This is a genomic window from Pseudomonas sp. FSL W5-0299 (assembly GCF_005930655.1).
Classification (GTDB): Bacteria; Pseudomonadota; Gammaproteobacteria; order Pseudomonadales; family Pseudomonadaceae; genus Aquipseudomonas; species Aquipseudomonas mandelii.
Genome location: NZ_RXHX01000012.1, coordinates 1 through 57671, shown reverse-complemented (window position 1 = coordinate 57671; position 57671 = coordinate 1). Strand labels below are relative to the sequence as shown.

Annotated in this window: 49 protein-coding genes (1 of these 49 running past the window's edge); 33 read left to right on the top strand and 16 right to left on the bottom strand. The window is 59.4% G+C overall.

Features of this window, described 5'->3' with window-relative positions; genetic code table 11:
• Together FHL16_RS16695 and infA are read left to right on the top strand one after the other, a co-directional pair.
• A protein-coding gene (locus FHL16_RS16695) for an arginyltransferase (RefSeq protein WP_010458901.1) crosses the window boundary here: on the top strand, positions 1-586 show its 3' portion. 122 nt of this gene lie to the left of the window's left edge; the window shows 586 of its 708 coding nt (coding positions 123-708); its start codon lies off the left edge, out of view; it ends in the stop codon at positions 584-586.
• Between the two features lie 100 nt (positions 587-686).
• On the top strand, positions 687-905 hold the full coding sequence (gene infA / locus FHL16_RS16690; protein WP_002553999.1) for a translation initiation factor IF-1: 219 nt from the start codon (positions 687-689) through the stop codon (positions 903-905).
• 180 nt (positions 906-1085) lie between these two features.
• On the opposite strand, the gene clpA is transcribed toward infA, so the two are convergent.
• Complete coding sequence (gene clpA, locus FHL16_RS16685) at positions 1086-3356, bottom strand: ATP-dependent Clp protease ATP-binding subunit ClpA (RefSeq protein WP_007946437.1); 2271 nt, start codon at positions 3354-3356, stop codon at positions 1086-1088.
• 30 nt (positions 3357-3386) lie between these two features.
• Positions 3387-3770 (bottom strand): ATP-dependent Clp protease adapter ClpS, encoded by a 384-nt coding sequence (gene clpS / locus FHL16_RS16680; RefSeq protein ID WP_010458899.1) that lies wholly within the window; start codon positions 3768-3770, stop codon positions 3387-3389.
• A 218-nt stretch (positions 3771-3988) separates the two neighbouring features.
• Here clpS and FHL16_RS16675 point away from each other — a divergent pair, with 218 nt between their 5' ends.
• A complete protein-coding gene (locus tag FHL16_RS16675) occupies positions 3989-4288 on the top strand; it encodes a cold shock domain-containing protein (RefSeq protein WP_077748744.1) in 300 nt (99 codons plus the stop codon).
• A 74-nt stretch (positions 4289-4362) separates the two neighbouring features.
• Here the strand turns inward: FHL16_RS16675 and icd are convergent, their stop codons facing one another.
• Entirely contained in the window at positions 4363-5619 is a 1257-nt protein-coding gene (gene icd, locus FHL16_RS16670) for an NADP-dependent isocitrate dehydrogenase (protein WP_010458895.1), read from the bottom strand.
• A 494-nt stretch (positions 5620-6113) separates the two neighbouring features.
• On the opposite strand from icd, the gene FHL16_RS16660 reads away from it, so the two are divergent.
• From FHL16_RS16660 to FHL16_RS16535, 25 genes are all read left to right on the top strand, one after another.
• On the top strand, positions 6114-8339 hold the full coding sequence (locus tag FHL16_RS16660) for an NADP-dependent isocitrate dehydrogenase (RefSeq protein ID WP_077748742.1): 2226 nt from the start codon (positions 6114-6116) through the stop codon (positions 8337-8339).
• 213 nt (positions 8340-8552) lie between these two features.
• A complete protein-coding gene (locus FHL16_RS16655) occupies positions 8553-8999 on the top strand; it encodes an NUDIX hydrolase (protein ID WP_010458891.1) in 447 nt (148 codons plus the stop codon).
• Positions 9000-9058: 59 nt separating this feature from the next.
• A complete protein-coding gene (gene mnmA, locus FHL16_RS16650; protein ID WP_010458889.1) occupies positions 9059-10183 on the top strand; it encodes a tRNA 2-thiouridine(34) synthase MnmA in 1125 nt (374 codons plus the stop codon).
• On the top strand, positions 10180-10803 hold the full coding sequence (hflD, locus tag FHL16_RS16645; protein WP_010458887.1) for a high frequency lysogenization protein HflD: 624 nt from the start codon (positions 10180-10182) through the stop codon (positions 10801-10803). Before mnmA ends, hflD begins: the two co-directional genes overlap by 4 nt.
• A gap of 126 nt (positions 10804-10929) precedes the next feature.
• The gene (purB, locus tag FHL16_RS16640; RefSeq protein WP_010458886.1) at positions 10930-12300 is read left to right on the top strand and encodes an adenylosuccinate lyase; all 1371 of its coding nucleotides are present in this window, start codon (positions 10930-10932) and stop codon (positions 12298-12300) included.
• 86 nt (positions 12301-12386) lie between these two features.
• Positions 12387-13556: a ribosomal protein uL16 3-hydroxylase gene (locus tag FHL16_RS16635; RefSeq protein ID WP_010458883.1), complete on the top strand. Its 1170-nt coding sequence runs from the start codon at positions 12387-12389 to the stop codon at positions 13554-13556.
• Positions 13549-13974, top strand: a complete 426-nt coding sequence (locus FHL16_RS16630; protein WP_010458881.1) for a GNAT family N-acetyltransferase — start codon at positions 13549-13551, stop codon at positions 13972-13974. Before FHL16_RS16635 ends, FHL16_RS16630 begins: the two co-directional genes overlap by 8 nt.
• A gap of 252 nt (positions 13975-14226) precedes the next feature.
• A complete protein-coding gene (locus FHL16_RS16620) occupies positions 14227-14988 on the top strand; it encodes a secretin N-terminal domain-containing protein (RefSeq protein ID WP_077748740.1) in 762 nt (253 codons plus the stop codon).
• 500 nt (positions 14989-15488) lie between these two features.
• On the top strand, positions 15489-16814 hold the full coding sequence (aceA, locus tag FHL16_RS16615) for an isocitrate lyase (RefSeq protein WP_010458877.1): 1326 nt from the start codon (positions 15489-15491) through the stop codon (positions 16812-16814).
• A gap of 641 nt (positions 16815-17455) precedes the next feature.
• The gene (locus FHL16_RS16610) at positions 17456-17869 is read left to right on the top strand and encodes an NADH-quinone oxidoreductase subunit A (protein WP_003223812.1); all 414 of its coding nucleotides are present in this window, start codon (positions 17456-17458) and stop codon (positions 17867-17869) included.
• A gap of 10 nt (positions 17870-17879) precedes the next feature.
• Positions 17880-18554: a NuoB/complex I 20 kDa subunit family protein gene (locus tag FHL16_RS16605; RefSeq protein WP_010458867.1), complete on the top strand. Its 675-nt coding sequence runs from the start codon at positions 17880-17882 to the stop codon at positions 18552-18554.
• Between the two features lie 72 nt (positions 18555-18626).
• On the top strand, positions 18627-20411 hold the full coding sequence (gene nuoC / locus FHL16_RS16600; RefSeq protein WP_010458865.1) for an NADH-quinone oxidoreductase subunit C/D: 1785 nt from the start codon (positions 18627-18629) through the stop codon (positions 20409-20411).
• A gap of 2 nt (positions 20412-20413) precedes the next feature.
• Positions 20414-20911 (top strand): NADH-quinone oxidoreductase subunit NuoE, encoded by a 498-nt coding sequence (gene nuoE / locus FHL16_RS16595; protein ID WP_007946422.1) that lies wholly within the window; start codon positions 20414-20416, stop codon positions 20909-20911.
• Positions 20908-22263, top strand: a complete 1356-nt coding sequence (nuoF, locus tag FHL16_RS16590) for an NADH-quinone oxidoreductase subunit NuoF (RefSeq protein WP_010458862.1) — start codon at positions 20908-20910, stop codon at positions 22261-22263. Before nuoE ends, nuoF begins: the two co-directional genes overlap by 4 nt.
• A 137-nt stretch (positions 22264-22400) precedes the next feature.
• Entirely contained in the window at positions 22401-25115 is a 2715-nt protein-coding gene (nuoG, locus tag FHL16_RS16585) for an NADH-quinone oxidoreductase subunit NuoG (protein WP_077748739.1), read from the top strand.
• Positions 25112-26119: an NADH-quinone oxidoreductase subunit NuoH gene (gene nuoH / locus FHL16_RS16580; protein WP_008146046.1), complete on the top strand. Its 1008-nt coding sequence runs from the start codon at positions 25112-25114 to the stop codon at positions 26117-26119. The genes nuoG and nuoH overlap by 4 nt, the downstream gene beginning before the upstream one ends.
• Positions 26120-26131: 12 nt before the next feature.
• Positions 26132-26677 carry an NADH-quinone oxidoreductase subunit NuoI gene (nuoI, locus tag FHL16_RS16575; protein WP_007905075.1) on the top strand — a complete coding sequence of 182 codons (546 nt, stop codon included), beginning with the start codon at positions 26132-26134 and terminating at the stop codon, positions 26675-26677.
• A 9-nt stretch (positions 26678-26686) separates the two neighbouring features.
• Entirely contained in the window at positions 26687-27190 is a 504-nt protein-coding gene (nuoJ, locus tag FHL16_RS16570; RefSeq protein ID WP_007905076.1) for an NADH-quinone oxidoreductase subunit J, read from the top strand.
• A gap of 2 nt (positions 27191-27192) precedes the next feature.
• Positions 27193-27501, top strand: coding sequence for an NADH-quinone oxidoreductase subunit NuoK (gene nuoK / locus FHL16_RS16565; protein ID WP_010458852.1), 309 nt, complete (start codon positions 27193-27195; stop codon positions 27499-27501).
• A complete protein-coding gene (gene nuoL / locus FHL16_RS16560; protein ID WP_010458850.1) occupies positions 27498-29351 on the top strand; it encodes an NADH-quinone oxidoreductase subunit L in 1854 nt (617 codons plus the stop codon). Before nuoK ends, nuoL begins: the two co-directional genes overlap by 4 nt.
• Before the next feature lie 40 nt (positions 29352-29391).
• Positions 29392-30924 carry an NADH-quinone oxidoreductase subunit M gene (gene nuoM / locus FHL16_RS16555; RefSeq protein WP_010458848.1) on the top strand — a complete coding sequence of 511 codons (1533 nt, stop codon included), beginning with the start codon at positions 29392-29394 and terminating at the stop codon, positions 30922-30924.
• A 7-nt stretch (positions 30925-30931) separates the two neighbouring features.
• On the top strand, positions 30932-32395 hold the full coding sequence (nuoN, locus tag FHL16_RS16550) for an NADH-quinone oxidoreductase subunit NuoN (protein ID WP_010458846.1): 1464 nt from the start codon (positions 30932-30934) through the stop codon (positions 32393-32395).
• A gap of 288 nt (positions 32396-32683) precedes the next feature.
• Positions 32684-33034 carry a toxin gene (locus FHL16_RS16545; protein ID WP_010458844.1) on the top strand — a complete coding sequence of 117 codons (351 nt, stop codon included), beginning with the start codon at positions 32684-32686 and terminating at the stop codon, positions 33032-33034.
• The gene (locus tag FHL16_RS16540; RefSeq protein ID WP_010458842.1) at positions 33024-33338 is read left to right on the top strand and encodes a helix-turn-helix domain-containing protein; all 315 of its coding nucleotides are present in this window, start codon (positions 33024-33026) and stop codon (positions 33336-33338) included. Before FHL16_RS16545 ends, FHL16_RS16540 begins: the two co-directional genes overlap by 11 nt.
• 174 nt (positions 33339-33512) lie before the next feature.
• On the top strand, positions 33513-34838 hold the full coding sequence (locus tag FHL16_RS16535; protein ID WP_077748738.1) for an OprD family porin: 1326 nt from the start codon (positions 33513-33515) through the stop codon (positions 34836-34838).
• A gap of 168 nt (positions 34839-35006) precedes the next feature.
• On the opposite strand, the gene FHL16_RS16530 is transcribed toward FHL16_RS16535, so the two are convergent.
• The 5 genes from FHL16_RS16530 to FHL16_RS16510 all read right to left on the bottom strand — a co-directional run bounded on the left by FHL16_RS16530 (position 35007) and on the right by FHL16_RS16510 (position 41542).
• Positions 35007-35339 (bottom strand): DUF2790 domain-containing protein, encoded by a 333-nt coding sequence (locus tag FHL16_RS16530; RefSeq protein WP_077748809.1) that lies wholly within the window; start codon positions 35337-35339, stop codon positions 35007-35009.
• Positions 35340-35418: 79 nt separating this feature from the next.
• Complete coding sequence (locus FHL16_RS16525; protein ID WP_010458836.1) at positions 35419-35619, bottom strand: co-regulatory protein PtrA N-terminal domain-containing protein; 201 nt, start codon at positions 35617-35619, stop codon at positions 35419-35421.
• 235 nt (positions 35620-35854) lie between these two features.
• A complete protein-coding gene (locus FHL16_RS16520; protein WP_010458834.1) occupies positions 35855-39010 on the bottom strand; it encodes a CusA/CzcA family heavy metal efflux RND transporter in 3156 nt (1051 codons plus the stop codon).
• Between the two features lie 41 nt (positions 39011-39051).
• Positions 39052-40245, bottom strand: coding sequence for an efflux RND transporter periplasmic adaptor subunit (locus tag FHL16_RS16515; RefSeq protein WP_077748737.1), 1194 nt, complete (start codon positions 40243-40245; stop codon positions 39052-39054).
• A 49-nt stretch (positions 40246-40294) separates the two neighbouring features.
• Positions 40295-41542, bottom strand: coding sequence for a TolC family protein (locus FHL16_RS16510; RefSeq protein WP_077748736.1), 1248 nt, complete (start codon positions 41540-41542; stop codon positions 40295-40297).
• Between the two features lie 410 nt (positions 41543-41952).
• Between FHL16_RS16510 and FHL16_RS16505 the strand changes: the two genes are divergently transcribed.
• Positions 41953-42627, top strand: coding sequence for a heavy metal response regulator transcription factor (locus FHL16_RS16505; protein WP_010458829.1), 675 nt, complete (start codon positions 41953-41955; stop codon positions 42625-42627).
• Positions 42624-44033, top strand: a complete 1410-nt coding sequence (locus tag FHL16_RS16500; RefSeq protein WP_077748735.1) for a heavy metal sensor histidine kinase — start codon at positions 42624-42626, stop codon at positions 44031-44033. Before FHL16_RS16505 ends, FHL16_RS16500 begins: the two co-directional genes overlap by 4 nt.
• Before the next feature lie 126 nt (positions 44034-44159).
• Here FHL16_RS16500 and FHL16_RS16495 read toward each other — a convergent pair whose 3' ends face one another.
• Genes FHL16_RS16495 through FHL16_RS16470 form a run of 6 tightly spaced genes read right to left on the bottom strand, consistent with a single transcriptional unit; the run spans position 44160 to position 50097 of the window.
• Complete coding sequence (locus FHL16_RS16495; protein ID WP_010458827.1) at positions 44160-45902, bottom strand: ABC transporter substrate-binding protein; 1743 nt, start codon at positions 45900-45902, stop codon at positions 44160-44162.
• Between the two features lie 48 nt (positions 45903-45950).
• The gene (locus tag FHL16_RS16490) at positions 45951-46223 is read right to left on the bottom strand and encodes a DUF2160 domain-containing protein (protein WP_010458826.1); all 273 of its coding nucleotides are present in this window, start codon (positions 46221-46223) and stop codon (positions 45951-45953) included.
• Between the two features lie 10 nt (positions 46224-46233).
• Positions 46234-47034: a carbohydrate ABC transporter permease gene (locus FHL16_RS16485; protein WP_010458825.1), complete on the bottom strand. Its 801-nt coding sequence runs from the start codon at positions 47032-47034 to the stop codon at positions 46234-46236.
• Positions 47035-47042: 8 nt separating this feature from the next.
• A complete protein-coding gene (locus FHL16_RS16480) occupies positions 47043-47909 on the bottom strand; it encodes a carbohydrate ABC transporter permease (protein ID WP_010458824.1) in 867 nt (288 codons plus the stop codon).
• The gene (locus FHL16_RS16475) at positions 47906-49003 is read right to left on the bottom strand and encodes an ABC transporter ATP-binding protein (protein ID WP_077748734.1); all 1098 of its coding nucleotides are present in this window, start codon (positions 49001-49003) and stop codon (positions 47906-47908) included. The genes FHL16_RS16480 and FHL16_RS16475 overlap by 4 nt, the downstream gene beginning before the upstream one ends.
• Positions 49003-50097 (bottom strand): ABC transporter ATP-binding protein, encoded by a 1095-nt coding sequence (locus FHL16_RS16470; RefSeq protein ID WP_077748733.1) that lies wholly within the window; start codon positions 50095-50097, stop codon positions 49003-49005. Before FHL16_RS16470 ends, FHL16_RS16475 begins: the two co-directional genes overlap by 1 nt.
• Before the next feature lie 375 nt (positions 50098-50472).
• Between FHL16_RS16470 and FHL16_RS16460 the strand changes: the two genes are divergently transcribed.
• Positions 50473-52320: a sigma-54-dependent Fis family transcriptional regulator gene (locus tag FHL16_RS16460; RefSeq protein WP_010458821.1), complete on the top strand. Its 1848-nt coding sequence runs from the start codon at positions 50473-50475 to the stop codon at positions 52318-52320.
• A gap of 216 nt (positions 52321-52536) precedes the next feature.
• Here FHL16_RS16460 and cysS read toward each other — a convergent pair whose 3' ends face one another.
• Positions 52537-53919 (bottom strand): cysteine--tRNA ligase, encoded by a 1383-nt coding sequence (cysS, locus tag FHL16_RS16455; RefSeq protein WP_010458820.1) that lies wholly within the window; start codon positions 53917-53919, stop codon positions 52537-52539.
• A 15-nt stretch (positions 53920-53934) separates the two neighbouring features.
• Positions 53935-55632 carry a glutamine--tRNA ligase/YqeY domain fusion protein gene (locus FHL16_RS16450; RefSeq protein ID WP_010458817.1) on the bottom strand — a complete coding sequence of 566 codons (1698 nt, stop codon included), beginning with the start codon at positions 55630-55632 and terminating at the stop codon, positions 53935-53937.
• Positions 55633-55892: 260 nt separating this feature from the next.
• Between FHL16_RS16450 and FHL16_RS16445 the strand changes: the two genes are divergently transcribed.
• Both FHL16_RS16445 and lpxH read left to right on the top strand, forming a co-directional pair.
• Positions 55893-56399: a peptidylprolyl isomerase gene (locus FHL16_RS16445; RefSeq protein ID WP_077748732.1), complete on the top strand. Its 507-nt coding sequence runs from the start codon at positions 55893-55895 to the stop codon at positions 56397-56399.
• A complete protein-coding gene (gene lpxH, locus FHL16_RS16440) occupies positions 56396-57148 on the top strand; it encodes a UDP-2,3-diacylglucosamine diphosphatase (protein ID WP_077748731.1) in 753 nt (250 codons plus the stop codon). The genes FHL16_RS16445 and lpxH overlap by 4 nt, the downstream gene beginning before the upstream one ends.
• Positions 57149-57671 lie beyond the last annotated feature (523 nt).

Sequence of the window (57671 nt, the reverse complement as noted above, 5' to 3'; positions counted from 1 at the left end):
CGCAGACCTGTCTGAAATGGGTTTTCGTCGCAGCGGCGATCATCTCTACCGGCCTCATTGCCAGAATTGCAATGCCTGCGTCCCGGCGCGCATCCCTGTGGCGCAATTTTCGCCCAACCGTCAGCAGAAACGCATTTTCAAACGTAACGCCGACCTGCAAGTGCGTCCGGCCCGGCCGAAATTCAGCGAAGAGTATTTCGATCTCTATCAGCGCTACATCGAACAGCGTCACGCCGATGGCGACATGTACCCGCCGAGTCGTGACCAGTTTTCGACGTTCCTGGTGCGCGACCTGCCATTCTCCCGATTCTACGAATTTCGTCTCGAAGGCCGGCTCCTGGCAGTGGCCGTGACCGACTTGCTGCCGAACGGTCTGTCGGCGGTCTACACCTTCTACGAGCCCGATGAAGAACGTCGCAGCCTGGGTCGCTACGCTATCCTCTGGCAAATCGGCGAGGCCCGGCGCCTTGGACTGGAAGCGGTCTACCTCGGCTACTGGATCAAAAACTGCAAAAAGATGAGCTACAAGACGCAATATCGACCTATCGAACTGCTGATTAATCAGCGCTGGGTCATCCTGAACTAGAACCCCTTGGCTTAAACCCCATTTTTCGGGCACAATGCACGCCGCTTTTGCCTGGCGCAGTTGCACCGGGCCATTCATTGGACACCGAGGGCTTTACTGCATGTCGAAAGAAGACAGCTTCGAAATGGAAGGCACTGTCGTCGACACCCTGCCCAACACCATGTTTCGTGTGGAGTTGGAAAATGGGCACGTCGTAACCGCGCATATCTCCGGCAAGATGCGCAAGAACTACATTCGTATTCTTACCGGTGACAAAGTGCGCGTCGAGCTGACGCCCTATGACTTGAGCAAAGGGCGTATCACTTACCGCGCTCGCTAATCAAGTCAATACAAAACGCCCGGTTTATGCCGGGCGTTTTTGTTTGTCTGCGATTTGATGGATCAACACCATCCCCCAGTGGGAGCGAGCCTGCTCCCACAGGACGAGGTGTCAGGCGTTCAAATTCGGCGAACAGCAAAAAGGCGCCTCTCGGCGCCTTTTGCTTTGTCGCGGTTAACGTCAGGCCATTTCGGCCGTGGTTTCGAACTCGAAGGTCAGCTCGCCGTCCTTGAGGTCGATGTGCACCACGCCACCATGGTCGGCCAGTTCGCCAAAGAGGATCTCTTCCGCCAGCGGACGCTTGATCTTGTCCTGGATCAAACGCGCCATTGGTCGAGCACCCATTGCCGAGTCGTAGCCACCTGCTGCCAGCCAGCTTCGCGCAGCGTCGGTCACTTCCAGCTGCACGCGCTTGTCTTCCAGCTGCGCCTGAAGCTCGGTAAGGAACTTGTCCACCACGCTTTTGATGACCTCATGGCTGAGGCGACCAAACTGGATAATGGTGTCCAGACGGTTGCGGAACTCCGGCGTGAAGCTCTTCTTGATCACTTCCATCGCATCGGACGAGTGGTCCTGATGGGTGAAACCGATCGAAGCACGCGCTGCTGTTTCGGCACCGGCGTTGGTCGTCATGATGACGATCACGTTACGGAAATCCGCCTTGCGCCCGTTGTTATCGGTCAACGTACCGTGGTCCATGACCTGCAACAGCAGGTTGAAGACTTCCGGATGCGCCTTCTCGATCTCATCGAGCAACAGCACGCAGTGAGGCTGCTTGGTGATGGCTTCGGTCAGCAGACCGCCCTGATCGAACCCGACATAACCTGGAGGCGCACCGATCAGACGCGATACGGTGTGGCGCTCCATGTACTCGGACATGTCGAAACGAACCAGCTCGATGCCCAACGCCTTGGCCAGCTGACGCGCCGCTTCGGTTTTACCGACGCCGGTCGGCCCTGCGAACAGGAACGAACCGACTGGCTTGTCAGGCGACTTGAGGCCAGCACGAGACAGTTTGATCGCGGTCGACAGCGAATCGATCGCGGCATCCTGGCCAAATACCGTCAGCTTCAGGTCACGCTCAAGGTTGCGCAGCAGCTCTTTGTCGGAGCTGGTGACGTGCTTAGGCGGAATCCGCGCGATTTTCGCAACGATGTCCTCGACCTGAGGCACCTCGATGCGTTTCACGCGTTTCTCGATCGGCTGCAGACGCTGATAGGCGCCCGCCTCGTCGATGACGTCGATGGCCTTGTCCGGCATGTGCCGGTCATTGATGTAGCGCGACGCCAGTTCAGCGGCGGCACGCAACGCCTCATCGCTGTATTCGATGTTGTGGTGCGCTTCAAAACGCCCTTTCAGGCCGCGCAGGATACCGATGGTGTCTTCAACCGAAGGCTCCGACACATCAACCTTCTGGAAGCGCCGGGCCAAGGCACGGTCCTTCTCGAAGATCCCGCGAAATTCCTGGAACGTGGTTGAGCCGATGCAACGGATATCGCCCGACGACAGCAGCGGTTTGAGCAGGTTCGAGGCATCCATGACGCCACCGGACGCGGCACCCGCACCAATGATGGTGTGGATCTCGTCGATGAACAGGATCGCCTGCGGACGTTTTTTCAGCTCATTGAGCAGCGCCTTGAAGCGCTTCTCGAAATCGCCACGGTATTTGGTCCCGGCCAGCAAGGCCCCCAGATCGAGGGAATAGACCACGCTGTTGGCCAGCAAGTCCGGCACCTGGTTGTCGACAATGCGTTTAGCCAGGCCTTCGGCAATCGCGGTTTTACCCACGCCCGCCTCGCCCACTAGCAGCGGGTTGTTTTTGCGACGACGCGCCAGGATCTGCGCGACACGCTCGACTTCCAGCTCACGGCCTACCAACGGATCGATACGACCCTGGCGCGCGAGCTCGTTGAGGTTGCTGGCATAAGCATCCAGAGGATTGCCTGAAGAAGAAGACTCACCGCCCTCGTCGTCCTGCATATCTTGCTCACCTTCAGAGTGATCGCCATGCCCCGGCACTTTGGAAATGCCATGGGCGATGTAGTTGACGACATCAATGCGCGCAACGCTCTGCTGTTTCAGCAGGAACACTGCCTGACTCTCTTGCTCACTGAAGATGGCGACCAGCACGTTAGCGCCAGTCACTTCGCGTTTGCCCGAGCTCTGTACGTGGAAAACAGCACGTTGCAGGACACGCTGGAAGCCCAGGGTTGGCTGGGTTTCGCGATCTTCGTCATGGACGGGGATCAAGGGCGTGGTGGAGTCGATGAACTCCTGCAGATCGTGCTTGAGTTTGTCGAGGTTTGCGCCGCAGGCACGCAAAACGGTGGCGGCAGCCTCATTGTCCAATAGGGCCAGCAGGAGGTGTTCGACGGTCATGAATTCATGACGCTTCGATCTAGCCTCCTTGAAGGCAAGATTGAGGGTGACTTCGAGCTCGCGGTTTAACATAGCTTCACCTCATACCCAAGTGGTCGGCGATTAACCGTCCTTCTCGATTTCACAGAGTAGCGGATGCTGGCTTTCCCTGGCGTACTGGTTGACCTGCATGGCCTTAGTCTCGGCGATGTCGCGGGTAAACACTCCACATACTGCCCGTCCTTCTGTGTGGACGGCCAGCATGACCTTGGTCGCCAGCTCCCGATTCAGGTTAAAAAACACCTCGAGCACTTCGACGACGAAATCCATCGGTGTGTAGTCATCGTTGAACAAAACCACCTTGTACATCGGCGGCGCCTGTAATGCAGGCTTTGCCTCCTGAACAGCAATGCCTGCGGAATCGTCGTCGTGGGGCTCCGGGTGATCTTTTTGGAGAGCCGGGCGATCCTGATTGAATGTTAGTCGAATCTGGCTGATTGCATGCATGGAAAGAAAGGTTCGTCAGTTGTTCAAATACAGTGGTGGGGGCGGCTATGGACGATTTCAACTCCGACCGCCCGGTCACCTTGACTATCGGCAAAACGGTGTTACAACCAATAGAGCCCACAGTGGGTAAAAAAGGTCCGCGGAGTCAATCTTATTTCGAGATTCGACTGCGGATGTACTGGATGATACTCCAGTGATGGAGTCTGTTGCAGAGGGATATGGGTATGTCAGGCGTCAAGGTCAGCGGCAAGGTCAAATGGTTCAACAATGCCAAGGGGTTCGGTTTCATTAATACCGAAGCCAACGTAGGTCGCCACGAAGATGGCTGTGCTATCGATTTTTTTGCCCACTATTCGGCCATCGAAATGGACGGGTACAAGACACTGAAGGCCGGGCAAATCGTAAGCTTCGAGATCGTCCAGGGCCCCAAGGGGCTGCATGCCGTAAAAATTACGAATGTACCTGTCGAGAATGAAAAGACGGCACCTGCCAACCAGCAGGAAAAGGTGTCGAGCTGACACAACCCGTCATCCAGTCATAAAAAAAACCGCCCGAGGGCGGTTTTTTTATGCCGATTCGCTTACATATCGGCTTACATGTGCGAGATGAGCGCATCACCAAACGCAGAAGAAGACAGCAGCTTCGCGCCTTCCATCAGACGATGGAAATCATAGGTCACGGTTTTGGCGGAAATCGCGCCGTTGGTGCCCTTGATGATCAGGTCTGCCGCTTCGGTCCAACCCATGTGGCGCAGCATCATCTCTGCGGACAGGATCAGGGAACCCGGGTTGACCTGGTCCTTGCCGGCGTATTTCGGTGCAGTACCGTGGGTCGCTTCAAACATGGCAATGGTGTCGGACAGGTTGGCGCCCGGTGCAATACCGATACCGCCCACTTCCGCCGCCAGGGCGTCAGAGAGATAGTCGCCGTTCAGGTTCAGGGTCGCGATCACATCGTATTCGGCCGGGCGCAGCAGGATCTGCTGGAGCATGGCGTCGGCGATGGCGTCCTTGACGATGACGTTCTTCCCGGTTTTCGGGTTCTTGAACTGCATCCACGGACCGCCGTCGAGCAGGGTCGCACCGAATTCTTCAGCGGCCACTTCGTAGGCCCATTCCTTGAAGGCACCTTCGGTGAACTTCATGATGTTGCCTTTGTGCACGATGGTCAGCGAGTCGCGGTCGTTGTCGACCACATACTGCAACGCCTTGCGCGCCAGACGCTTGGTGCCTTGCAGGGAAACCGGCTTGATGCCGATACCGCAGTTTTCGTCGAAACGGATCTTGGTGACGCCCATTTCATCTTTGAGGAACTTGATGACCTTGGTCGCTTCCGGCGAACCGGCTTTCCATTCGATACCGGCGTAGATGTCTTCCGAGTTCTCACGGAAGATCGTCATATCGACATCGCCTGGCTTCTTGACCGGGCTAGGTACGCCTTCGAACCAGCGCACCGGGCGCAGGCATACATAAAGGTCGAGTTGCTGACGCAGGGCCACGTTCAGGGAACGGATACCGCCACCGACCGGGGTGGTCAGAGGGCCCTTGATGGAAACCACGTAATCCTTGACTGCGTCCAGGGTTTCCTGGGGAAGCCAGGTGTCCTGATCGTAAACCTGAGTCGCTTTCTCCCCGGCATAGACTTCCATCCAGGAAATTTTGCGCTCGCCGCCGTAAGCCTTCTTAACAGCAGCATCGACAACCTTGATCATGACCGGGCTGATATCAACGCCAATACCATCACCTTCGATGAAGGGGATGATCGGGTTGTTAGGAACATTGAGAGAATGGTCCGCGTTGACGGTGATTTTGTCGCCGACTGCTGGAACCTGAATCTTCTTGTATCCCATGCTGAACTCCATTGTTTGGATTGAACATCTGGCTTCGTTCGAGCGTACCCCAGTTAAATCGGCACGCAAACCCTATGTTCCATCCATCTGCCGCAAAGCTGCACAGTTCGCGACGTACAAGCCTGAAAGCAAAGGGAAAAGCGCCAAACTCAAGCACGGTGCAAGACTCTACGCCCCCCTCGCCCCTGCGACCTTTAGACCAATGGACGAGAATCGTTGCATATGAACCATCGGCAGATTGCCAGCTACCTATGTATAATGCCGCCCGCTGACCGCAGAGTCACGATGGCCGACCTCTCTACTACGAGGCTTGGGGCCTGAAAAAGCAGGGTTGTTACCGCAACCCACCCGCTTGACGCTCGACCGATGCACCCAACATCACCGCAAAGAAACCTCGACATTCGGCTCATGGATGACTTTGAACGAACGCGCTTACCCGGCGCCCCTCGAGTTTCTGCGCACGCTTTAGCAAAGAAGAGAGAGTTAATCCGAATATGCCCACCCGCTCGAAGATCATCTATACCTTCACCGACGAAGCTCCCGCCCTCGCCACCTATTCACTGTTGCCTATCGTAGAAGCGTTCACCGCTTCGGCTGATATCGCCGTGGAAACCCGCGATATCTCTCTTGCAGGGCGCATCCTGGCCAGCTTCCCCGAGCAATTGGGTGACAAAGCCGTAGCCGACCACCTCGCCGAACTGGGCGATCTGGCCGTTACGCCTGAAGCCAACATCATCAAGCTGCCGAACATCAGCGCCTCGGTTCCGCAACTGCAAGCCGCAATCAAAGAGCTGCAAGCCCAGGGCTTCGCCCTGCCGGACTACCCGGAAACCGTGACCACCGACGCCGACAAGCTCGCGAAGTCGCGCTACGACAAGATCAAGGGCAGCGCCGTGAACCCGGTTCTGCGCGAAGGCAACTCTGATCGTCGTGCACCGCTGTCGGTCAAGAACTATGCACGCAAGCACCCGCACAAAATGGGCGCCTGGGCTGCGGACTCCAAGTCCCATGTCGCACACATGAGCACCGGTGATTTCTACGGCAGCGAAAAAGCCGCCCTGATCGACGCCGCTGATGCCGTCAAAATCGAACTGATCGCTCAAGACGGCACCACCACCGTCCTGAAAGAAAAAACCACCGTGCAAGCCGGTGAGATCCTCGATTGCGCGGTCATGAGCAAAAACGCTCTGCGCAGCTTCATCGCTGCCGAGATCGAAGACGCCAAGCAAAAAGGCGTGCTGCTGTCGGTTCACTTGAAAGCCACCATGATGAAGGTCTCCGACCCGATCATGTTCGGCCAGATCGTTGCCGAGTTCTATAAAGACGCACTGGCCAAGCACGCTGACGTGCTGGCACAGATCGGTTTCAACCTGAACAACGGCATCGGCGACCTGTATGCTCGCATCAAGGCCTTGCCGGCCGAGCAACAAGCGCAGATCGAAGCGGACATCCAGGCGGTCTACGCCGTTCGTCCGTCGTTGGCCATGGTCAACTCCGACAAAGGCATCACCAACCTGCACGTGCCGAGCGACGTGATCGTCGACGCCTCGATGCCGGCGATGATCCGTGACTCCGGCAAAATGTGGGGCACTGACGGTCAGCTGCACGACACCAAGGCGGTGATCCCGGATCGCTGCTACGCCACCATCTACCAGGCGGTGATCGAAGACTGCAAGCTGCACGGCGCTTTCGATCCGACCACCATGGGCAGCGTGCCAAACGTTGGCCTGATGGCGAAAAAAGCCGAAGAGTACGGCTCCCACGACAAGACGTTCCAGATCAAGGCCAACGGCGTGGTTCGGGTTTCCGACAGCGCTGGCCGCACCCTGCTGGAGCAGTCGGTTGAAGCCGGCGACATCTTCCGCATGTGCCAGACCAAAGACGCGCCGATCCAGGATTGGGTCAAACTGGCCGTCAACCGTGCCCGTGCAAGCGCAACCCCGGCTATTTTCTGGCTGGACCCGATGCGCGCCCACGACGGTGTAGTGATCGAGAAAGTTCAGGCCTACCTGAAGGATCACGACACCTCCGGCCTGGACATCCGCATCATGTCGCCAGTCGACGCGATGGCCTTCACCCTGGGCCGCACCCGCGAAGGCAAGGACACCATCTCGGTGACCGGCAACGTACTGCGCGACTACCTGACCGACCTGTTCCCGATCATGGAGCTGGGCACCAGCGCCAAGATGCTGTCGATCGTTCCGCTGATGAATGGCGGCGGTCTGTTCGAAACCGGCGCCGGCGGTTCGGCACCGAAGCACGTTCAACAACTGCTGGAAGAGAACTTCCTGCGCTGGGATTCCCTGGGCGAGTTCCTGGCCCTGGCCGCTTCCCTTGAGCATCTGGGTGTTACTTACAACAACCCGAAAGCGCTGGTGCTGGCCAAGACCCTGGATCAGGCCACTGGCCAGTTCCTGGACAACAACAAGTCGCCATCGCGCAAAGTCGGCAATATCGACAACCGCGGCAGCCACTTCTACCTGGCGCTGTACTGGGCCCAGGCCCTGGCCGCCCAGACCGAAGACGCTGCACTGCAAGCGCAGTTCGGCGAACTGGCCAAGACCCTGGCCGAGAACGAAGCAACCATCGTTGCCGAGCTCAACGCCGTTCAGGGCAAGCCAGTGGACATCGGCGGTTACTACCACGCTAATGCCGAGCTGATCAGCAAGGCCATGCGCCCAAGCAACACCTTCAACGCCGCGATCGCTGCGTTGGTTTAAGGTTGTAAGGATGCAAAGAAGCCCCGGCCCAGTGCCGGGGTTTCTGTTTGTGCCCCACACTTTTCATCTATGAAATACGCACCAATGTGGGAGCGAGCCTGCTCGCGATAGCGATATATCATTCAACATTGATGTCGACTGACCCACCGTCATCGCGAGCAGGCTCGCTCCCACACTGTTCTTTATTCCAATATTAGAAACCGAGGAAGCTTCATGGATTGGCTACCCCACATCACCGTCGCCACCATCGTCGAAGACAATGGTCGCTTTCTGATGGTCGAAGAACTCAAGCACGGACGAACGGTGCTCAACCAGCCCGCCGGTCACCTCGACCCGGACGAAACCCTGATCGAAGCCGCCGTGCGCGAAACCCTGGAAGAAACCGGCTGGGACGTCGAACCGACCGGCGTGGTGGGCATTTACCTCTACACCGCCCCCAGCAACGGCGTGACCTACCAGCGGGTCTGTTTCACCGCAAAGCCGCTCAAACATTACCCCGACTATCAACTGGATGACGGCATCGTCGGCGCAAAATGGCTGACGCGTGACGAATTGCTGGCGCAGCGCGCAAACTGGCGCAGTGAGCTGATCATCCGCTGTATCGATGATTATCTGGACGGCCAGCACTACAGTCTCGAACTGATCCGCCCTTCTCTTTAGCCTTGCGGGCTTCGGCCTGTTAGAATCGCGTCCTTTTTCAAGACACTCATTGAATCCCTATGCGTGATCCAGCCCCTTCTGACACACAAAAGAAGCGCGTCATTGTCGGCATGTCCGGCGGCGTGGACTCTTCCGTTTCCGCTCTCCTGCTGATCGAGCAGGGTTATGAGGTGGAAGGCCTGTTCATGAAGAACTGGGAAGAAGACGATGGAACGGAATACTGCACCGCCATGGACGACCTGGCGGATGCCCAGGCCGTGTGCGACAAGATTGGCATCAAGCTGCACACCGCCAATTTCGCCGCCGAGTACTGGGACAACGTGTTCGAGCACTTCCTGGCCGAGTACAAGGCCGGTCGCACGCCAAACCCGGACATCCTGTGCAACCGCGAGATCAAGTTCAAGGCGTTCCTCGACTACGCCATGGTGCTCGGCGCCGACCTGATCGCTACCGGCCACTACGTTCGCCGCCGCGACATCGATGGGCGCACCGAACTGCTCAAGGGCCTGGACCCGAACAAGGACCAGAGTTATTTCCTGCACGCCGTCGGCGGCGAACAGATCGCCAAGACGCTGTTCCCGGTCGGTGAACTGGAAAAGCCCGAAGTGCGCGCGATTGCCGAGAAACACGAACTCGCCACCGCGAAGAAAAAGGATTCCACAGGGATCTGCTTTATCGGCGAACGCCGCTTCAGCGACTTCCTCAAGCAATACCTGCCGGCCCAACCGGGCGAGATCAAGACCACCGAAGGTGAAGTCATCGGCCGTCACCACGGCTTGATGTATCACACCATCGGCCAGCGTCAGGGCCTGGGCATCGGCGGCTTGAAAGACGCCGGTGACGAGCCATGGTACGTGCTGATCAAGGACCTGGAACACAACGAGCTGATCGTCGGCCAGGGCAATGACCATCCTTACCTGTTCTCCCGCGCCCTGCTCGCCTCGGACATCTATTGGGTCAACCCGATCGATCTGACCGAGCCGCGCAAGTTGACCGCCAAGGTTCGTTATCGCCAAAGCGATCAGCCCTGCACGCTGGAAAAAACCGCCACCGGCTATCGCGCCACCTTCGATGACCCACAGCGCGCGGTCACCCCGGGCCAGTCCGTGGTGTTCTACGACGGTGAAATCTGCCTCGGCGGCGGCGTGATTGAAGTCGCAGAGCCATGGAGCAGCAAGGCATGAACCCCACTCAGGAGCAACTGACGGCGCTGGGCGGCGTGTTTCTCGCCGCCGTCCTCGTCGACAAGATTGCCAAGACCGGCCAGACCACCGAAGCCGGCCTGACCTGCATGCTCGGCAGCCTGCTGATCCGCGACCCCAAGGACACCCTGGAAGTGTACGGCGGCGACGACCTCAATCTGCGCGAAGGCTATCGCGCATTGATCGGCGCCCTGGAACGCGACCCGAGCACCCTGCAGCGCGAACCGCTGCGTTACGCCCTGGCCATGCTGGGCCTGGAGCGTCAGCTGGCCAAGCGCGACGACTTGCTCGATGTGATCGGCAAGCGTTTGCCGCAGATTCAATCCCAGGTCGAGCACTTCGGCCCGGCCCACGAAAACGTGATTGCGGCCTGCGGTGCACTGTACCAGGACACCCTGAGCACCTTGCGCCAACGGATTCAGGTCCACGGCGACATGCGCAACCTGCAGCAACCGAGCAACGCCTCGAAAATCCGCGCCCTGTTGCTGGCCGGGATTCGTTCGGCGCGCCTGTGGCGGCAGTTGGGCGGCCATCGCTGGCAGCTGGTGATCAGCCGTCGCAAGTTGCTCAAAGAGCTTTACCCGCTGATGCGCAGCAGCTGAACCGCGCCCGCAACACCGCTTTAGATCTGTAACGCGTAATACGCCGGTCAGTTGGCAACGGACCGGCGGATTTTTTCATGTATGATACGCGCCCCATTTCGTTGCCCGACTGTCCGAGAACACCCCATGCAGCTTTCTTCGCTCACTGCGGTTTCCCCTGTTGACGGCCGCTACGCCGGCAAAACCCAGGCCCTGCGCCCAATTTTCAGCGAGTACGGCCTGATCCGTGCTCGCGTTCTGGTTGAAGTGCGCTGGCTCCAGCGCCTGGCCGCTCACCCAGGCATCAGCGAAGTGCCGGCGTTCTCCGCCGAAGCCAACGCGGTGCTGAACACCCTGGCGGAGAACTTCGCTCTGGAGCACGCCGAGCGTGTCAAAGAGATCGAGCGCACCACCAACCACGACGTCAAAGCCATCGAATACCTGCTCAAGGAGCAGGCGGCCAAGCTGCCGGAACTGGCCAAGGTCAGCGAGTTCATCCACTTTGCCTGCACCAGCGAGGACATCAACAACCTGTCCCACGCCCTGATGCTGCGCGAAGGTCGTGATGATGTGATGCTGCCGCTGATGCGCCAGACCGCTCAAGCCATCCGCGAACTGGCCATCCGTTTCGCTGACGTGCCAATGCTGTCGCGCACCCACGGTCAACCGGCCTCGCCGACCACCCTGGGCAAAGAGCTGGCAAACGTGGTTTACCGTCTGGAGCGTCAGATCGCTCAAGTCGCTGCCGTTCCGCTGCTGGGCAAGATCAACGGCGCTGTCGGCAACTACAACGCTCACCTGTCGGCCTACCCTGAGATCGACTGGGAAGAGAACGCCCGCGCCTTCATCGAAGACGAGCTGGGCCTGGGCTTCAACCCGTACACCACGCAGATCGAACCGCACGACTACATCGCCGAGCTGTTCGACGCGATCGCCCGCTTCAACACCATCCTGATCGACTTCGACCGCGACATCTGGGGCTACATTTCCCTGGGCTATTTCAAGCAGCGCACCATCGCTGGCGAAATCGGTTCGTCGACCATGCCGCACAAGGTCAACCCGATCGACTTCGAAAACTCCGAAGGCAACCTGGGTATCGCCAACGCGCTGTTCCAGCATTTGGCGAGCAAGCTGCCGATCTCCCGCTGGCAGCGTGACCTGACCGACTCCACCGTGCTGCGCAACCTCGGTGTCGGCTTCGCCCACAGCGTGATCGCGTACGAAGCCAGCCTCAAGGGCATCAGCAAACTGGAGCTCAACGCTCAGAAGATCGCAGCTGACCTGGACGCGTGCTGGGAAGTGCTGGCCGAGCCGATCCAGACCGTGATGCGTCGCTACAACATCGAAAACCCGTATGAAAAGCTGAAAGAGTTGACGCGTGGCAAGGGCATCAGCCCTGAAGCACTGCAAACTTTCATCGACGGCCTGGACATGCCAGCCGCTGCCAAGGCCGAGCTGAAATTGCTCACCCCGGCGAACTACATCGGTAACGCCGTGGCACAAGCCAAACGCATCTGATCGACCGTTTTACCCGTTTGAGACGCCCGGCAGCGCCGGGCGTTTTTATTCCCGTCTGAAAAGTGCATTTTTTCAATAGGTTACACATGAATCCTGACATTCCTCTTCAACTTCTGGGCGGCATCACGGCGCGCGAATTCCTGCGCGACTACTGGCAGAAAAAACCCCTGCTGATCCGTCAGGCGATTCCTGAATTCGAAAGCCCGATTGACGCCGACGAACTGGCTGGCCTGGCGCTGGAAGAAGAAGTTGAATCGCGCCTGGTAATCGAAAACGGCGAGCGCCCTTGGGAATTGCGTCGCGGTCCGTTCGCCGAAGACGAATTCAGCAAACTGCCGGAACGTGACTGGACCCTGCTGGTTCAAGCGGTTGACCAGTTCGTTCCGGAAGTTTCTGAGCTGCTGGAAAACTTCCGCTTCCTGCCGAGCTGGCGCGTCGACGACGTGATGATCAGCTTCGCCGCCCCGGGTGGCAGCGTCGGTCCGCACTTCGATAACTACGATGTGTTCCTGCTGCAGGGTCACGGCAAGCGCAACTGGAAAATCGGCCAGATGTGCGATTCCGAGAGCAAGTTGCTGCAACACGCGGACCTGCGCATCCTCGCTGATTTCGAAGCCACCGATGAGTGGGTCCTGGAACCTGGCGACATGCTCTACCTGCCGCCGCGCCTGGCCCACTGCGGTGTTGCGATTGATGACTGCATGACCTACTCGGTCGGCTTCCGCGCCCCGAGCGCTTCTGAAGTGCTGACTCACTTCACTGACTTCCTCAGCCAGTTCCTGACCGATGAAGAGCGCTACACCGATGCCGACGCCCTGCCGGCGGTCGATCCGCACCAGATTCAGCACGACGCCCTTGATCGCCTGAAAGCCTTGCTGGCCGAGCACATGAGCGACGAGCGCCTGCTGCTGACCTGGTTTGGCCAGTACATGACCGAGCCGCGCTACCCGGAACTCGTGGTAGGCCCGGAAGAGATCGAAGAAGACGACCTGCTTGCCAGCCTGGAGCAAGGCGCAATACTGATCCGCAACCCGAGCGCACGCCTGGCCTGGTCCGAAGTCGATGACGACCTGTTGTTGTTCGCCAGCGGCCAGAGCCGTTATCTGCCAGGCAAGCTGCGTGAGCTGCTGAAAATGATCTGCGCTGCCGACTCCCTGCACGCCGACAATCTGGGCGAGTGGCTGACCGACGAAGACAGCCGCGGCTTGTTGTGCGAACTGATCAAGCAAGGAAGCCTGGGGTTTGCCGATGAATAAAATTCACGTTCGTGTCGCAGACTGGCAAAAGGACAACGCCGAGATCCGGCGCATTCGTGAGACGGTGTTCATTGCCGAGCAATCCGTTCCGCCAGAATTGGAATGGGATGCGGATGACGCAACGGCGGTGCATTTCCTGGCCTTCGAAGGCGACTTTCCGATTGGCACCGCCCGCCTGCTGCCCGATGGGCACATTGGCCGGGTCTCGGTGCTGAAAGACTGGCGCGGTTTGAAAGTCGGCGATGCGCTGATGCAAGCGGTGATCGGTGAAGCCGAGAAGCGCGATCTGAAGCAGCAGATGCTGAGCGCACAGGTCCAGGCCACGGCGTTCTATGAGCGCCTGGGCTTCAGACAGGTCAGTGAGGAATTCCTGGAAGCCGGGATTTCTCATGTGGACATGGTGCGGCACTCCGCTTAATTCCCTGTGATGGGTGATTACTGTGGCGAGGGAGCTTGCTCCCGCTGGGGCGCGAAGCGTTCCCAAGATTTTTAGGGCTGCTGTGCAGCCCAGCGGGAGCAAGCTCCCTCGCCACAAAAGCCCGCCAGAACACCACAAAACGCCTCGCCATCGACCGATGCCGGGGCGTTTTGCTGTCTACGATTCAACTTGCCCCACGCCGGGCCGACAAACTGGCAATATCAACACTTCAAGATGTCGGAGATAACGGATATGTCCCTACGCACCCTGCTCACCACGCTGCTGCTGACGTGCAGTTTTTCAGTCATGGCAGCCACCGAGATCGTGCCCCTGAATTACCACACCAGCGCCGATATGCTACCCATGGCACAGGACTTCATCGGCAAGGACGGCCAGGTCAGCGCTTACGGCAACCAACTGATTGTCAACGCAGAACAGCGCAAGATCGACGAACTTAAGGCCCTTGTTGCACAACTCGACGTTGCTGCAAAGCGCCTGCTGATCACGGTCGACACCAACGAAAACAACTTCCAGGGCGACCAGGGCTACTCGGTCAACGGCGCCAAACCGAGCCAGACGCGCATCATCAATCGCAGCACCGATAGCCGTGATGGCGGCATCCAGCAGATTCAGGCCAGTGAAGGCACACCGGCGCTGATTCAGGTCGGCCAAAGCGTCCCGCTCACCAGCACTCAGACCGATTCCTACGGTGATCTGCGCAGCCAGACCGAGTACCGCAACGTCACTCAGGGCTTCTACGTCACCGCCAGCGTCACCGGCGACATCGTTCACCTGGCGATCAGTACTAACCGTGACCGTATGAGCCAGGAACGTCCAGATGTAGTGAATGTGCAAAGTACCGACACAACTGTCACAGGACGCTTGGGCGAGTGGATCACCCTGGCCGGTGTGAACCGTCAGACCCAGGCCGATAAACAGGGCCAGACCCGCAGCTACTCGACTCAGGGCCGGGATGACATGACGTTGCGGGTGAAAGTCGATACTTTGGACTAAACCACCGAAAACTGACTGATTAGTCGTATTAGACCAAAGATGTAGTGCCCGAAAAAAAGCACTACAAAACGTTTGACGATACAAAAAAGCAAAGGCATGATGGCCTCGCTCCCGCTAATCAGGGGCCCTGGCAAGGGCCTTCGAGGCGCTGCTCGCATCTACCCCGCGAGCCGCTTCGTGTCTGTACCGCCCACAAGGTGTGTTTGACGAGGTTGCCGACTGGAACGAAGTTGTCCCGAGGGACGGAAGCGTAATTAGGTAACCCGGCTCCACACTGAAGTTCGTACCAAGGCCCACGACGCCCGAATGCGCTCGCCAGTTCGCCCTTACCTGCTCACTTCCCCTCGAGCCCATCGTTCATCCCGTCGCCAATCCCGCCGAATCCGACTTGACCACCTAAGCTTCTGGTCAGCGAGCAGCCTCTTACGCCCCCAATTGAATCGCGTACTTGGCAGGAGCAGGAATTTTCCACACAGACCTATGCGACGAGGTTTATCTCCATGGCACTGACACGCGAACAGCAAATTGCAGCCCTCGAAAAAGATTGGGCTGAAAACCCACGCTGGAAAGGCGTGACACGCGCTTACTCCGCTGCTGACGTCGTCCGCCTGCGTGGCTCGGTTCAACCTGAGCACACCTTTGCAAAACTGGGCGCCGAGAAGCTGTGGAACCTGGTCACCCAGGGCGCCAAGCCATCCTTCCGTCCTGATAAAGATTTCGTCAACTGCATGGGCGCCCTGACCGGCGGCCAGGCTGTACAACAAGTCAAAGCCGGTATCCAGGCAATCTACCTGTCGGGCTGGCAGGTTGCTGCGGACAACAACTCCGCCGAATCGATGTACCCGGACCAGTCGCTGTACCCGGTGGACTCGGTTCCAACCGTGGTCAAGCGCATCAACAACTCGTTCCGTCGTGCCGACCAGATCCAGTGGAAAGCCGGCAAAGGCCCGGGCGACGAAGGTTACATCGACTACTTCGCACCGATCGTGGCTGACGCTGAAGCCGGTTTCGGCGGCGTTCTGAACGCTTACGAGCTGATGAAGAGCATGATCGAAGCAGGCGCCGCCGGCGTTCACTTCGAAGACCAACTGGCTTCCGTGAAAAAATGCGGCCACATGGGCGGCAAAGTACTGGTTCCGACCCAGGAAGCTGTACAGAAGCTGACCGCTGCTCGTCTGGCAGCTGACGTTGCTGGCACACCGACCATCATTTTGGCTCGTACCGACGCTAACGCGGCTGACCTGCTGACTTCCGATTGCGACCCATACGACCAGCCGTTCGTGACTGGCGAACGTACTCAGGAAGGCTTCTACAAAGTACGCGCCGGCCTGGACCAGGCGATCGCTCGCGGCCTGGCTTACGCTCCGTACGCCGACCTGATCTGGTGCGAAACCGCCAAGCCGGACCTGGACGAAGCGCGTCGTTTCGCTGAAGCGATCAAAAAGGAATACCCGGACCAACTGCTGTCGTACAACTGCTCGCCTTCCTTCAACTGGAAGAAAAACCTGGACGACGCGACCATCGCCAAGTTCCAGCGCGAACTGTCCGCCATGGGTTACAAGCACCAGTTCATCACCCTGGCCGGCATTCACAACATGTGGCACAGCATGTTCAACCTGGCGCACGACTACGCCCGCAACGACATGACTGCCTACGTGAAACTGCAAGAGCAAGAGTTCGCTGACGCTTCGAAGGGCTACACCTTCGTGGCTCACCAGCAGGAAGTGGGCACCGGCTACTTCGACGACATGACCACCGTGATTCAAGGTGGCACGTCTTCGGTAACCGCCCTGACCGGTTCGACCGAAGAAGAACAGTTCCACTGATCCGATTCGCCTGAGCAAACGGCCGTTGCGGACCGAATAGAAAGCTAACCGCAACGTCGCACATCTGACGCCCCGACTGGTTCGGGGCGTTTTTTTGCCTGCATTTTTTGAAACACCACCGCCCCCCCCCCGTAGGAGCGAGGCTTGCCCGCGAAGAACGATGACGCGGTAAGTCTGAAGCACCGCGGCGTATTCTTCGCGGGCAAGCCTCGCTCCTACGGGGGAACGCGTGCAGCCAAAAACCTTGATTCAGAGCAGTTTCAAGATCAGGAAAGCAGGGTAAAACAACCCCGCCCGCTACTTGTAGTAACGCGCATATAAGACAACTTCCCCGCCCCAACCTGGATAACCAGTTTAAAAACCATCGCAAACAATAATGATTGTCATTTGGCGGCAACTATGTTCGTTACATTCCCTACAAAACAATATTGATGAAAACCCGGCTAATGCCCGCAACGCATGGGCTGCGTGGCTTTGGAGGTGCGCTATGTCCTTATTCCTGTAAATAATTTCGCTATAGGAATTTTACTTGCACGGTGTTGTGCCATAAAATCAGCGGGATTGATTGCTGCGACATATCGTCACTGCGTTGTTTCTTTTTCAAGCTCAGAGACCTTTGCTCTCTGTTAAGGATTTCCAGCATGCCCGAAGCGACAGGACTCATGGCCCACAACTGGGGCTTTGCCATTTTCCTTCTGGGCGTTGTCGGCCTCTGCGCCTTCATGCTCGGCGTCTCCAGCCTCCTCGGGTCAAAAGCCTGGGGCCGCAGCAAAAACGAACCGTTCGAGTCAGGCATGCTACCTACAGGTGGCGCCCGCTTGCGGCTCTCAGCCAAATTCTATCTGGTCGCGATGCTCTTCGTGATCTTCGATATCGAAGCCCTCTTTCTCTTTGCCTGGTCTGTGTCCGTCCGCGAAAGCGGCTGGACCGGATTCGTCGAAGCTCTCGTTTTCATAGCAATTCTGTTGGCAGGTCTTGTCTACCTGTTCCGAGTGGGCGCCCTTGACTGGGCTCCGGAAGCTCGTCGCAAGCGGCAGGCGAAGCTGAAACAATGAGGCTTTGGCAATGCAATACAATCTCACCAGGATCGACCCCGATGCTCCTAACGAGCAGTATCCGATTGGCGAACGGGAAACCGTTTCCGATCCGTTAGAAGATCAAGTCCACAAAAACATCTTCATGGGCAAGCTCGAAGACGTGCTTAACGGCACAGTCAACTGGGGGCGCAAGAACTCCCTGTGGCCGTATAACTTCGGTCTTTCGTGCTGCTACGTGGAAATGACCACCGCCTTCACGGCGCCCCACGACATCGCGCGCTTTGGCGCCGAGGTTATCCGGGCATCGCCGCGCCAGGCGGATTTCATGGTTATCGCTGGTACCTGCTTCATCAAGATGGCGCCGATCATTCAGCGTCTCTACGAGCAAATGCTCGAACCTAAATGGGTTATCTCCATGGGTTCGTGCGCCAACTCCGGTGGCATGTACGACATCTACTCCGTCGTTCAAGGGGTGGACAAGTTCCTGCCCGTGGACGTCTACGTGCCTGGCTGCCCGCCCCGCCCTGAAGCTTTTTTGCAAGGCTTGATGCTCTTGCAAGAGTCGATTGGACAGGAGCGTCGTCCGCTTTCCTGGGTCGTCGGTGATCAAGGCGTTTACCGCGCCGAGATGCCTTCGCAAAAGGAACAGCGCCGCGAACAGCGAATCGCAGTCACCAACCTGCGCAGCCCCGACGAAGTCTGATCCAGCTCTGCTTCTTTAATAGAACGAGAACCTGGCTTCATTCTTTACGTTGACCGAAAGCGATAAATAACCATGACTACAGGCAGTGCTCTGTACATCCCGCCTTATAAGGCAGACGACCAGGATGTGGTCGTCGAACTGAACAACCGTTTTGGCCCCGAGGCGTTCACCGCCCAGCCTACCCGCACCGGCATGCCGGTGCTTTGGGTTGCCCGTGCCAAACTCGTCGAAGTCCTGACCTTCCTGCGCAACCTGCCCAAGCCGTACGTCATGCTCTATGACCTGCACGGCGTGGACGAGCGTCTGCGCACCAAGCGTCAAGGGCTGCCAAGCGGCGCCGACTTCACTGTGTTCTATCACTTGATGTCGATCGAACGTAATAGTGACGTCATGATCAAGGTCGCCTTGTCCGAGAGCGACCTTAGCGTGCCGACCGTGACCGGTATCTGGCCGAACGCCAACTGGTACGAGCGTGAAGTGTGGGACATGTACGGCATCAACTTTGCCGGTCACCCGCACCTGACCCGCATCATGATGCCGCCGACCTGGGAAGGTCACCCGCTGCGCAAGGACTTCCCGGCCCGTGCCACCGAGTTCGATCCGTTCAGTCTGACCCTGGCCAAGCAACAGCTTGAGGAAGAAGCCGCGCGCTTCAAGCCTGAAGACTGGGGCATGAAGCGTTCCGGGGCGAACGAGGACTACATGTTCCTCAACCTCGGTCCTAACCACCCTTCTGCGCACGGTGCGTTCCGCATCATCTTGCAGCTGGACGGTGAAGAGATCGTCGACTGCGTGCCGGACGTCGGTTACCACCACCGTGGTGCCGAGAAGATGGCCGAGCGTCAGTCCTGGCACAGTTTCATTCCGTACACCGACCGTATCGACTACCTCGGCGGCGTGATGAACAACCTGCCGTACGTGCTCTCGGTCGAGAAGCTGGCCGGCATCAAGGTGCCCGAGAAGGTCGACGTCATCCGCATCATGATGGCCGAGTTCTTCCGGATCACCAGCCACCTGCTGTTCCTGGGGACTTACATCCAGGACGTCGGCGCCATGACCCCGGTGTTCTTCACGTTCACCGACCGTCAGAAGGCGTACACGGTGATCGAAGCCATTACCGGTTTCCGTCTGCACCCGGCCTGGTACCGCATCGGCGGCGTCGCTCACGACCTGCCGCGCGGCTGGGAAAAACTGGTGAAAGACTTCGTCGAGTGGATGCCAAAGCGCCTGGACGAATACCAGAAAGCCGCGCTGGACAACAGCATCCTCAAAGGCCGGACCATCGGTGTCGCCGCCTACAACACCAAAGAAGCCTTCGAATGGGGCGTCACTGGTGCAGGCTTGCGTTCGACCGGTTGCGACTTCGACCTGCGCAAAGCGCGCCCGTACTCCGGTTACGAGAACTTCGAATTCGAAGTGCCGCTGGCCGTCAATGGCGATGCCTACGATCGTTGCATCGTGCGCGTCGAAGAAATGCGCCAGAGCATCAAGATCATCGAGCAGTGCATGCGCAACATGCCGGAAGGCCCGTACAAGGCGGATCACCCGCTGACCACGCCGCCACCGAAAGAACGCACGCTGCAGCACATCGAGACCCTGATCACGCACTTCCTGCAAGTTTCGTGGGGCCCGGTCATGCCGGCCAACGAATCCTTCCAGATGATCGAAGCGACCAAGGGCATCAACAGTTATTACCTGACGAGCGATGGCGGCACCATGAGCTACCGCACCCGGATTCGCACCCCAAGCTTCCCGCACCTGCAGCAGATCCCTTCGGTGATCAAAGGCAGCATGGTCGCGGACTTGATCGCGTACCTGGGTAGTATCGATTTCGTTATGGCCGACGTGGACCGCTAAGCATGAACAGCACGCTTATCCAGACAGACCGTTTCACCTTGAGTGAAACCGAGCGCTCGGCCATCGAGCACGAGCTGCATCACTACGAAGACCCGCGCGCGGCGTCGATCGAAGCCCTGAAGATCGTCCAGAAGGAACGTGGCTGGGTGCCTGACGGCGCGCTCTACGCCATCGGCGAGATCCTCGGCATCCCGGCGAGCGACGTTGAAGGCGTGGCAACGTTCTATAGCCAGATCTTCCGTCAGCCAGTGGGCCGTCACATCATTCGCGTCTGCGACAGCATGGTCTGCTACATCGGCGGCCATGAATCGGTGGTCAGCGAAATCCAGAGCAATCTGGGTATCGGCCTGGGTCAGACCACCGCCGACGGTCGTTTCACCCTGCTGCCGGTCTGCTGCCTCGGCAACTGTGACAAGGCGCCGGCGTTGATGATCGACGACGACACTTTCGGCGATGTGCAGCCTGCCGGCGTTGCCAAATTGCTCGAGGGCTACGTATGACCCTGACTTCCTTCGGTCCAGCCAACCGCATCAAGCGTTCGGCCGAGACTCACCCGCTGACCTGGCGTCTGCGCGACGACGGCGAAGCTGTCTGGCTCGACGAGTACCAGGCCAAGAACGGTTACGCGGCAGCGCGCAAAGCGTTCGCTGACATGGCTCAGGACGACATCGTCCAGACCGTGAAAGACGCCGGCCTTAAAGGTCGCGGCGGTGCAGGCTTCCCCACGGGCGTGAAGTGGGGCCTGATGCCCAAAGACGAATCCATCAACATCCGCTACCTGCTGTGCAACGCGGACGAGATGGAACCGAACACCTGGAAAGACCGCATGCTGATGGAGCAACTGCCCCATCTGCTGATCGAAGGCATGCTGATCAGTGCTCGCGCGCTGAAAACCTACCGTGGCTACATCTTCCTGCGTGGCGAATACACCACCGCCGCCAAGCACCTCAACCGTGCCGTGGAAGAAGCCAAGGCAGCCGGTCTGCTGGGCAAGAACATCCTGGGCAGCGGCTTCGATTTCGAGCTGTTCGTCCACACCGGCGCCGGGCGTTACATCTGCGGTGAAGAAACCGCACTGATCAACTCCCTGGAAGGCCGTCGCGCCAACCCGCGCTCCAAGCCGCCCTTCCCTGCCGCCGTTGGCGTGTGGGGCAAGCCAACTTGCGTGAACAACGTTGAAACCCTGTGCAACGTGCCGGCGATCATTGCCGACGGCGTGGACTGGTACAAATCGTTGGCCCGCGAAGGCAGCGAAGACATGGGCACCAAGCTCATGGGCTTCTCCGGCAAGGTCAAGAACCCGGGCCTGTGGGAATTGCCGTTCGGCGTCACCGGTCGCGAGTTGTTCGAAGACTACGCCGGCGGCATGCGCGATGGCTTCAAGCTCAAGTGCTGGCAGCCAGGCGGCGCCGGTACCGGTTTCCTGTTGCCGGAACACCTGGACGCACAAATGTACGCCGGCGGCATCGCCAAAGTGGGCACCCGTATGGGTACCGGCCTGGCCATGGCGGTGGACGACAGCGTCAACATGGTGTCCCTGCTGCGCAACATGGAAGAATTCTTCTCCCGTGAGTCGTGCGGCTTCTGCACCCCGTGCCGTGACGGTTTGCCGTGGAGCGTCAAGCTTCTGCGCGCCATCGAAAACGGTGAAGGGCAAGCCGGCGATATCGAGACCCTGCTGGGTCTGGTCGGTTTCCTCGGCCCAGGCAAGACCTTCTGTGCTCACGCACCGGGCGCCGTGGAGCCGTTGGGCAGCGCAATCAAATACTTCCGCCACGAGTTCGAAGCCGGCATCGCGCCCACCAGCGCCGTCGTCCCGCCTCTGGCAAGGCCGATCGTAGTCGGCGCGTAAACGCTTAAAAAAGCGAAGGGTCCGTGCCCTTCGCTTTGTCGTGTGATGACGCCGTAAACGGCTGTGTTGATTCACGCGAATAACAAGATTCCATTAGCCACGCCCGCTGACACCGGGCCAACGAAGAACTTTGAACCATGGCCACTATCCACGTAGACGGCAAAGAGCTCGAAGTCGATGGGGCAGACAACCTGTTACAGGCATGTCTGTCGCTAGGCCTCGATATCCCTTATTTCTGCTGGCACCCAGCCCTAGGCAGCGTTGGCGCTTGCCGCCAGTGCGCGGTCAAGCAGTACACCGACGAGAACGACAAGCGTGGTCGGATCGTCATGTCCTGCATGACCCCCGCCACCGACGGCAGCTGGATCTCCATCGACGACGACGAAGCGAAAGTGTTTCGCGCCAGCGTCGTCGAATGGCTGATGACCAACCACCCTCACGACTGCCCGGTCTGTGAAGAAGGCGGTCACTGCCACCTGCAAGACATGACCGTGATGACCGGCCACAACGAGCGCCGTTATCGCTTCACCAAGCGCACTCACCAGAACCAGCAACTGGGCCCGTTCATTTCTCACGAAATGAACCGCTGCATCGCCTGCTACCGCTGCGTGCGCTTCTATAAGGACTATGCCGGCGGTACCGACCTCGGTGTGTTCGGCGCCCACGACAACGTGTACTTCGGTCGCGTTGAAGACGGCACCCTGGAAAGCGAGTTCTCCGGCAACCTCACCGAGGTCTGCCCGACCGGTGTGTTCACCGACAAGACTCACTCCGAGCGCTACAACCGCAAGTGGGACATGCAGTTCTCGCCGAGCATCTGCCATGGCTGCTCCAGCGGTTGCAACATCTCCCCGGGCGAGCGCTACGGTGAACTGCGTCGTATCGAAAACCGCTTCAACGGTTCGGTCAACCAGTACTTCCTGTGCGACCGTGGCCGTTTCGGCTATGGCTACGTCAACCGCGAAGACCGCCCGCGTCAGCCATTGCTGGCCAACGGCGCCAAGCTGGGCCTGGACGAAGCGCTGGATAAAGCCGCCGACCTGCTGCGTGGTCGCAACATTGTCGGTATCGGTTCGCCACGTGCCAGCCTCGAAAGCAACTACGCGTTGCGCGAACTGGTCGGCGCCGAGCACTTCTACTCCGGTATCGAAGCCGCCGAGCTGGAACGCATTCGCCTGGTCATGCAGGTGTTGAAAGACAGCCCGCTGCCGATCCCGAACATGCGCGACATCGAAGATCACGATGCGATTTTCGTCCTCGGCGAAGACCTGACCCAGACCGCTGCACGTATGGCCCTGTCCCTGCGTCAATCGGTCAAAGGCAAAGCCGAGGACATGGCCGATGCCATGCGCGTTCAGCCTTGGCTCGACGCGGCAGTGAAGAACATCGGTCAGCACGCGCTGAACCCGCTGTTCATCGCCAGCCTGGCTGAAACCAAGCTCGACGACATCGCTGAAGAATGCGTTCACGCCGCTCCAGACGACCTGGCGCGCATCGGTTTCGCCGTGGCTCACGCCCTCGACGCCAGCGCCCCGGCGGTTGAAGGCCTCGATGCTGAAGCCCTCGAACTGGCCAAGCGCATCGCCGACGCCCTGCTCGCGGCCAAGCGCCCGCTGATCATTGCTGGCTCTTCCCTGGGCTCCAAAGCCCTGATCGAAGCCGCCGCCAACATCGCCAAAGCCTTGAAGCTGCGCGAGAAGAACGGTTCCATCAGCCTGATCGTGCCAGAGGCCAACAGCCTCGGCCTGGCCATGCTCGGTGGTGACTCGGTCGATGCAGCGCTGCAAGCGGTGATCGACGGCAAGGCCGACGCCGTCGTCGTGCTGGAAAACGATCTGTACACCCGCACCGACAAAGCCAAGGTTGATGCTGCCCTGACCGCCGCGAAAGTGGTGATCGTTGCAGACCATCAGAAAACCGCCACCAGCGATCGCGCGCATCTGGTTCTGCCGGCTGCCAGCTTCGCTGAAGGCGACGGTACGTTGGTCAGCCAGGAAGGTCGCGCCCAGCGCTTCTTCCAGGTGTTCGACCCGACTTACCTCGACGCGAGCATCCTGGTTCACGAAGGCTGGCGCTGGCTGCATGCCCTGCGCGCCACCCTGTTGAACCAGCCGATCGACTGGACCCAACTGGACCACGTCACCGCCGCCGTCGCCGCCAGCACACCGCAACTGGCGGGCATCGTCGACGCTGCGCCGTCCGCCGCGTTCCGTATCAAAGGCCTGAAACTGGCTCGCGAACCGCTGCGTTACTCCGGCCGTACCGCCATGCGCGCCGACATCAGCGTGCACGAACCGCGTACTTCCCAGGACATCGACACCGCGTTCTCCTTCTCCATGGAAGGTTACTCGGGCTCGGTCGAACCGCGTCAGCAAGTGCCATTCGCCTGGTCTCCGGGCTGGAACTCGCCGCAAGCCTGGAACAAGTTCCAGGACGAAGTCGGTGGTCACATCCGCGCTGGCGACCCGGGCACCCGCCTGATCGAAAGCACCGGTGATTCGCTGAACTGGTTCGCGGCTGTTCCACGTGCATTCAACCCGGCGCCGGGCACCTGGCAGGTTGTGCCGTTCTTCCACCTGTTCGGCAGCGAAGAGACCTCTTCCAAAGCCGCGCCGGTTCAGGAACGCATCCCGGCCGCTTACGTGTCGCTGGCCAAATCCGAAGCCGATCGCCTGGGTGTCAATGACGGCGCCCTGCTCAGCTTGAACGTGGCCGGCCAGACCTTGCGTCTGCCGCTGCGCATCAACGAAGAGCTGGGTGCCGGTCTGGTCGCACTGCCGGCCGGTATCGCCGGCATTCCGCCAGCGATCTTTGGCAAAACCGTTGACGGTCTGCAGGAGGCAGCTCAATGACCTGGTTCACGCCTGAAGTGATTGACGTGATCATCGCGGTCCTCAAGGCCATCGTGATTCTGCTCGCCGTGGTGGTGTGCGGCGCGCTGCTGAGCTGGGTCGAGCGTCGTCTGCTCGCCCTCTGGCAGGACCGTTACGGTCCGAACCGCGTCGGCCCGTTCGGCGCGTTCCAGATTGCAGCCGACATGATCAAGATGTTTTTCAAGGAAGACTGGACGCCGCCGTTCGCCGACAAGGTGATCTTCACCCTGGCGCCGGTCGTGGCCATGAGCGCCTTGCTGATTGCCTTCGCGATCATCCCGATCACCCCGACCTGGGGTGTGGCGGACATCAACATCGGCATCCTGTTCTTCTTCGCCATGGCCGGTCTGTCGGTCTACGCGGTGCTGTTCGCCGGTTGGTCCAGCAACAACAAGTTCGCCCTGCTGGGCAGCTTGCGGGCCTCGGCACAGACCGTGTCGTACGAAGTGTTCATGGGCCTGTCGCTGATGGGCATCGTGATCCAGGTCGGCTCGTTCAACATGCGCGACATCGTTGAATACCAGGCGCAGAACCTGTGGTTCGTGATTCCGCAGATCTTCGGTTTCCTGACTTTCTTCATCGCCGGCGTCGCCGTGACTCACCGTCACCCGTTCGACCAGCCGGAAGCGGAGCAGGAACTGGCCGACGGTTACCACATTGAATATGCCGGCATGAAATGGGGCATGTTCTTCGTCGGCGAGTACATCGGCATCGTGTTGATTTCGGCGCTGCTGGTGACCTTGTTCTTCGGTGGCTGGCACGGTCCGTTCGGCATTCTGCCGCAGATCCCGTTCATCTGGTTCGCGCTCAAAACCGCGTTCTTCATCATGTTCTTCATCCTGCTGCGCGCCTCGATCCCGCGCCCACGGTATGACCAAGTGATGGATTTCAGCTGGAAGTTCTGCCTGCCGCTGACCCTCGTCAACATGCTGGTGACCGCTGCGATCGTGTTGCTCAACACGCCCGCCGTCGCGGCTCAGTGAGGATAGAGAATCATGAAGTACATATTTGACATCGTGCATGGCTTCTTCACCCAGCTTCGCAGCCTGGTGATGATCTTCGGCCATGCCTTCCGCAAGCGCGACACGCTGCAGTACCCGGAAGAAGCCGTGTACCTGCCGCCGCGCTTTCGTGGCCGTATCGTCCTGACCCGCGACCCTGATGGCGAAGAGCGTTGTGTCGCCTGCAACCTGTGCGCCGTGGCGTGCCCGGTTGGCTGCATCTCGCTGCAGAAAGCTGAAACCGAAGACGGTCGCTGGTACCCGGACTTCTTCCGCATCAACTTCTCGCGCTGCATTTTCTGCGGCCTCTGCGAGGAAGCCTGCCCGACCACCGCGATCCAGCTGACACCGGATTTCGAGATGGCCGAGTTCAAACGTCAGGACCTGGTTTACGAGAAAGAAGATCTGCTGATCTCCGGCCCCGGTAAAAACCCTGATTACAACTTCTATCGTGTTGCAGGTATGGCGATTGCCGGGAAGCCTAAAGGCTCCGCGCAGAATGAAGCCCAGCCGATCAACGTGAAGAGCTTGCTGCCTTAAGGAAGAAAGATGGAATTCGCTTTCTATTTCGCATCGGGTATCGCTGTGGTGTCCACGCTTCGCGTGATCACCAACACTAACCCTGTGCACGCCCTGCTCTACCTGATCATTTCGCTGATCGCCGTGGCCATGACGTTCTTCGCCCTCGGCGCACCGTTTGCCGGTGTGCTGGAAGTGATCGCCTACGCTGGCGCCATCATGGTGCTGTTCGTGTTCGTGGTGATGATGCTGAACCTGGGCCCTGCCTCGGTTCAGCAAGAGCGCGTCTGGCTCAAGCCCGGCATCTGGCTCGGACCGGTCGCCCTCGGCACCCTGCTGCTGGTTGAACTGTTGTACGTACTGTTCAGCGACGCCAGCGGCCAGGCCATCGGCCACACCACCGTAGACGCCAAGGCCGTGGGCATCAGCCTGTTCGGTCCTTATCTGCTGGTGGTAGAACTCGCCTCGATGCTGCTGCTTGCCGCAGCCGTCACGGCGTTCCACTTGGGCCGCAACGAAGCCAAGGAGCAATGACGATGCCTGCTATCCCTTTGGAGCATGGTCTGGCGGTCGCCGGCATCTTGTTCTGCCTCGGTCTGGTCGGCCTGATGGTCCGGCGCAACATTCTCTTCGTGCTGATGAGCCTGGAGATCATGATGAATGCCTCCGCCTTGGCCTTCATCGTCGCCGGTAGCCGCTGGGGTCAGCCGGATGGACAGATCATGTTCATCCTGGTGATCAGCCTGGCAGCCGCCGAGGCCAGTATTGGCCTGGCGATTCTGTTGCAGCTGTATCGCCGCTTCCACACTCTCGATATCGACGCTGCCAGCGAGATGCGCGGATGAATCTTCTCTATCTGACTTTCGTATTCCCTCTCATAGGTTTCCTGCTGCTGTCGTTCTCACGCGGCCGCTTCTCGGAAAACCTGTCGGCGCTGATTGGCGTCGGTTCCATCGGCTTGTCTGCCATTGTCACGGCCTACGTGATCTGGCAATTCAACGTCGCCCCGCCTGAAGGCGGTCACTACACGCAAGTGTTGTGGCAGTGGATGGCGGTGGAAGGCTTCACGCCGAACTTCGCGCTGTACCTGGATGGCCTGTCCGTGACCATGCTCGGCGTGGTCGTCGGTGTCGGCTTCCTGATCCACCTGTTCGCGTCCTGGTACATGCGCGGTGAAGCCGGTTACTCGCGCTTCTTCGCCTACACCAACCTGTTTATCGCCAGCATGCTGTTCCTGGTCCTGGGCGATAACCTGTTGTTCCTGTACTTCGGTTGGGAAGGCGTGGGCCTGTGCTCGTACCTGTTGATCGGTTTCTACTACAGCAACCGCAACAACGGCAACGCGGCACTCAAAGCCTTCATCGTGACCCGTATCGGCGACGTGTTCATGGCGATCGGCCTGTTCATCCTGTTCCAACAGTTGGGCACGCTGAACATCCAGGAACTGCTGGTGCTGGCACCGCAGAAATTCCAGGCCGGCGACTTCTGGATGGTCATGGCCACCCTGATGCTGCTGGGCGGCGCTGTCGGTAAATCCGCGCAACTGCCACTGCAAACCTGGCTGGCGGACGCAATGGCCGGTCCTACCCCTGTTTCGGCACTGATCCACGCCGCAACGATGGTGACCGCGGGCGTCTACCTGATTGCCCGTACCCACGGCCTGTTTGCGTTGGCGCCGGACATCCTGCAGCTCGTTGGCATCGTCGGCGGCGTGACCCTGGTACTCGCCGGTTTTGCCGCACTGGTCCAGACCGACATCAAACGTATCCTCGCCTACTCGACCATGAGCCAGATCGGCTACATGTTCCTGGCGCTGGGCGTTGGCGCATGGGATGGCGCGATTTTCCACCTGATGACCCACGCCTTCTTCAAGGCACTGTTGTTCCTTGCGTCCGGTGCGGTGATCGTTGCCTGCCACCATGAGCAGAACATCTTCAAGATGGGCGGCCTGTGGAAGAAACTGCCGCTGGCCTACGCCAGCTTCATCGTCGGCGGCGCGGCACTGTCCGCCCTGCCACTGGTGACCGCAGGCTTCTACTCCAAGGACGAAATCCTCTGGGAAGCGTTTGCCAGCGGCAACCACGGTCTGCTCTACGCAGGTCTGGTCGGCGCGTTCATGACTTCGCTGTACACCTTCCGCCTGATCTTCATCGCGTTCCACGGTGAAGCGAAGACTGAAGCGCACGCCGGTCACGGCATCGCTCACTGGCTGCCGCTGTCGGTGCTGATCGTCCTGTCGACCTTCGTCGGCGCCATGATCGTTCCGCCACTGCACGGCGTGCTGCCGGAAAGCGTCGGCCATGCCGGCGGCGAAGCCAAGCACAGCCTGGAAATCGCCTCGGGCGCCATCGCCCTGGCCGGTATCCTGCTGGCCGCGCTGCTGTTCCTCGGCAAGCGTCGTTTCGTCACTGCAATCGCCAACAGCGGCATCGGCCGCTTCCTTTCGGCCTGGTGGTTCGCTGCCTGGGGCTTCGACTGGATCTACGACAAACTGTTCGTCAAGCCATACCTTGCGATCAGCCACGCACTGCGCAAAGACCCGCTCGACCAGACCATCGGTCTGATCCCGCGTATGGCCAAAGGCGGTCACACCGCCCTGAGCCGTACCGAAACCGGTCAACTGCGTTGGTACGCGGCATCGATGGCAGCCGGCTCCGTGCTGGTCATCGGCGCCATCGTGCTGGTAGCGGTCTGAATATGAACCTTGCGAACTTGCGAAAGGAATTGAGCCCGTCATGATTCTGCCTTGGCTAATCCTGATCCCCTTCATCGGCGGCCTGCTGTGCTGGATGGGTGAGCGCTTCGGCGCTACCCTCCCCCGCTGGATTGCGCTGTTGACCATGACCCTGGAACTCGCGCTCGGCCTCTGGCTGTGGGCCCACGGTAATTATTCATTTGCTCCGGCGCCTGGCGCCGATCCGACCTGGGCGCTTGAGTTCAAGCACATCTGGATCGAGCGCTTCGGCATCAGCGTGCACCTGGCGCTCGATGGCCTGTCGCTGCTGATGATCCTGCTGACCGGTCTGCTGGGTATCCTCTCGGTACTCTGCTCGTGGAAAGAGATCCAGCGTCACGTCGGCTTCTTCCACTTGAACCTGATGTGGATCCTGGGCGGTGTCGTCGGCGTGTTCCTCGCCCTCGACCTGTTCATGTTCTTCTTCTTCTGGGAAATGATGCTGGTGCCGATGTACTTCCTCATCGCGCTCTGGGGTCACAGTTCTTCGGACGGCAAGAAAACCCGGATCTACGCGGCGACCAAGTTCTTCATCTTCACTCAGGCGTCCGGCCTGATCATGTTGGTGGCGATCCTGGGTCTGGTGTTGGTCAACTTCAACAGCACTGGCGTGATCACGTTCAACTACGCCGACCTGCTGAAAACCAAGATGTCGCTCACCACCGAGTACATCCTGATGCTCGGCTTCTTCATCGCGTTTGCGGTGAAGCTGCCGGTGGTGCCGTTCCACTCCTGGCTGCCTGACGCTCATGCCCAGGCACCAACCGCAGGTTCGGTCGACCTGGCCGGTATCTTGTTGAAGACGGCGGCTTACGGTCTGCTGCGTTTCGCCCTGCCGCTGTTCCCGAATGCCTCGGCCGAGTTCGCGCCGATTGCCATGACCCTGGGCCTGATCGGGATCTTCTACGGTGCGTTCCTGGCCTTCGCCCAAACCGACATCAAGCGTCTGATCGCCTACTCCTCCGTTTCCCACATGGGCTTCGTGTTGATCGGCATCTACTCCGGCAGCCAACTGGCGCTGCAGGGCGCGGTGATGCAGATGCTGGCGCACGGTCTGTCGGCCGCGGCACTCTTTATCCTCAGCGGTCAGTTGTACGAACGCACCCACACCCGCGACATGCGTGAAATGGGTGGCCTGTGGTCGAAGATCGCTTACCTGCCGGCCATCAGCCTGTTCTTTGCCGCCGCGTCCCTGGGCTTGCCGGGTACCGGTAACTTTGTGGGTGAGTTCCTGATCCTGATCGGCACGTTCCCGGCCGCCCCATGGATCACGATCATCGCGACGTCCGGTCTGGTGTTCGGTTCGGTCTACTCGCTGATCATGATCCACCGTGCCTACTTCGGCCCGTCCAAATCGGACGCGGTGCTGCATGGCATGGATGGTCGCGAACTGATCATGGTGGTCGGTCTGGCGGCACTGCTGATTTACATCGGCGTGTACCCGCAACCGTTCCTCGATACCTCTGCTGCGACGATGCATGGCGTGCAGCAATGGCTCGGCACCGCCTTCACTCAACTCGCTTCGGCCCGGTAAGAGCGCTATGGAATTCACGACTCAACACTTTATTGCGCTTGCGCCGTTGTTGATCACCAGCGCCACGATCATCGTGGTGATGCTGGCAATCGCCTGGCGCCGCAACCACTCACAGACCTTCCTGATCTCCGTGGCGGGTCTGAACCTGGCGTTGCTGTCGATCCTGCCAGCCCTGAAAGTCGCGCCCCTGGCCGTGACTCCGTTGCTGCAGATCGACACCTTCGCTTGCCTGTACATGGCGCTGATCCTGGTCGCCACCCTCGCCTGTGTGACCCTCGCCCACGCCTACCTCGGCGATGGCGGCTCGGGTTACCCGGGCAACCGTGAAGAACTTTACCTGCTGATCCTGATGGCCGCCGCCGGTGGCCTGGTCCTGGTCAGCGCGCAGCACCTGGCCGGGTTGTTCATCGGTCTGGAACTGCTTTCGGTGCCGGTCTACGGTCTGGTGGCTTATGCCTTCTTCAACAAGCGCTCGCTGGAAGCCGGTATCAAGTACATGGTGCTGTCGGCCGCCGGTTCCGCGTTCCTGTTGTTCGGTATGGCCCTGCTCTACGCCGACTCCGGCAGCCTGAGCTTCGTCGGTATCGGCCAGGCCCTCGCGGCCACCGGCCTGCCAAGCTCGCTGGCACAACTGGGCCTGGGCATGATGCTGATCGGTCTGGCGTTCAAACTGTCGCTGGTACCGTTCCACCTCTGGACCCCGGACGTCTACGAAGGTGCTCCGGCACCGGTGGCGGCGTTCCTGGCGACCGCGTCCAAAGTGGCCGTGTTCGCGGTGATGGTGCGTCTGTTCCAGATCTCCCCGGCGGCAAGCAGCGGTGTGCTGAGCGACGTGCTGACCATCATCGCCATTGCGTCGATCCTGTTCGGTAACCTGCTGGCACTGACCCAGAGCAACCTCAAGCGTCTGCTGGGTTACTCGTCCATCGCTCACTTCGGTTACCTGCTGATTGCCCTGGTGGCAAGCAAGGGTCTGGCCGTGGAAGCCATCGGCGTGTACCTGGTCACCTACGTCATCACCAGCCTCGGCGCGTTCGGCGTGATCACGCTGATGTCCTCGCCTTACAACGGCCGTGACGCCGATGCCCTGTACGAGTACCGCGGCCTGTTCTGGCGCCGTCCGTACCTGACCGCCGTCATGACCGTGATGATGCTGTCCCTGGCCGGCATTCCGCTGACCGCGGGCTTCATCGGCAAGTTCTACATCATCGCCACCGGTGTCGAGTCGCACCAATGGTGGCTGGTCGGTTCCCTGGTACTGGGCAGCGCCATCGGCGTCTTCTACTACCTGCGCGTCATGGTCACCTTGTACCTGATCGAACCGAACCTGCGTCGCCACGATGCGCAACTGCACTGGGAACAACGTGCAGGCGGCGTGATGCTGCTGGCCATCGCTCTGGTGGCATTCTTCCTCGGCGTCTACCCGCAGCCATTGCTGACCCTGGTTCAGCAGGCGGGTCTGGCGGGCTGATCGCATAGCGATACTCGGTAGAAAACAGAAACGGCACCTTCGGGTGCCGTTTTTGCGTTTGTGGGATCGTGATGTTCAGGCATCGTTTTATGCACCGCCTCAGAGGTCAGTCCCACTGCGAAGTATCCCCTCTCTTTTATCGAACGCTCTCACTGCACGGGTCGATTCGTCCTACAGGTGTTTTTAAAACCGGGGTCTACCGTTGAAAACGGGAACGAAAAGGATGGCTTCGATGCCTTGACCGATTCGATTATCGAGACAAAACTATACGTAGGTAGCGTACAGAACATGGATGCTCTTTTCATCGAATTACGTATGTTCCAGAAACATCGAGACGAGTACCTGGATGACGATCTGTTTCGCAGCTTTCAACTGGAGTTGCTGAAGAATCCAGAAGCGGGCGATCTCATTGAGGGCACCGGTGGGCTGCGCAAAATCCGCTTCTGCGATCAACGACGAGGCAAGGGCAAGCGCGGCGGATTGCGGGTGATTTATTACTGGTGGTCAGGCTTCGATCAATTCTGGCTGTTCACCGTGTACAGCAAAAACGAGCAAGACGACCTGTCGCCCTCCCAGAAAAACATTTTCAGACAAGCGCTAGATAGAGAAATCAACACGAGATCCCACTATGAAACGTGACATTTTTTCCGAACTGATGGATGGCCTCGAAGCGCTGGCCGAAGAGCGCCAAGGCAAGATCACTCTGCGCACCCACAAGGTCCAGCTGCCAAAACTGATGCCCATCACGGCTGAGGAAGTGGTTGCCATACGCCAACAGCTCAACCTCTCCCGGCCAGTGTTCGCCATGTATCTGCGCACCAACACCCGAACCCTTGAGAACTGGGAACAGGGACGGGCAATACCCAATGCCCAAGCCACGACCCTGATACGTCTGGTTGAACGCTTTCCGCAGACGATCGAACAGCTCGCAGCCCTGACCTGAATGCTCGGGGCTGTTACTCCAGCCACATAACGAAATTGTAATTCCCCCATCACCTTGGCGTTATCCGCAGCTTGCAACGATGTCACCCGGCGACCATGCCGGCGGGCCTTCTCCGCCGAACAATAAAACCCACGCCGAAGCACGTTCCCGTCTGCCGAACCCAAGGAGTGATTGATGGTTAACAATACAAAAATGTCGATGGCCGCTTTAGCGGTGGTGGTCGGCTCCGGACCGTCCATGGTAATGGCGGATGATAAAGCCGAAGGGTTTATCGAGGGCAGCAGCCTGACGGTGCTCAACCGTAATTTCTACTTCAACCGTGATCACCGCAATGGCCAGTCCAGCCCCACCGGCAATGGTTATTCAGAAACCTGGGCCCATGCGGTGATCAGCAAGTTCGAATCCGGGTTTACCCAAGGCACTGTCGGCGTCGGTGTCGATGCGTTTGCGATGATCGGCTTGAAGCTCGACACCGGTGACGGCCGCAACGGTGGCCGTAGTTCGTTTGATGTGCTGCCCGTCAACAGTGATGGCGAGGCGCGGGACGAGTACACCAAGGTCGGTGGAGCCGCCAAAGTGCGAGCCTTCGATACGGTGGTCAAGGTCGGTGACGTGTTCCCGGCCAACCCGGTGGTGGCGGCAGGTGACTCGCGATTGCTGCCGGAGAGCTTTCGCGGTGTGACGGCGGTCAACACCAGCCTCGAGGGTCTGTCGGTTCAGGGCGGTCGGCTGCATGCGATGAGCCAACCCGTGTCCAGCGATATGCGCGAGAACTTCGCCACGTTTTATGCCGGCCCGGTCAATTCGCCATGGATCGCTTACGGTGGCGGCGACTATGCACTGAACAAGAACCTCAGCTTCAGCCTCTACTCCAGCCGCCTCAAGGATGCCTGGAATCAGTACTACGCCGGCACTGCCTGGACCTATCCGCTATCGGATGACCTGTCGCTGTTTGGCGGCCTGAACTATTACAAGGCGGTCGACGAAGGTAAACAACTGCTCGGCAAGTTCGACAACAACATCTGGAGCGGCCGGGTCGGCGTGAAACTCGGCGCGCACTCCGTTGCGCTTTCACACCAGCGCAACAACGGCAACGACGACTTCGATTACCTGCGTCAATCCGACTCGATTTTCCTCGACAACTCCATCCAGTACAACGACTTCAACTCGCCCAAGGAACGTTCGTGGATGGCGCGCTACGACCTCGACATGACCACTTACGGCGTACCGGGGCTCTCGTTCATGACTCGTTACGCCCGAGGCACCGACGCCGATTACACCAACGCCAACGCCGTGTACATGCGCCGCGATGCTGACGGCAATCCACTGACCGACCAGAAGCGCTGGGAACGTGATGTCGAAGTCAAATACGTGGTGCAGAGTGGTTCGATGAAAGACCTGTCGCTGCGTTTGCGCCAGGCCACGACGCGCGCCACGGCATTTGAATCGGATTTGAATGAAGTGCGGGTGATTGTCGAGTACCCGTTGGCGATTCTCTGATCAAGCGGCTGATACACATTCACCTTTAGAAGCTCCTTGCTCCTTTGGTAAGAGGTGAATCTTTGGCGTCCTTCGGGGCGCCTTTTTTATGCCTGAGTAAAACCTGCAGGCGTTGCCGAAGGTTCGGCAGCGCCTGCAGGGAATCCGGCCCTGGCCATCAGGGCGGTGTCAGCTGCCGCGATTGCGGCAATCCCCCGCCACGGTGTATCTGATGGTGTTGAGTTGGCCTTTCGAGTCTTCATAGGTCATGGCGGCAGGCACCACAGCGCAAGCCACTTGCGGACGCACAACGCTGACCACTTTTGCCACGTCCAGCTTCATTCCGTATTCGTAGTCCTTGACCTGCGGCGCCGGTTTGCCCTGGTTGGCCGCGTACTGCTCCATGGCTTTGGTGTTAGCACTCAGCGCCCGCTCGAACGTCCGGTCACCACCCCCCTCGGCAAACACATTCAGGGACATCGCCAGCATGCCGGCGAACGTCATCAACTGAAGTACTTTCATATCCATTCCCTTCCAATCCTGGCTCATAAAAAAGCCCGGCATCGGGACTCGATGACAGGCCTGTTCAAGTGCGATGCGCTTACAAGTCGTTGGTGTTGTCGTCTTTCTTTTCATTGACGACGACCGGGTCGCGCGCTTTTTCCTTGGCGACGAACAGCTCTACGGAGCGGTCATTGGCAGTCATCATTCGTTGGAAAGTTCGGTCACCGCCGCCTTCGGCCAAGGCCAGAGAAGACATCGCCAACGCTGCTGCAAAGGTACTGATGTGTGCAAATTTCATGTTTGATTCCTCGTTTGGTAGCTGACGGAATCAAGGTAACAATCCGAACCTTTCGTGACGGTGGCGCACAAATTACATATCCGTTATGTGGGGTAGGCAGGTCAGGCCTGAGAAAGAACTGTGGCGAGGGAGCTTGCTCCCGCTGGGGCGCGAAGCGGCCCCCGCTCTTCATCTGAAAAGCGGGGCCTGCTGCGCAGTCCAGCGGGAGCAAGCTCCCTCGACACAGGGTTTGTGTTCACGGTTGGGTGGGGATCGTGTCCTCATCGCGGCGATGGGCGAGCTGATACAACGCCGGCAAGATCAGCAGTGTCAGGATCGTGGAGGACAGGATTCCACCGATCACTACGGTTGCGAGCGGTCGCTGCACTTCCGCGCCAGTACCGGTCGCCAGGGCCATTGGAATAAAGCCCAGGGACGCCACCAGCGCCGTCATCAACACCGGGCGCAAACGTGTCAGCGCTCCAACGTTGATCGCATCAGACAGTGAACGCCCCTCCTCCCGCAGGTTGCGGATGAACGCGATCATCACCAGCCCGTTGAGCACCGCGACCCCCGACAGCGCGATGAAGCCCACCCCCGCCGAGATCGACAACGGAATATCCCGCAACCACAGCGCCATGACCCCGCCGGTCAACGCAAACGGAATCCCGGTGAACACCAGCAAGCCATCCTTGAGGTTGTTGAACATCATGAACAGCAACCCGAACACCAGCAGCAACGCCACCGGCACCACGATCCGCAGGCGCTTGGCCGCCGATTGCAGTTGCTCGAACTGCCCGCCCCAACTTGTCCAGTAACCCGCGGGCACCTGCACCTCTCGCTCGATCACCTCGCCCGCCTCTGCGACGAACGAACCGATATCGCGCCCGCGCACGTTGGCGCTGACGATCACCAGGCGCTTGCCGTTCTCACGGCTGACCTGATTGGGTCCCAGCACCAGATCAAGGCTGGCGACTTCCTTCAAGGCAATAAAACCAATCTGATCGGCCGCACCATTGAGCGGTGCCGGCACCGGAATCAACAGCGCCGACAAACCGTCGATGTCCTTGCGCATGGCATCGGACAATCGCACCACCATGTCGAACCGTCGGTCGCCCTCATACAATGTGCCGGCCTGACGCCCACCCACCGCGACGGCAATGGTGTCCTGCACATCGCCGATGTTGAGCCCGTAACGCGCCGCCTTGTCGCGGTCGATGTTGATGGTCAGCACCGGCAGCCCGGTGGTTTGTTCGACCTTGACCTCGGACGCACCGTTGACCTTCTGCATCGCGGCGGCAATCTTCGCTGCCGTGGCGTTGAGCACGTCCATGTCATCGCCGAACACTTTGACCGCGACGTCGCTGCGCACACCGGAGATCAGTTCGTTGAAGCGCAACTGGATCGGCTGCGACAGTTCATAGTTGCTGCCCGGCAACGTCGCGGCGGCCTGTTGCAGTTCCGCCATCAGGGTTTCGCGAGACTTGCCCGGGTCCGGCCATTGCTCTTTTGGCTTGAGCATCACGTAGCTGTCGGAGATGTTCGGCGGCATCGGGTCGGAGGCGATTTCCGCGGTGCCGGTGCGGGCGAACACCCGCTCGACTTCCGGCACTTTGTTGAGGATCAACGTCTCCAGACGCTGCTGCATGTCCACCGATTGCGTGAGGCTGGTGCCCGGCACACGCAAGGCTTGCAGGGCGAAATCACCTTCACTGAGGCTCGGCACAAACTCGCTGCCCATGCGGCTGGTCAGCACGCCGCTGAGCACGATCACACCCAGCGCTGCGCCCACCGCCACGGCGCGATGGTTCATCACCCACGCCAGCGCCGGCGCATACACCCGGCGCGCACCGCGCATCACGATGCCCTCTTCTTCCTTGACCTTGCCCGTGACAAACAACGCAATCGCCGCCGGCACAAAGGTCACCGACAGCAGCATGGCGCCGAGCAACGCGATCACCACCGTGAACGCCATCGGGTGGAACATTTTCCCTTCGACGCCGCTCAAGGCGAAGATCGGCAGGTACACGACCATGATGATCAACTGGCCGAATATCAGCGGTCTCCGCGCCTCTTTGGCCGCCGCAAACACTTCATGGAAGCGCTCGGAACGGGTCAGCAAACGCCCGTGATGCTGCTGTGCATGGGCCAGCCGTCGCAGGGTGTTTTCGACAATCACCACCGCGCCGTCGACGATGATGCCGAAGTCGAGTGCCCCCAGGCTCATCAGGTTGGCGCTGACCTTGTTGCTGAACATGCCGGTGAAAGTGAACAGCATCGACAGCGGAATCACCATCGCGGTAATCAATGCCGCACGGATGTTGCCCAGGAACAGGAACAGAATTGCGATCACCAGAATCGCACCTTCAATCAGGTTCTTTTTCACGGTAGCGATGGCTTTGTCCACGAGGTGCGTGCGGTCGTACACCGGCACCGCGATCACGCCTTTGGGCAGCGATCGGTTGATCTGTTCCAGCTTGCTGGCGACGGCCTGGGACACGGTGCGGCTGTTTTCGCCGATCAGCATGAACACGGTGCCAAGCACCACTTCACGGCCGTTCTCCGTGGCCGCGCCACTGCGCAGTTCACGGCCGATGTCCACGGTGGCGACGTTCTTCACCCGGATCGGCGTGCCATCGACGTTGGCCATGACGATATTGGCGATGTCCTCGGTGCTCGCCACTTGTCCCGGCGCACGAATCAGCAACTGCTCACCGCTGCGCTCGATGTACCCGGCGCCGACGTTGGCGTTATTGCGCTCAAGCGCCGTGATCAGGTCGGTGAGGGTCAGCTTGTACGCCGCCAGCCGTTTCAGATCGGGAGCGATCTGGTATTCCTTGGCAAAGCCGCCGATGGTGTTGATCTCGGCCACGCCAGGGACATTGCGCAGTTGCGGCTTGATGATCCAGTCCTGAATCACCCGAAGATCGGTCGGTGTATAGGCGCTACCGTCGTCCTTGAGCGCGCCGTCTCTGGCTTCCACGGTCCACAGGAAAATTTCGCCGAGGCCGGTGGAAATCGGCCCCATCACCGCTTCGGTGCCCTCGGGCAATTGCTCCTTGGCGATCTGCAACCGCTCGTTGACCAATTGCCGGGCGAAGAACAGGTCGGTGCCGTCCTTGAAAATCACCGTGACTTGCGACAGCCCCGAACGCGACAGCGAACGGGTCTGTTCCAGCGCCGGCAGACCGGCCATGGCGGTTTCAATCGGGAAGGTGATGCGCTGCTCGGTTTCCAGCGGCGAGAACCCGGCGGCGCCGGTGTTGATTTGCACCTGGACATTGGTGATGTCGGGCACGGCGTCGATCGGCAGTTTTTGATAACTGGCGATCCCGAGGCCGGCCATGAGCAGAACGGCGAGCAGCACGATAATGCGCTGCTCGATGGCAAACTGGATCAGGCGTTCGAACATGAGAACCTTCCACGGATTAATGGGCGTCTTCAGCGCGCTTTTTAATGACTGTGCTCGGCCGAGGCTTTGCCCAGTTCCGATTTGAGAACGAAGCTGCCGGCGCTGGCGACTTGCACACCGGCGTCCAGCCCATGAGTGACTTCCACCAAACCGGCCGCGCGGCTGCCCAACTCCACCGCCTGCGCCTTGAAGCCATCGTCGGTGCGCAAGAACACCGTGGGTTTGTCCTCGACGGTCTGGATAGCGGCTTCCGGCACGGTGACCCTGGCCTGACGGCTGTCGGTCGCCACACGCGCCGTGACGAACAACCCCGGACGCCACGAGCCCTGCGGATTCTCCAGGGTCACGCGAACGGTGGCCGTGCGGGTCTGTTCGCCGAGCAGGCTGCCGACATAGGCCACCGTGCCGGTGACCTCGGCGTTGAGTTCCGGCGCGCTGACAGTGACGGCTTTGCCCACTTGCACCTTGTTCAGATCCTTGGGCGAAACGCCGAACGTCACCCAGACCCGCGACAGATCCGAGAGCGTGAAGGCCGCCGTGGTTTCATCGACTACCTCACCCGGTGCCAGGTGTTTTTCCACCACCCTGCCGTCGAACGGCGCGCGCAGTTCATAGCGATTGCCGCCGGTGGCGACCACGCTCCCGCTGAGCACGCTGATTTTCTGTCGGGCGTTGTTCACGGCGATTTCGGCTTCTTCCAACGCCTGTTTTGCCTGCAACACGTCCTGCTCGGCGGATATCTTGTCTTCCCACAGCTTTTTCTCGCGCTCATAAGTGGTGCGGGCCAAGGCCAAACGACGTTGCGCGGCCGCCTGTTCGCTACGCTGATCGGAAATCTGCTGACTGGCGATCACCGCCAGCAACTGGCCCTTTTTCACCGGCTGCCCGAGGTTGACCGCCACCGACTCGACCACCCCGGGAACTCGCGGCACAACGTGGGCGGTGCGATCCTCGTCAAAGCGCACTTCGCCCGGGAACGACAGGCCGGAACTGATGCTCTGCGCCCGCGCCTCGGCCAGTTCAATACCCGCCGCCGCAATCTGTTCGGCACTCAACTTGATGCGCCCTTCTTCGCCATGCTCGCCCTCGGCTGCCGCGTTTTCTTCAGCGTGATCCGCGTGTTCGGCCGCTTCATCGGCGTGGGCCTCAAGCGGTGCCTTGCCCGCCCACATCGAACCGATACCCATGCCCAGCACCAACGTCGCCACCACGACACCCATCAGTTTTTTATCCATGGAAACTCCTCTGCGCCGTACCGTCGCGCAGTGATCAAAAGGGTGAAATTCAAGGGTTGACGACGAGGTCGCCGAAGATCCGTTCGATGCGCACGCGAGCGTCTGTCGCCTCGCTGACGGCCTGGATGTATTGGCTGCGGGCGCTGATCAGAGTGCGCTGGGCATCGAGCACGTCGAGAAAACCGAACTTGCCCATTTCGAAGCCGCGCGTGGCGCTCTCAACCGCATTTTGTGCGGCGGGCAGAATGGTCTGGTTGAACGCCTGGACTTCGCCGTTGGCGGTCTGCCACTGCTCAAGGGTGGTCTGGATTTCGGTGCGCAAGCGCAGTTCGGTGGCGTTGCGCAGATCCCGCGCCTGATCGGTGCGGCGTGCCGCCGCCAGCACGTTGCCCTGATTGCGGTTGAACAGGGGAATCGGCATCGACAGGCCGACGACGTTGACCCGCTCACGCTCGGTTTCGCTGTATTGGCTGCCGATGCTCACGGTCAGGTCGGGGATGCGCAGGGACTTTTCCAGCCCCAGCGACGCTTCGCGCTGGCTGATCTGGAGCTTGGCCAGGCGCAGCTCGGCGGTCTCGTCGAGACGCTCAAGCAAACGGGTCGGCGGCGGCACTGTCGGCAGGTTTTGCGTGGCGGTCTGTACGGTGGCCGAGGTCGGCAACGGTGCGCCCATGACCTGCGCCAGTTGTTGATAAGCGTTGGTCTGATCGCGCTCGGCGCGGCTCAGTTCCAGGCGTACTTCCGAGCGTTGCACATGCGCCCGCGTGCCTTCGACCGGCGACGACTTGCCCGCCTCGATTCGCCCATTGGCCACGCGCAAGCCATCCTCGGCCAGTTGCAGCGACTGGCGGGACAGTTGCAGTCTTTGCTGCGCGGTTTGCGCACGGTTGAACGCCTGAATCACATCGGCGCGCAAGGCATTGCGTTTGCGCTCCAGTTCGATCCCGGCGGCGTCCTGGGCGCGGCTGGCGACATCGATCCGCGCACCGCGCTTGCCACCCAGCTCAATCGGCTGGCTGAGCATCACGGTGGTGGTGCGCGAATCGCGGCGGGTGTCCTCGGCTTCCCACGACAATTCGGGATTGGGGATCAGTCCGGCCTGTTTGCGCTCACCCTCGGCGATGCCAATTTCCCATTGGGCCGCGGCCAGATCCGGGTTGCCGGCAAAGGCTGTTTGCAGGGCCTGATCCAGGGTCAGGGTCGATGCCCCCGCAAGGCTTGTACTGGCCAACAACAGAATGCCGCTGGCTGTTTTTTTCAGGCGTGACCGCGCCGTCAGGTGTGTTAAACCGGGCAATTGGAAGTCTTCCTTTATTCAAGAATCTTTGATGCCGCCACGGTAGGGTTTTGAACTTATCGACAAGGTGACAGGAGCATTACAAATCCGTTATCCACGGTTGGCTGAAGTTGTTTTGTTCTAGGATGCGAAGTGCACCAGGGCTTTGTCGCAATGTATGGAAACAAATACTCAGCACTTATCTGCCGAACAGCACTTGCTGGATGCAATACATGGCTATTGACGCATTCTTGCTGCGACAGGCTGTCGTAGACCGCCGATTTAAAGGCCTCGGACGTTGACCCTGTAGCCACTACAGCCTTTACCGTATCCGCCATTCAGTGATCGAAACTCATTCGGACCCTTTACCAAAACAACAACTTCCCGCTCAACTTAATTAAATATCCCTTAAATAAAAGTGGTGATAGATCATGCGAATCCTTGTCGTCGAGGACGAGCTTAAAACTGCCGAATACTTGCATCAGGGTTTGACCGAAAGTGGTTATATCGTTGACCACGCGGCCACCGGCGCGGATGGATTGCATCTGGCGCAACAGCAGGCCTATGACCTGATTATTCTCGACGTGAATCTGCCGGAACTGGACGGCTGGGACGTACTGGAACAACTGCGCCGCACTCACTCCACCCGGGTGATGATGCTCACGGCGCGCGGGCGTCTGGCGGACAAGATTCGTGGCCTCGATCTGGGCGCGGATGATTATCTGGTCAAGCCGTTCGAGTTTCCCGAACTTCTCGCACGGGTGCGCACCCTGATGCGCCGCAGCGAGAACATCCCGCTGCCACAGGTACTGAAAGTCGCCGATCTGGAACTCGACCCCTGTCGTCATCGTGCGTTTCGTGGCAAGCAACGCATCGACCTGACCACCAAGGAGTTCGCCCTGCTGCATCTGTTGATGCGCCAGTCCGGCGAGGTGCTGACACGCACGCAGATCATTTCGCTGGTGTGGGACATGAACTTCGACTGCGACACCAACGTGGTCGAAGTGTCGATCAGGCGTTTGCGGGCAAAGATCGATGACCCGTTCGACAACAAGTTGATCCACACCCTGCGCGGTGTCGGTTACGTGCTGGAGTCGCGGGAATGAAGCCGGCCAGCCTGTCGATGCGGCTGGGGCTGACGGTCAGTATTCTCGGCGCGCTGCTGGTGGTGTCCCTGGCGATCCTGGCGTATTTCGCACTGACCCATGAGCTGAACGCGTTATCCAGGGACAGTCTGGAGAAGAAGATGGAGCAGGTCGAACACAGCCTGTCGCTGTACACCGACACCGGCGAAATCAGTGCGAAACCGCACATTCTGCTCGATCAGGTCATGGGCCATGACAACCTCACGCTAACGATTTACGACCGCAGCAACCTGCGCACGCAACTGCTCAAATCCGGCACCGGCTTGGCCGATCCACGACTTGAATTGAAGGTGGTGCGGGCCGTCAGCGACGAGTTGGCCTACGCCACCAGCACTGACGCCGAGGGGGCGAAATTCCTCACGGCGTCCAGGCTGATCAGCCTCAAGGACGGCACCCGTGTCCCGGTGCTGTTGTCGATGGACAACGCCCACAATGAGGCCTTGCTCAGCGCCTACCTGCGCTCGACCCTGATTGCCTTGCCGTTGCTGCTGATCTTTATCGGACTGAGTGCCTGGGGTGCGGTGCAGCGTGGTCTGGCGCCGATGCGCGAGTTTCGCAAAGTGGCGGCGATGGTCTCGACTCAGGATCTGGATCATCGGCTGTCGGTGGTGAATATGCCCCAGGAGCTGAGTGAGTTGGCGCAGGGCATCAACTTCATGCTGCATCGCCTCGATACCGGTGTGCAGCAGCTGTCACAGTTCTCCGATGATCTGGCGCATGAGCTGCGCACGCCGATCAACAATTTGATGGGCAAGGCGCAGGTGACGTTGTCTCGCGAACGCAGCGTGGATGAGTACAAGGATGTGCTGGTGTGCTGCACTGAAGAACTGGAGCGCGTGGCGCGGATCGTCTCGGACATGCTGTTTCTGGCACAGGTCAGTCACCCGTCGGAACTCGTGCCGTTCGAGTCGGTTGCCCTGGAAGAAGAAGCCTGGAAAGTCGCCGAGATGTTCTTCCTGTCGGCGCAGGACAAGCAGATCCATTTGAACGTGGTCGGCCGTGCGCGGGTGATGGGTGACCGGTTGATGATTCAACGCGCGATCTCGAACTTGCTGTCCAACGCGCTACGCCACTGCCCGGTCGGGAAAACCGTGACGCTGCTGATTGAGCGCGGCGCGACCCAGGTTTCGTTGCTGGTCAGCAACCCGGGCGTGGGGATTGAGGCACAGCATCTGCCGCACCTGTTTGATCGGTTCTACCGAGTCGATAGCAGCCGCTCGCGTTCACAAGGCAGCACCGGGCTGGGGTTGGCGATAGTGCGGTCGATCATGAGCCTTCATCAGGGTGTGGCCGAGGTGAAGAGCTTGCCGGGTGCGATGACGGTGTTTCGGTTGGGATTTCCCGCGGTTGACGGGGTGGAGCGCTGAGCCGGTCACACAGGCTGTGAACACCGCATCTCATTGTGGGCATGAGCCTGCTCGCGATGGCAATGGATCAGACGCTAAAGAAAACGGCACCTCTCGGTGCCGTTCTGCTTCACACGATCGAGCTATTTATTTACGCGCCGCCTCCCACGATTTCAGCAGTTCGGCATAACTCACGGTTTCACCCTTGGGCTTCTCGTTCGCCAGTTTCGGCTTCGGTGCACCCGGCTGATCGAACCAGTACTGAGCATCGCGCTCAGGGTTCATTTTCGGTGCGCAGGTGGCTTGAGCCTTCGAGCGTTCCAGACGCGCCATGATCGCGTCCTGATCCTTGGCCAGGCCATCCAGCGCCTGTTGCGGAGTCTTCTCGCCGCTGGCCGCTTCCGCGATGTGGCTCCACCACAGTTGAGCCAGACGTGGATAGTCCGGCACGTTGGTCCCGGTCGGGGTCCATTGCACGCGGGCCGGGCTGCGATAGAACTCGACCAGACCGCCGAGTTTCGGTGCCAGGTCGGTCATGGCTTGCGAGTTGATGTCCGACTCGCGAATCGGCGTCAGGCCGATAATGGTTTTCTTCAGCGACACGGTTTTCGACGTGACGAATTGCGCATAAAGCCAGGCCGCCAGTTTCTGCTTCTCAGGCGTGGACTTCATGAACGTCCACGAACCCACGTCCTGATAACCGAGCTTCATGCCCTCTTCCCAGTACGGCCCGCGTGGCGATGGCGCCATGCGCCATTTCGGCGTGCCATCGGCGTTCATCACCGGCAGGCCCGGTTTGGTCATGTCGGCGGTGAACGCGGTGTACCAGAAGATCTGTTGGGCGATGTTGCCTTGGGACGGCACCGGGCCGGATTCGGAGAAGGTCATGCCCGCCGCTTCCGGTGGCGCGTAGGCCTTGAGCCAGTCGACGTATTTCTGCGTCGCGTAGACCGCCGCCGGGCCGTTGGTGTCGCCACCACGGGTCACGCTGGAACCGACCGGGTGGCAATCCTCGACGCGGATGCCCCACTCGTCCACCGGCAAGCCATTGGGAATGCCTTTGTCGCCGGCACCGGCCATGGAGAACCAGGCATCGGTGAAGCGCCAGCCGAGGGACGGGTCTTTCTTGCCGTAGTCCATGTGCCCGTAGACGCGCTTGCCGTCGATTTCCTTGACGTCTTCACTGAAGAACTTGGCGATGTCTTCATAGGCCGACCAGTTCACCGGAACGCCCAGTTCATAACCGTATTTTTCTTTGAATTTCGCTTTCAAATCCGCCCGCTCGAACCAGTCGGCGCGAAACCAGTACAGGTTGGCGAACTGTTGGTCAGGCAATTGATAGATCTTGCCGTCCGGTGCAGTGGTGAACGAAATGCCGATAAAGTCCTTGAGGTCCAGGGTCGGCGAGGTGAAGTTCTTGCCTTCGTTGGCCATCAGGTCGGTGATCGATTCGGTCTTGCCGTAGCGAAAGTGCGTACCGATCAGGTCCGAGTCGTTGACCCAACCGTCATAGATGTTTTTGTCCGACTGCATCTGGGTTTGCAGCTTTTCCACCACGTCGCCTTCTTGCAGCAAGTCGTGGGTCAGCTTGATCCCGGTGATTTCGGTGAAGGCCTTGGCCAGGGTTTTGGATTCATATTCGTGGGTCGCGATGGTTTCCGAAACCACCTTGATGCTCATCCCGCGAAACGGCTCGGCGGCCTTGATGAACCACTTCAGCTCTTCGAGCTGCTGCTCTGGAGTAAGGGTGGACGGCTTGAACTCGCTGCCAATCCATTTCTTCGCGGCGTCTTCGTAGGCATCGGCCCAGGCCGAAGCGCTCAGACCGCTGAGTGCCAGCATGGCTGCCAATGAAATGCTATGTCGCAGCTTATTGTTTTTGTCGAACATAGAGACCTCCTGTTTGGTTTTCGGAGCAACATTGCCGATCGATTTCGACTAGCCCCAACGCATCACAGCCAACAGCCACACCAGGGACAACGCGAACGCAACCCAGATGCTCCAGTCGGTGACGCCGATTACCAGCAAATGCAGGTAGGCGCTGCCGAGAAGACCGATAAACAGCCGATCGCCACGGGTGGTGGCAATCGGCAAGAAACCACGCCGAGGGACACTCGGCGAACGTAATTCCCAGGTCGTCATGCCCGTCAGAATCAGGCCAATGACAATGAAGAACGCCGCAGTGGGGACCGTCCAGCTCATCCATTCCATCATCAGCTCCTCAGACCCGGCCCAGGGCAAAGCCCTTGGCCACGTGGTTGCGAACAAACCAGATCACCAGCATGCCCGGCAGGATGGTCAACACCCCCGCCGCTGCCAGCACGCCCCAGTCGATGCCCGACGCCGAGACCGTGCGGGTCATCACCGCCGCGATCGGCTTGGCATTCACCGATGTCAGCGTTCGCGCCAGCAGCAGTTCGACCCAGGAAAACATAAAGCAGAAGAACGCCGTGACGCCGATCCCGGAACCAATCAGCGGGACGAAAATCTTCACGAAGAACTTGGGGAAACTGTAGCCGTCAATGTAGGCGGTCTCGTCGATTTCTTTCGGAACGCCGGACATGAAGCCTTCCAGAATCCAGACCGCCAACGGCACGTTGAACAGGCAATGAGCCAGCGCCACGGCGATGTGCGTGTCGAACAGACCAATCGAGGAATACAGCTGGAAGAACGGCAACAGGAACACCGCCGGCGGCGCCATGCGGTTGGTCAGCAGCCAGAAAAACAGGTGCTTGTCACCGAGAAAGCGGTAGCGCGAGAACGCGTAAGCCGCTGGCAACGCCACGCTCAGGGAAATGATCGTGTTCAGGCTCACGTAGTACAGCGAGTTGAGGTAGCCGTTGTACCAGCTCGGATCGGTGAAGATCACCTTGTAGTTGGCGAAGGTGAAATCCTGCGGAAACAGCGTCAGACCGCCGAGGATTTCAGTGTTGCTCTTGAAGGACATGTTCAGCAGCCAGTAGATCGGCACCAGCAGGAACAGGATGTAGATCAGCAACGGAATAAGCTTTCTCTTGCTCATGGCGGACCTCAGCGGTTGGCGTCAGAGTGAGTCATGGCGGTGTAGAACAGCCAGGACACCAACAGAATGATCAGGAAATACACCAGCGAGAAAGCCGCCGCCGGGCCGAGGTCGAATTGCCCTACGGCCATCTGGGTCAACGTCTGACTCAGGAAGGTCGTGGCATTCCCCGGACCACCGCCCGTGAGGACGAAGGGCTCGGTGTAGATCATGAAACTGTCCATGAACCGCAGCATCACGGCGATCAACAGCACGCTCTTGAGCTTGGGCAACTGGATGTGTCGGAAAACTGCCCAGGCCGAGGCCCGATCAATCCGCGCCGCCTGGTAGTAGACGTCCGGAATGGCCCGCAAACCGGAAAAGCACAACAGCGCCACCAGCGACGTCCAGTGCCAGACGTCCATCACCAGCACCGTGACCCAGGCGTCCATGGTGTTCGCCGCATAGTTGTAGTTGATGCCCATGGCCTTGAGGCTGGCACCGAGCAGACCGATGTCCGCACGGCCGAAAATCTGCCAGATGGTGCCGACCACGTTCCACGGGATCAGGAGCGGAATCGCCAGAATGATCAGCACCAGCGATGACCAGCGACCCTTGGTCGGCATGGTCAGGGCGATGGCGATGCCCAACGGGATTTCGATCAGCAGCACGCAGCCGGAATAGATGAATTGCCGCAGCAGCGAGTCGTGCAGGCGCGGATCAAGCAGCACCTGTTTGTACCAGTCGGCACCGACGAAATAGCGACTGGACTGGTCGAAGATGTCCTGCACCGAGTAGTTGACCACGGTCATCATCGGGATCACCGCACTGAACGCCACCAGCAGAAACACCGGCAGGACCAGCCACCAGGCCTTGTTGTTCTGCACCTTGTTCATGGCTGCACCTCCAGAAGGTAATCGTCCGCATAGACCATCAACCACTGCGCCGGGAAGCTGATCCAGGCCGTGCCCTCCGGTACCGGTTTGTCTTCGGCCAGACGCACTTTCAACGGCGCGCCGTCGAGGTTCAGGGTCATGATCTTGTAGGTGCCGAGGTCTTCGACGTGTACGACTTGTGCCTGCATCGCGTCATCGAACGGCTCGTCCCACACGTGCACGAACTCCGGACGGATGCCGACCTTCAGGGTTTTCCACTCGGACTCGGCGATACGTTTCTGTTGTGCGTCGGATAAAGGCAGATGCGTCGAAGCAAAACCGACGCCGCCCGGTTGTGGCTGCACCTCGATCAGGTTCATCCCCGGGCTGCCAATGAAATAGCCGACAAAGGTGTGAGTCGGCCGCTCGAACAATTCGCGCGGGGTGCCGAACTGCACGATCTGGCCGCCGTACATCACCGCGATCTTGTCGGCGAAGGTCGAGGCTTCGAGTTGATCGTGGGTGACGTAGACCATGGTGATGTTGAACTGCTCGTGGATCTGCTTGAGCTTGCGCCGCAGTTTCCACTTCAGGTGCGGGTCGATTACCGTCAGCGGTTCATCAAAGAGGATGGCCGAAACGTCGTCGCGGACCAGTCCACGGCCCATCGAGACTTTCTGTTTTTCGTCGGCGGTGAGGTTGCGCGCCTTTTTGCTCAGCAGCGCCTGGAGGTCAAGGACCTCGGCAATTTCCTGCACCTTGCTGTGAATTTTCGCCTCGGCCATGCCCTGATTGCGCAGGGGGAAGGCCAGGTTGTCGAACACCGTCATGGTGTCGTAGACCACCGGAAACTGGAAAACCTGAGCGATGTTGCGCTTCTCGGGAGTCAGGTCGTTGACCACTTTGCTGTCGAACAGCACTTGGCCCTGAGACGGGCTGAGCAACCCGGAAATGATGTTGAGCAGCGTCGATTTGCCGCAGCCCGAAGGCCCGAGCAAGGCATAAGCACCGCCCTGTTCCCAGACGTGGTCCATCTCGCGGATCGCGTAATCCTCGGGGCCGGTCGGCGTGCTGGTGTAGCTGTGGGCGAGGTTCTGCAAACGGATTTCGGCCATCAGGCAACCCTCGCGATACGGCGACCGGGCGCCTGGACCAGCCGCCCCTGCGCATCGAACACAAACAGTTTATGGGTCGGGATATAGATGCGGATCGGCGCATCGACGTCGTATTCGTGGACGCCGGGCAAGTGCAGCACCAGCAGGAAATGCTCGTTGCGCACGTGCAGGAAGGTTTCCGAACCGCTGATCTCGGCGACCTCGACGGTCACCGCGAGTTCGAGGTCATCGTCGTTGCTCGGCACCAGTGAGATATGACTTGGGCGCACGCCAAAGCGGAACTCGCCCTCGCCCACCGGGCGCAAATCGACGTTCAACGGGAAGTGCACAAAATTGGCGAAGCTCACTTCGTTACCGGCAATCCGTCCCGGCATCAGGTTGATCGGCGGCTCGGAGAACAATTCGGCAGCCAGCACGGTTTTTGGCTGGTGATAGACCTCGGAGGATTTACCGCTCTGGACCACCCGGCCTTCGTGAAGAATGGTGGTGGTGCCGCCAAGGGCCAGTGCTTCGTTGGGTTCGGTGGTGGCGTAGATGGCGATGGTGTGCCGGGCCTTGAACAGCTCGCGCATTTCCTGGCGCAGTTCTTCGCGCAACTTGTAGTCGAGGTTCACCAGCGGCTCGTCGAACAGAATCAGCTCGGCATCCTTGACCAACGCCCGGGCCATCGCGGTGCGCTGCTGTTGGCCGCCAGAAAGCTCCAGCGGATAGCGCTTGAGGAATTTCTCGATGCGCAGCATCTTCGCGGTTTCCAGCACTTTGCTCTGGATCAACTCGTTGGAGACACCGCCCTGGCGCAATGGCGAAGCGATGTTGTCGAAGACGGTCATGGTCGGGTAGTTGATGAACTGCTGATAGACCATCGACACGTTGCGCAAACGCACCGTGCGTTGTGTGACATCGACACCGTTCATCAGGATTCGGCCGCTGTCGGGCTTGTCCAGGCCCGCCATCAGGCGCATCAGACTGGTCTTGCCGGACAGCGTGCGCCCGAGCAAAACGTTGAAGGATCCGGGTTCGAAACTCAGGCACGCATCGTCGATCCAGGTCTGGCCCTCGACGGTACGGCTGACGTGCTCCAGGGTTAATGACATGGCTCGGCCTTTTTATTATTTGGAGTCAAGCGACCCAGGCTGTAGAGCGAGTTTCATGCCAGAAATTGCAAGCTATTGATCTGCTTTGAAAATGTTTGAAGTGATGACAAATCAACGTTCGTTGCTGAACAGAAATGAACAACGGCGACTGAACAATTGAACAATCCAGCCGTTGACAATGAACAATAGTGAACAACACTCTACGGATGCTTTTTGCCTTCCCGCGAGCAAAAACCTGTGGGAGCGAGCCTGCTCGCGATAGCGGTGGATCAGTCGACATCAGTATTGACTGACCCACCGCTATCGCGAGCAGGCTCGCTACCACAAGGGAATACCTATAACAACAATAAAAGCGTTATTCAGAGGCTGACTGTCATGGCCGCACCTGCCCCCGTTTTGTCCCACGACACCATCATCCAGGACTCCTGGTCCCGTTGCCGCGCGTTCGGCCTCAATCATCAAAGCGCACCGGCGTTCGATCAGTTGCCTGCCGATGGCATCGCCCAGTTGCTGGAAAGCCAGCATTCGCTGGTGCAGACCACGCACCAGGAAGTCCTGCCGTATTACGAAAACATCCTGAGCAATTCCAATTGCCTGATCATGCTCGCCGACAATCAGGGCCAGGTGCTGACGTCCTGGGGCACCCAGCGCTTCATCGAGCCGAGCCTGACCCGCGGCTTTAGCGCCGGGGCCAGTTGGATGGAGCGTTGCAGCGGCACCAACGCGATCGGCACTGCGCTGGCCTGCGAGCAGGCGGTGCACATCGAACACGATGAGCATTTCCTGAAAGCCAACCGCTTCATGACCGGTTCCGCCGCGCCGATTTTCGATGCCGAGCGCAAGGTGATCGCGGTGCTGGACGTGTCCAGCGACAGCTACCTGCCGCCGTCCCACACCCTCGGCATGGTCAAGATGATGAGCCAGACCGTGGAAAACCGGCTGATCCTCAACCTCTTTCACGGCCAGCATTTTCAACTGACCTTCAACACCGGGCTGAACAACCTCGACAGCCAATGGGCCGGTTTGCTGATCTTCGATGAAACCGGCCAGGTGCTGTCGGCTAACCGCCGGGCTGACAATCTGCTGGGGATCAGCCTGTCCCGGGTCAGTGTCGAAAGCCTGTTCAAGGTGTCGTTGCTGGAGTTGCTGAACCAGCCGGAAGGCCTGCCTTTTGCGTTGCAAGCCTCCGGGCGCAACCGTTTTCAATGCCTGTTGAAGCGGCCGAAACAGGTGTCGATTCAGGCTCGACTGTTTTCTGAGGCCAAGAGCGCGGAACCGGCCGCGACCGTGCCCGCCGCAATCAGCCTCAGCACCTTGCATTTCGGCGACAGTCGCGTGGAAAAAGCCGTGCGTCAGGCCGAGCGTTTGCTGGAAAAAGATATTCCGCTATTGATCCACGGTGAAACCGGGGTCGGCAAGGAGGTCTTCGTCAAAGCGCTGCATCAGGCCAGTTCGCGAAGCAAACAACCGTTCATTGCCGTCAACTGTGCAGCGATCCCCGCCGAACTGGTGGAGTCCGAGCTGTTTGGCTACGAGAAAGGCGCGTTCACCGGCGCCAATCAGAAAGGCAGTATCGGACTGATCCGCAAGGCTGACAAAGGCACACTGTTCCTTGATGAAATCGGTGACATGCCATTGCCGACACAAGCTCGCCTTCTAAGGGTTTTGCAGGAACGGTGCGTGCAACCGGTAGGCAGCAGCGAGTTGTTCCCGGTGGACATCCGCATCATTTCCGCGACCAACCGTTCGTTGCGCGAGCAAGTGCAGCTCGGGCGGTTTCGCGAGGACCTTTATTACCGAATCGGCGGTTTGACCCTGGAATTGCCGCCGTTACGGGAACGCACCGACAAACAGGCGCTGTTCAAGCGCTTGTGGGAACAGCATCGCGAGCCATCGCAGTGGGCCGGGTTGAGCCGTGAGGTGATGGAGTTGTTCGGCCGTCATCCGTGGCCGGGGAATTTAAGGCAGGTCAGCAGCGTGATGCAGGTGGCGCTGGCCATGGCCGAAGAACAACCGGTGCGGCCGGAGCATTTGCCGGATGATTTTTTTGTCGATCTGGAGATGGAGCCGGTGGATTCGCCGGAACCGCTGGCGGTGGATTTGAATGATGCCGAGGATTTGAACCGGTTGTTGCAGGCGGCTGGGGGGAATATCTCGCACCTCGCCCGGCGTCTTGGCGTTAGCCGCAATACTCTTTACAAGCGGTTGCGCCAGGCTGATTGACGAGTGAGCAGTCGTGGCTGGGGCCGGCTGGAGACCCTTCGCGGGCAAGCCTCGCTCCTACAGGGGCGCGTCGTTCGCCAATATTGTGTACGACGCGACCTTGTAGGAGCGAGGCTTGCCCGCGAAGGCGCCAGATCAAACACCACATAACCTCGCGGACTGCCCAAAAACAAAAACCCGCACAAGGCGGGTTTTGTTTTGCGGCATTCGAAGCAGTCAGTCAGCCAACCGCCAGGTCGTGCCGCCCTTCCCGTCTTCCAGCACCACGCCCATCGCGGTCAACTGGTCGCGGATACGGTCGGACTCAGCCCAGTCCTTGTTGGCACGGGCAGTCAAACGCGCCTGAATCAGCGCATCAACCTCAGCCGCATCCACGCGCCCTTCAGCGCCGGCCTGCAAGAAGTCATCGGCCTCAAGCTGCAGCACGCCCAGCACGCTGGCCAGTTCCTTCAAGCGCGCCGCCAAACCTGCCGCCGCATTGAGATCGCTCTCGCGCAGACGGTTGATCTCGCGAACCATCTCGAACAGCACCGCGCAGGCTTCCGGCGTGCCGAAGTCGTCGTTCATCACCTGGGTGAAACGCTCGACGAAGGCTTCACCGCCAGCTGGCGCCACGCTCGGCAGGCCTTTCAACGCATGGTAGAAACGCTCGAGTGCGCCTTTGGCGTCCTTGAGGTTGTCTTCCGAATAGTTGATCGCGCTGCGGTAGTGGCTCGACACCAGCAGGTAACGCACGACTTCCGGGTGGTACTTTTCCAGCACGTCGCGAATGGTGAAGAAGTTGTTCAAGGACTTGGACATCTTCTCGCCATTGATGCGAATCATGCCGCAATGCATCCACGCGTTGGCGTAGGTCTTGCCGGTGGCCGCTTCGCTCTGGGCGATTTCGTTTTCGTGGTGCGGGAATTCGAGGTCGCTGCCGCCGCCATGAATGTCGAAGGTCTCGCCGAGGCAGCAGGTCGACATCACCGAGCACTCAATGTGCCAGCCCGGACGCCCGTCGCCCCACGGCGAAGGCCAGCTCGGCTCGCCCGGCTTGGCGCCTTTCCACAGCACGAAGTCCAGCGGGTCCTGCTTGGACTCGTCGACTTCGATCCGCGCGCCGATGCGCAAGTCTTCGATTTTTTTGCGCGACAGCTTGCCGTAGCCCATGAACTTGGCAACGCGGTAATACACGTCGCCATTGCCCGGAGCGTAGGCGTAACCCTTGTCGATCAGGGTCTGGATCATGGTCTGCATGCCAGCGATGTGATCGGTGGCCCGCGGCTCCATGTCCGGCTTGAGGATATTGAGGCGCGCCTCGTCCTCATGCATCGCGGTGATCATGCGTTCGGTCAGCACGTCGAACGGTTCGCCGTTCTCCTTGGCCCGATTGATGATCTTGTCTTCAATGTCGGTGATGTTGCGCACATACGTCAGGTTATAACCGCTGAACCGCAACCAGCGGGTCACCAGGTCGAACGCGACCATGCTGCGGCCATGGCCAATGTGGCAGTAGTCGTACACGGTCATCCCGCAGACGTACATGCGCACATTGTTGCCATCCAGCGGCTTGAAGACTTCTTTGCTCTTGGTGAGCGTGTTGTAGATCGTAAGCACTTTAGTTTCCTTGAATCACTGGCCCCACGAATCACGCAAGGTCACGGTACGGTTGAATACCGGAGCACCTGGTTTCGAGTCCTTGATATCCGCGCAGAAGTAACCTTCGCGCTCGAACTGGAAACGGTCTTCCGGCTGTGCATTGCCCAGCGAGGGTTCAGCACGACAACCGGTGAGGACTTGCAGCGAGTCAGGGTTGATGTTGTCCAGGAAACTGGCGCTGTCTTCGGCCTTCTCAGGGTTCGCAGAGCGGAACAGGCGATCGTACAGACGCACTTCGCACTCGACGCTGGCCGCGGCCGGCACCCAGTGCACCACGCCTTTGACCTTGCGGCCTTCAGGGTTCTTGCCCAATGTTTCCGGGTCGTAGGAGCAACGCAGTTCGACGATGTTGCCCTCGGCGTCCTTGATCGCTTCGTCGGCGCGGATCACGTAGCTGCCGCGCAGACGCACTTCGCCGTTCGGCTCCAGGCGCTTGTAGCCTTTCGGCGGCTCTTCCATGAAGTCTTCACGGTCGATGTAGATCTCACGGGCGAACGGCAGGACGCGCATGCCCATGTCTTCTTTCGGGTGGCACGGCAGTTCGAGGTTCTCGACCTGGCCTTCCGGGTAGTTGGTGATCACGACTTTCAGCGGACGCAACACGCACATGGCGCGCGGGGCGCTGTGGTCGAGGTCGTCACGGATGCTGAATTCGAGCATGCCGAAGTCGACCACGCCGTCGGAACGGTTGGTGCCGACCATTTCGCAGAAGTTGCGGATCGATTTCGGCGTGTAGCCACGACGACGGAAGCCCGACAGCGTGGACATGCGCGGATCGTCCCAACCGAAGACGTGCTTTTCATCGACCAGTTGCTTGAGCTTGCGCTTGCTGGTGATGGTGTAGTTCAGGTTCAGACGGCTGAACTCGTACTGGCGCGGTTTTGCCGGGACCGGCAGGTTCTCGAGGAACCACTCGTACAGCGGACGGTGGCTTTCGAACTCCAGGGTGCAGATCGAGTGAGTGATGCCTTCGATGGCGTCCGACTGACCATGGGTGAAGTCATAGTTCGGGTAGATGCACCACTTGTCGCCGGTCTGGTGGTGATGGGCGTGACGGATGCGGTACATGATCGGGTCGCGCAGGTTCATGTTCGGCGAGGCCATGTCGATCTTGGCCCGCAGCACGCGTGCGCCGTCCGGGAATTCGCCGGCACGCATGCGGGCGAACCAGTCGAGGTTTTCTTCCACGGAGCGATCACGGAACGGGCTGTTCTTGCCCGGTTCGGTCAGGGTGCCGCGGTATTCCTTGGCCTGTTCAGGGCTCAGGTCATCGACGTAGGCCTTGCCGGCCTTGATCAGCTCGACAGCCCAGTCGTGCAACTGGTCGAAATACTGCGAGGCATAGCGCACTTCGCCGGACCATTCAAAGCCCAGCCATTTGACGTCGCTTTCGATCGCGTCGATGTATTCCTGGTCTTCCTTGGCCGGGTTGGTGTCGTCGAAACGCAGGTGCGTGACGCCGCCAAATTCCTGGGCCAGGCCGAAGTTCACGCAAATCGACTTGGCGTGACCGATGTGCAGGTAGCCGTTGGGCTCAGGCGGGAAACGGGTGACGATCTGCGTGTGCTTACCCGAGTCCAGGTCCGCCTGGATGATCGGGCGCAGGAAATTGACCGGCACGGCAGGGCCGGTCTTGGAATTCGAGGTAGGGTCGACAGTGGGCTTGCTCATAGGATCCTTGAACGTACAAGTGCGCGGCCAGTTGGCCAAATCAAAGCGGCTGTTAAAACAAAGGGGCTTATCATAGCCGATGCCGTCAAGTCGCTGACAGAGCAGGCCCGAAAACGGGTGCATTTAATCGGATGCAAATGAAAAACAGCCTCGAAATTCGCGCCCGGCACGCTAAACTGCGCACCTTGGCCGACATTGGCCGGACCGGTTGAGGGCTTAAATGCCCCGAAACCCACGAATTCATTGAATGAGTAGTAATCATGACCAAAGTCAAACTGACCACCAACCATGGCGACATCGTCCTGGAACTGAACGCTGAAAAGGCACCGCTGACCGTTGCCAACTTCATCGAGTACGTCAAAGCCGGTCACTACGAAAATACCGTTTTCCACCGCGTCATCGGTAACTTCATGATCCAGGGCGGCGGTTTCGAGCCAGGCATGAAAGAAAAGAAAGACAAGCGCCCAAGCATCCAGAACGAAGCCGACAACGGCCTGCCGAACGACAAGTACACCGTCGCCATGGCCCGCACCATGGAGCCGCATTCGGCATCCGCCCAGTTCTTCATCAACGTGGCTGACAACAGCTTCCTGAACCACAGCGCCAAGACCACTCAGGGCTGGGGCTACGCAGTATTCGCCAAAGTCGTTGAAGGCACCGACGTTGTCGACAAGATCAAAGGTGTTTCCACCACCATGAAATCCGGCCACCAGGACGTGCCAGCAGAAGACGTGATCATCGAGAAAGCCGAGATCATCGAAGCGTGATACTGCTGATTTCAGACTTGCATCTGGAAGAGGAGCGCCCGGACATCACCCGGGCGTTTCTGGATTTGCTCGCCGGACGCGCCCGCTCGGCGAGTGCGTTGTACATTCTGGGCGACTTTTTCGAGGCGTGGATTGGCGACGATGCCATGACGCCGTTCCAGCGTTCCATCTGCCAGGCCCTGCGCACCCTTAGCGACAGCGGCACGGCCATATTTCTGATGCACGGCAATCGCGACTTCATGCTCGGCCAGGCCTTCTGCAAACAGGCCGGCTGCACGTTGCTGAAGGACCCGAGTGTCGTGCAGTTCAACGGCGAGCCGGTGCTTTTGATGCACGGCGACAGCCTCTGCACCCGCGACGAAGCTTATATGAAGCTGCGTCGCTACCTGCGCAATCCGATCACCCTGTTCATCCTGCGGCACCTGCCGTTGCGCACGCGGCATAAACTGGCGCGCAAACTGCGCAGTGAAAGCCGGGCCCAGACGCGGATGAAGGCCAATGACATCGTCGATGTCACGCCGGACGAAGTGCCGCGGATCATGCAGGAATTTGGCGTAAAAACCTTGATCCATGGGCACACCCATCGCCCGGCCATCCACAAGTTGCAGATTGGCGAGCAAGCGGCCAAGCGCATTGTGCTGGGGGATTGGGACCGTCAGGGCTGGGCGTTGCAAGTGGATGAGCAAGGGTTTGCCCTCGCCCCCTTCGACTTCGCCCCACCGCCACAACTCGCAGCCCCCACGAACTAAAAGGCCACCACAGACCCCATTGTGGGAGCGAGCCTGCTCGCGAAGGCGGTGTGTCAGCTGAGATAGATGTTGACTGAGAGGACGCTATCGCGAGCAGGCTCACCCCTACATTTTTGATCTTCATGAGACGCAAACTCTGTGTCGCCGACAATACCCTGTGGGAGCGAGCCTGCTCGCGATGGCGGTGTGTCAGTTGAGATAGATGTTGACTGACAGGACGCTTTCGCGAGCAGGCTCGCTCCCACATTTTTGATCTTCATGAGACGCAAATTATGTGTCGCCGACAATACCCTGTGGGAGTGAGCCTGCTCGCGAAGGCGGTGTGTCAGTTGAGATAGATGTTGACTGACAGGACGCTTTCGCGAGCAGGCTCGCTCCCACATTTTTGATCTTCATGAGACGCAAATTATGTGTCGCCGACAATACCCTGTGGGAGTGAGCCTGCTCGCGAAGGCGGTGTGTCAGTTGAGATAGATGTTGACTGACAGGACGCTTTCGCGAGCAGGCTCGCTCCCACATTTTT

Coding starts and splice junctions, on each gene's coding strand:
- FHL16_RS16470 (WP_077748733.1), bottom strand. CDS start 50,097: ATGTCATTAACCCTGGAGCACGTCAGCCGTACCGTCGAGGGCCAGACC.
- FHL16_RS16610 (WP_003223812.1), top strand. CDS start 17,456: ATGCCCGAAGCGACAGGACTCATGGCCCACAACTGGGGCTTTGCCATT.
- FHL16_RS16450 (WP_010458817.1), bottom strand. CDS start 55,632: ATGAGCAAGCCCACTGTCGACCCTACCTCGAATTCCAAGACCGGCCCT.
- FHL16_RS16535 (WP_077748738.1), top strand. CDS start 33,513: ATGGTTAACAATACAAAAATGTCGATGGCCGCTTTAGCGGTGGTGGTC.
- mnmA (WP_010458889.1), top strand. CDS start 9,059: ATGCGTGATCCAGCCCCTTCTGACACACAAAAGAAGCGCGTCATTGTC.
- purB (WP_010458886.1), top strand. CDS start 10,930: ATGCAGCTTTCTTCGCTCACTGCGGTTTCCCCTGTTGACGGCCGCTAC.
- FHL16_RS16490 (WP_010458826.1), bottom strand. CDS start 46,223: ATGGAATGGATGAGCTGGACGGTCCCCACTGCGGCGTTCTTCATTGTC.
- nuoM (WP_010458848.1), top strand. CDS start 29,392: ATGATTCTGCCTTGGCTAATCCTGATCCCCTTCATCGGCGGCCTGCTG.
- FHL16_RS16540 (WP_010458842.1), top strand. CDS start 33,024: ATGAAACGTGACATTTTTTCCGAACTGATGGATGGCCTCGAAGCGCTG.
- infA (WP_002553999.1), top strand. CDS start 687: ATGTCGAAAGAAGACAGCTTCGAAATGGAAGGCACTGTCGTCGACACC.
- FHL16_RS16515 (WP_077748737.1), bottom strand. CDS start 40,245: ATGGATAAAAAACTGATGGGTGTCGTGGTGGCGACGTTGGTGCTGGGC.
- aceA (WP_010458877.1), top strand. CDS start 15,489: ATGGCACTGACACGCGAACAGCAAATTGCAGCCCTCGAAAAAGATTGG.
- FHL16_RS16635 (WP_010458883.1), top strand. CDS start 12,387: ATGAATCCTGACATTCCTCTTCAACTTCTGGGCGGCATCACGGCGCGC.
- FHL16_RS16460 (WP_010458821.1), top strand. CDS start 50,473: ATGGCCGCACCTGCCCCCGTTTTGTCCCACGACACCATCATCCAGGAC.
- FHL16_RS16445 (WP_077748732.1), top strand. CDS start 55,893: ATGACCAAAGTCAAACTGACCACCAACCATGGCGACATCGTCCTGGAA.
- FHL16_RS16620 (WP_077748740.1), top strand. CDS start 14,227: ATGTCCCTACGCACCCTGCTCACCACGCTGCTGCTGACGTGCAGTTTT.
- clpA (WP_007946437.1), bottom strand. CDS start 3,356: ATGTTAAACCGCGAGCTCGAAGTCACCCTCAATCTTGCCTTCAAGGAG.
- nuoN (WP_010458846.1), top strand. CDS start 30,932: ATGGAATTCACGACTCAACACTTTATTGCGCTTGCGCCGTTGTTGATC.
- FHL16_RS16495 (WP_010458827.1), bottom strand. CDS start 45,902: ATGTTCGACAAAAACAATAAGCTGCGACATAGCATTTCATTGGCAGCC.
- FHL16_RS16480 (WP_010458824.1), bottom strand. CDS start 47,909: ATGAACAAGGTGCAGAACAACAAGGCCTGGTGGCTGGTCCTGCCGGTG.
- FHL16_RS16475 (WP_077748734.1), bottom strand. CDS start 49,003: ATGGCCGAAATCCGTTTGCAGAACCTCGCCCACAGCTACACCAGCACG.
- nuoE (WP_007946422.1), top strand. CDS start 20,414: ATGAACAGCACGCTTATCCAGACAGACCGTTTCACCTTGAGTGAAACC.
- nuoK (WP_010458852.1), top strand. CDS start 27,193: ATGCCTGCTATCCCTTTGGAGCATGGTCTGGCGGTCGCCGGCATCTTG.
- FHL16_RS16520 (WP_010458834.1), bottom strand. CDS start 39,010: ATGTTCGAACGCCTGATCCAGTTTGCCATCGAGCAGCGCATTATCGTG.
- nuoJ (WP_007905076.1), top strand. CDS start 26,687: ATGGAATTCGCTTTCTATTTCGCATCGGGTATCGCTGTGGTGTCCACG.
- nuoF (WP_010458862.1), top strand. CDS start 20,908: ATGACCCTGACTTCCTTCGGTCCAGCCAACCGCATCAAGCGTTCGGCC.
- FHL16_RS16525 (WP_010458836.1), bottom strand. CDS start 35,619: ATGAAATTTGCACACATCAGTACCTTTGCAGCAGCGTTGGCGATGTCT.
- nuoH (WP_008146046.1), top strand. CDS start 25,112: ATGACCTGGTTCACGCCTGAAGTGATTGACGTGATCATCGCGGTCCTC.
- nuoL (WP_010458850.1), top strand. CDS start 27,498: ATGAATCTTCTCTATCTGACTTTCGTATTCCCTCTCATAGGTTTCCTG.
- FHL16_RS16500 (WP_077748735.1), top strand. CDS start 42,624: ATGAAGCCGGCCAGCCTGTCGATGCGGCTGGGGCTGACGGTCAGTATT.
- icd (WP_010458895.1), bottom strand. CDS start 5,619: ATGGGATACAAGAAGATTCAGGTTCCAGCAGTCGGCGACAAAATCACC.
- FHL16_RS16630 (WP_010458881.1), top strand. CDS start 13,549: ATGAATAAAATTCACGTTCGTGTCGCAGACTGGCAAAAGGACAACGCC.
- nuoI (WP_007905075.1), top strand. CDS start 26,132: ATGAAGTACATATTTGACATCGTGCATGGCTTCTTCACCCAGCTTCGC.
- FHL16_RS16605 (WP_010458867.1), top strand. CDS start 17,880: ATGCAATACAATCTCACCAGGATCGACCCCGATGCTCCTAACGAGCAG.
- FHL16_RS16675 (WP_077748744.1), top strand. CDS start 3,989: ATGGGTATGTCAGGCGTCAAGGTCAGCGGCAAGGTCAAATGGTTCAAC.
- FHL16_RS16660 (WP_077748742.1), top strand. CDS start 6,114: ATGCCCACCCGCTCGAAGATCATCTATACCTTCACCGACGAAGCTCCC.
- clpS (WP_010458899.1), bottom strand. CDS start 3,770: ATGCATGCAATCAGCCAGATTCGACTAACATTCAATCAGGATCGCCCG.
- hflD (WP_010458887.1), top strand. CDS start 10,180: ATGAACCCCACTCAGGAGCAACTGACGGCGCTGGGCGGCGTGTTTCTC.
- FHL16_RS16485 (WP_010458825.1), bottom strand. CDS start 47,034: ATGAGCAAGAGAAAGCTTATTCCGTTGCTGATCTACATCCTGTTCCTG.
- FHL16_RS16505 (WP_010458829.1), top strand. CDS start 41,953: ATGCGAATCCTTGTCGTCGAGGACGAGCTTAAAACTGCCGAATACTTG.
- nuoC (WP_010458865.1), top strand. CDS start 18,627: ATGACTACAGGCAGTGCTCTGTACATCCCGCCTTATAAGGCAGACGAC.
- FHL16_RS16655 (WP_010458891.1), top strand. CDS start 8,553: ATGGATTGGCTACCCCACATCACCGTCGCCACCATCGTCGAAGACAAT.
- FHL16_RS16545 (WP_010458844.1), top strand. CDS start 32,684: ATGGATGCTCTTTTCATCGAATTACGTATGTTCCAGAAACATCGAGAC.
- FHL16_RS16530 (WP_077748809.1), bottom strand. CDS start 35,339: ATGAAAGTACTTCAGTTGATGACGTTCGCCGGCATGCTGGCGATGTCC.
- nuoG (WP_077748739.1), top strand. CDS start 22,401: ATGGCCACTATCCACGTAGACGGCAAAGAGCTCGAAGTCGATGGGGCA.